The organism is Ancylobacter sp. VNQ12 (assembly GCF_049445835.1).
Taxonomy (GTDB): domain Bacteria; phylum Pseudomonadota; class Alphaproteobacteria; order Rhizobiales; family Xanthobacteraceae; genus Ancylobacter.
Map to the genome: position 1 here is coordinate 1 of NZ_JBMSDU010000012.1, position 55,843 is coordinate 55,843.

Annotated in this window: 53 protein-coding genes (1 of these 53 cut by a window edge); 29 read left to right on the plus strand and 24 right to left on the minus strand. The window is 68.7% G+C overall.

What is annotated here, in order from left to right; genetic code table 11:
* Positions 1–403: 403 nt before the first annotated feature.
* Positions 404–607, minus strand: coding sequence for a DUF1737 domain-containing protein (locus tag ACO2RV_RS15860; protein WP_423294691.1), 204 nt, complete (start codon positions 605–607; stop codon positions 404–406).
* A gap of 43 nt (positions 608–650) precedes the next feature.
* A complete protein-coding gene (locus ACO2RV_RS15865; protein WP_423294693.1) occupies positions 651–1,550 on the minus strand; it encodes an HpcH/HpaI aldolase/citrate lyase family protein in 900 nt (299 codons plus the stop codon).
* Between the two features lie 154 nt (positions 1,551–1,704).
* Between ACO2RV_RS15865 and ACO2RV_RS15870 the strand changes: the two genes are divergently transcribed.
* Together ACO2RV_RS15870 and ACO2RV_RS15875 are read left to right on the plus strand one after the other, a co-directional pair.
* On the plus strand, positions 1,705–2,874 hold the full coding sequence (locus tag ACO2RV_RS15870) for an NAD(P)/FAD-dependent oxidoreductase (protein ID WP_423294695.1): 1,170 nt from the start codon (positions 1,705–1,707) through the stop codon (positions 2,872–2,874).
* Between the two features lie 10 nt (positions 2,875–2,884).
* Positions 2,885–3,637, plus strand: coding sequence for a DUF429 domain-containing protein (locus ACO2RV_RS15875; protein ID WP_423294697.1), 753 nt, complete (start codon positions 2,885–2,887; stop codon positions 3,635–3,637).
* Positions 3,638–3,679: 42 nt separating this feature from the next.
* Here ACO2RV_RS15875 and cysC read toward each other — a convergent pair whose 3' ends face one another.
* Together cysC and cysD are read right to left on the minus strand one after the other, a co-directional pair.
* Positions 3,680–5,617, minus strand: a complete 1,938-nt coding sequence (cysC, locus tag ACO2RV_RS15880; RefSeq protein ID WP_423294699.1) for an adenylyl-sulfate kinase — start codon at positions 5,615–5,617, stop codon at positions 3,680–3,682.
* A gap of 10 nt (positions 5,618–5,627) precedes the next feature.
* Positions 5,628–6,434, minus strand: a complete 807-nt coding sequence (gene cysD, locus ACO2RV_RS15885) for a sulfate adenylyltransferase subunit CysD (RefSeq protein WP_423294701.1) — start codon at positions 6,432–6,434, stop codon at positions 5,628–5,630.
* Positions 6,435–6,585: 151 nt separating this feature from the next.
* Here cysD and ACO2RV_RS15890 point away from each other — a divergent pair, with 151 nt between their 5' ends.
* The 7 genes from ACO2RV_RS15890 (at position 6,586) to cysW (ending at position 12,845) form a co-directional block, all read left to right on the plus strand.
* Positions 6,586–6,894, plus strand: a complete 309-nt coding sequence (locus ACO2RV_RS15890; protein WP_423294703.1) for a DUF2849 domain-containing protein — start codon at positions 6,586–6,588, stop codon at positions 6,892–6,894.
* Between the two features lie 34 nt (positions 6,895–6,928).
* On the plus strand, positions 6,929–8,584 hold the full coding sequence (locus ACO2RV_RS15895; protein WP_423294705.1) for a nitrite/sulfite reductase: 1,656 nt from the start codon (positions 6,929–6,931) through the stop codon (positions 8,582–8,584).
* Entirely contained in the window at positions 8,571–9,071 is a 501-nt protein-coding gene (locus tag ACO2RV_RS15900; protein ID WP_423294707.1) for a DUF934 domain-containing protein, read from the plus strand. Before ACO2RV_RS15895 ends, ACO2RV_RS15900 begins: the two co-directional genes overlap by 14 nt.
* 8 nt (positions 9,072–9,079) lie before the next feature.
* Positions 9,080–9,805 (plus strand): phosphoadenylyl-sulfate reductase, encoded by a 726-nt coding sequence (locus ACO2RV_RS15905; protein WP_423294709.1) that lies wholly within the window; start codon positions 9,080–9,082, stop codon positions 9,803–9,805.
* Between the two features lie 174 nt (positions 9,806–9,979).
* Entirely contained in the window at positions 9,980–10,999 is a 1,020-nt protein-coding gene (locus ACO2RV_RS15910) for a sulfate ABC transporter substrate-binding protein (protein ID WP_423294711.1), read from the plus strand.
* A 152-nt stretch (positions 11,000–11,151) separates the two neighbouring features.
* Positions 11,152–11,994: a sulfate ABC transporter permease subunit CysT gene (gene cysT / locus ACO2RV_RS15915; protein ID WP_423294922.1), complete on the plus strand. Its 843-nt coding sequence runs from the start codon at positions 11,152–11,154 to the stop codon at positions 11,992–11,994.
* Positions 11,991–12,845, plus strand: coding sequence for a sulfate ABC transporter permease subunit CysW (gene cysW / locus ACO2RV_RS15920; protein WP_423294713.1), 855 nt, complete (start codon positions 11,991–11,993; stop codon positions 12,843–12,845). Before cysT ends, cysW begins: the two co-directional genes overlap by 4 nt.
* 8 nt (positions 12,846–12,853) lie before the next feature.
* Here the strand turns inward: cysW and ACO2RV_RS15925 are convergent, their stop codons facing one another.
* Together ACO2RV_RS15925 and hisE are read right to left on the minus strand one after the other, a co-directional pair.
* Complete coding sequence (locus ACO2RV_RS15925; RefSeq protein ID WP_423294715.1) at positions 12,854–13,435, minus strand: YqaA family protein; 582 nt, start codon at positions 13,433–13,435, stop codon at positions 12,854–12,856.
* Between the two features lie 113 nt (positions 13,436–13,548).
* Positions 13,549–13,998, minus strand: coding sequence for a phosphoribosyl-ATP diphosphatase (gene hisE, locus ACO2RV_RS15930; protein ID WP_423294717.1), 450 nt, complete (start codon positions 13,996–13,998; stop codon positions 13,549–13,551).
* Between the two features lie 268 nt (positions 13,999–14,266).
* Here hisE and ACO2RV_RS15935 point away from each other — a divergent pair, with 268 nt between their 5' ends.
* Both ACO2RV_RS15935 and ACO2RV_RS15940 read left to right on the plus strand, forming a co-directional pair.
* Positions 14,267–15,694, plus strand: coding sequence for a D-alanyl-D-alanine carboxypeptidase family protein (locus tag ACO2RV_RS15935; protein ID WP_423294719.1), 1,428 nt, complete (start codon positions 14,267–14,269; stop codon positions 15,692–15,694).
* Between the two features lie 61 nt (positions 15,695–15,755).
* Entirely contained in the window at positions 15,756–16,898 is a 1,143-nt protein-coding gene (locus ACO2RV_RS15940; protein ID WP_423294721.1) for a CobW family GTP-binding protein, read from the plus strand.
* Between the two features lie 9 nt (positions 16,899–16,907).
* Here ACO2RV_RS15940 and ACO2RV_RS15945 read toward each other — a convergent pair whose 3' ends face one another.
* From ACO2RV_RS15945 to ACO2RV_RS15960, 4 genes are all read right to left on the minus strand, one after another.
* Positions 16,908–17,537, minus strand: a complete 630-nt coding sequence (locus ACO2RV_RS15945; RefSeq protein WP_423294723.1) for a CAP domain-containing protein — start codon at positions 17,535–17,537, stop codon at positions 16,908–16,910.
* 49 nt (positions 17,538–17,586) lie between these two features.
* Positions 17,587–20,127 (minus strand): DUF3772 domain-containing protein, encoded by a 2,541-nt coding sequence (locus ACO2RV_RS15950; protein ID WP_423294725.1) that lies wholly within the window; start codon positions 20,125–20,127, stop codon positions 17,587–17,589.
* Positions 20,128–20,230: 103 nt separating this feature from the next.
* Entirely contained in the window at positions 20,231–20,845 is a 615-nt protein-coding gene (locus ACO2RV_RS15955) for a GNAT family N-acetyltransferase (RefSeq protein ID WP_423294727.1), read from the minus strand.
* A gap of 250 nt (positions 20,846–21,095) precedes the next feature.
* Positions 21,096–21,986, minus strand: coding sequence for a S1 family peptidase (locus tag ACO2RV_RS15960; RefSeq protein WP_423294729.1), 891 nt, complete (start codon positions 21,984–21,986; stop codon positions 21,096–21,098).
* 270 nt (positions 21,987–22,256) lie between these two features.
* Here ACO2RV_RS15960 and zapE point away from each other — a divergent pair, with 270 nt between their 5' ends.
* From zapE to lpdA, 7 genes are all read left to right on the plus strand, one after another.
* Positions 22,257–23,477 (plus strand): cell division protein ZapE, encoded by a 1,221-nt coding sequence (zapE, locus tag ACO2RV_RS15965; RefSeq protein WP_423294731.1) that lies wholly within the window; start codon positions 22,257–22,259, stop codon positions 23,475–23,477.
* A 73-nt stretch (positions 23,478–23,550) separates the two neighbouring features.
* Positions 23,551–24,273, plus strand: coding sequence for a DUF1003 domain-containing protein (locus ACO2RV_RS15970; protein WP_423294733.1), 723 nt, complete (start codon positions 23,551–23,553; stop codon positions 24,271–24,273).
* 157 nt (positions 24,274–24,430) lie between these two features.
* Positions 24,431–25,396, plus strand: coding sequence for a malate dehydrogenase (gene mdh, locus ACO2RV_RS15975; RefSeq protein ID WP_423294735.1), 966 nt, complete (start codon positions 24,431–24,433; stop codon positions 25,394–25,396).
* Between the two features lie 330 nt (positions 25,397–25,726).
* Positions 25,727–28,708, plus strand: a complete 2,982-nt coding sequence (locus ACO2RV_RS15980; RefSeq protein ID WP_423294737.1) for a 2-oxoglutarate dehydrogenase E1 component — start codon at positions 25,727–25,729, stop codon at positions 28,706–28,708.
* A 62-nt stretch (positions 28,709–28,770) separates the two neighbouring features.
* Positions 28,771–30,012, plus strand: a complete 1,242-nt coding sequence (gene odhB, locus ACO2RV_RS15985; protein WP_423294739.1) for a 2-oxoglutarate dehydrogenase complex dihydrolipoyllysine-residue succinyltransferase — start codon at positions 28,771–28,773, stop codon at positions 30,010–30,012.
* 28 nt (positions 30,013–30,040) lie between these two features.
* Positions 30,041–30,682: a LysE family transporter gene (locus tag ACO2RV_RS15990; protein ID WP_423294741.1), complete on the plus strand. Its 642-nt coding sequence runs from the start codon at positions 30,041–30,043 to the stop codon at positions 30,680–30,682.
* A gap of 29 nt (positions 30,683–30,711) precedes the next feature.
* Entirely contained in the window at positions 30,712–32,112 is a 1,401-nt protein-coding gene (lpdA, locus tag ACO2RV_RS15995; protein WP_423294743.1) for a dihydrolipoyl dehydrogenase, read from the plus strand.
* A 190-nt stretch (positions 32,113–32,302) separates the two neighbouring features.
* Here the strand turns inward: lpdA and ACO2RV_RS16000 are convergent, their stop codons facing one another.
* The 3 genes from ACO2RV_RS16000 to ACO2RV_RS16010 form a co-directional block, all read right to left on the minus strand.
* Positions 32,303–32,434, minus strand: a complete 132-nt coding sequence (locus tag ACO2RV_RS16000) for a hypothetical protein (protein WP_423294745.1) — start codon at positions 32,432–32,434, stop codon at positions 32,303–32,305.
* Positions 32,435–32,548: 114 nt separating this feature from the next.
* The gene (locus ACO2RV_RS16005) at positions 32,549–32,983 is read right to left on the minus strand and encodes a VOC family protein (protein ID WP_423294747.1); all 435 of its coding nucleotides are present in this window, start codon (positions 32,981–32,983) and stop codon (positions 32,549–32,551) included.
* A 12-nt stretch (positions 32,984–32,995) separates the two neighbouring features.
* Positions 32,996–33,982 (minus strand): tyrosine recombinase XerC, encoded by a 987-nt coding sequence (locus tag ACO2RV_RS16010; protein WP_423294749.1) that lies wholly within the window; start codon positions 33,980–33,982, stop codon positions 32,996–32,998.
* Between the two features lie 198 nt (positions 33,983–34,180).
* Between ACO2RV_RS16010 and ACO2RV_RS16015 the strand changes: the two genes are divergently transcribed.
* Entirely contained in the window at positions 34,181–36,397 is a 2,217-nt protein-coding gene (locus ACO2RV_RS16015; RefSeq protein ID WP_423294751.1) for a primosomal protein N', read from the plus strand.
* A 115-nt stretch (positions 36,398–36,512) separates the two neighbouring features.
* Here ACO2RV_RS16015 and ACO2RV_RS16020 read toward each other — a convergent pair whose 3' ends face one another.
* Positions 36,513–37,004 carry a hypothetical protein gene (locus ACO2RV_RS16020; RefSeq protein WP_423294753.1) on the minus strand — a complete coding sequence of 164 codons (492 nt, stop codon included), beginning with the start codon at positions 37,002–37,004 and terminating at the stop codon, positions 36,513–36,515.
* A 219-nt stretch (positions 37,005–37,223) separates the two neighbouring features.
* Between ACO2RV_RS16020 and ACO2RV_RS16025 the strand changes: the two genes are divergently transcribed.
* The 4 genes from ACO2RV_RS16025 to ACO2RV_RS16040 all read left to right on the plus strand — a co-directional run bounded on the left by ACO2RV_RS16025 (position 37,224) and on the right by ACO2RV_RS16040 (position 39,422).
* Entirely contained in the window at positions 37,224–37,376 is a 153-nt protein-coding gene (locus tag ACO2RV_RS16025) for a DUF5993 family protein (RefSeq protein WP_423294755.1), read from the plus strand.
* A 10-nt stretch (positions 37,377–37,386) separates the two neighbouring features.
* A complete protein-coding gene (locus tag ACO2RV_RS16030; protein WP_423294757.1) occupies positions 37,387–37,977 on the plus strand; it encodes a disulfide bond formation protein B in 591 nt (196 codons plus the stop codon).
* A 200-nt stretch (positions 37,978–38,177) separates the two neighbouring features.
* The gene (locus ACO2RV_RS16035; RefSeq protein ID WP_423294759.1) at positions 38,178–38,471 is read left to right on the plus strand and encodes a hypothetical protein; all 294 of its coding nucleotides are present in this window, start codon (positions 38,178–38,180) and stop codon (positions 38,469–38,471) included.
* A 6-nt stretch (positions 38,472–38,477) separates the two neighbouring features.
* Positions 38,478–39,422: an AEC family transporter gene (locus ACO2RV_RS16040; protein ID WP_423294761.1), complete on the plus strand. Its 945-nt coding sequence runs from the start codon at positions 38,478–38,480 to the stop codon at positions 39,420–39,422.
* Between the two features lie 130 nt (positions 39,423–39,552).
* On the opposite strand, the gene ACO2RV_RS16045 is transcribed toward ACO2RV_RS16040, so the two are convergent.
* The 6 genes from ACO2RV_RS16045 to sdhC all read right to left on the minus strand — a co-directional run bounded on the left by ACO2RV_RS16045 (position 39,553) and on the right by sdhC (position 45,236).
* Positions 39,553–40,794 (minus strand): glycerophosphodiester phosphodiesterase family protein, encoded by a 1,242-nt coding sequence (locus ACO2RV_RS16045; RefSeq protein WP_423294763.1) that lies wholly within the window; start codon positions 40,792–40,794, stop codon positions 39,553–39,555.
* A gap of 94 nt (positions 40,795–40,888) precedes the next feature.
* Positions 40,889–41,761, minus strand: a complete 873-nt coding sequence (gene gluQRS, locus ACO2RV_RS16050; RefSeq protein WP_423294765.1) for a tRNA glutamyl-Q(34) synthetase GluQRS — start codon at positions 41,759–41,761, stop codon at positions 40,889–40,891.
* Between the two features lie 19 nt (positions 41,762–41,780).
* Positions 41,781–42,563, minus strand: a complete 783-nt coding sequence (locus ACO2RV_RS16055) for a succinate dehydrogenase iron-sulfur subunit (RefSeq protein ID WP_423294767.1) — start codon at positions 42,561–42,563, stop codon at positions 41,781–41,783.
* A gap of 21 nt (positions 42,564–42,584) precedes the next feature.
* Positions 42,585–44,435: a succinate dehydrogenase flavoprotein subunit gene (gene sdhA / locus ACO2RV_RS16060; protein WP_423294769.1), complete on the minus strand. Its 1,851-nt coding sequence runs from the start codon at positions 44,433–44,435 to the stop codon at positions 42,585–42,587.
* 6 nt (positions 44,436–44,441) lie between these two features.
* Entirely contained in the window at positions 44,442–44,840 is a 399-nt protein-coding gene (sdhD, locus tag ACO2RV_RS16065) for a succinate dehydrogenase, hydrophobic membrane anchor protein (protein ID WP_423294771.1), read from the minus strand.
* Between the two features lie 3 nt (positions 44,841–44,843).
* A complete protein-coding gene (gene sdhC / locus ACO2RV_RS16070) occupies positions 44,844–45,236 on the minus strand; it encodes a succinate dehydrogenase, cytochrome b556 subunit (protein WP_423294773.1) in 393 nt (130 codons plus the stop codon).
* 369 nt (positions 45,237–45,605) lie between these two features.
* Here sdhC and ACO2RV_RS16075 point away from each other — a divergent pair, with 369 nt between their 5' ends.
* From ACO2RV_RS16075 to ACO2RV_RS16090, 4 genes are all read left to right on the plus strand, one after another.
* Entirely contained in the window at positions 45,606–46,931 is a 1,326-nt protein-coding gene (locus ACO2RV_RS16075; RefSeq protein ID WP_423294775.1) for an alpha/beta hydrolase family esterase, read from the plus strand.
* A gap of 291 nt (positions 46,932–47,222) precedes the next feature.
* Positions 47,223–49,163 carry a M23 family metallopeptidase gene (locus tag ACO2RV_RS16080; RefSeq protein WP_423294777.1) on the plus strand — a complete coding sequence of 647 codons (1,941 nt, stop codon included), beginning with the start codon at positions 47,223–47,225 and terminating at the stop codon, positions 49,161–49,163.
* 14 nt (positions 49,164–49,177) lie between these two features.
* A complete protein-coding gene (locus ACO2RV_RS16085) occupies positions 49,178–49,840 on the plus strand; it encodes an alpha/beta hydrolase (RefSeq protein ID WP_423294779.1) in 663 nt (220 codons plus the stop codon).
* Positions 49,841–49,970: 130 nt separating this feature from the next.
* Positions 49,971–50,528 (plus strand): HNH endonuclease, encoded by a 558-nt coding sequence (locus tag ACO2RV_RS16090; RefSeq protein WP_423294781.1) that lies wholly within the window; start codon positions 49,971–49,973, stop codon positions 50,526–50,528.
* Positions 50,529–50,656: 128 nt separating this feature from the next.
* Here ACO2RV_RS16090 and ACO2RV_RS16095 read toward each other — a convergent pair whose 3' ends face one another.
* Positions 50,657–51,181, minus strand: coding sequence for a disulfide bond formation protein B (locus ACO2RV_RS16095; RefSeq protein WP_423294783.1), 525 nt, complete (start codon positions 51,179–51,181; stop codon positions 50,657–50,659).
* Between the two features lie 101 nt (positions 51,182–51,282).
* Positions 51,283–52,182 carry an alpha/beta hydrolase gene (locus ACO2RV_RS16100; protein WP_423294785.1) on the minus strand — a complete coding sequence of 300 codons (900 nt, stop codon included), beginning with the start codon at positions 52,180–52,182 and terminating at the stop codon, positions 51,283–51,285.
* 191 nt (positions 52,183–52,373) lie between these two features.
* Between ACO2RV_RS16100 and ACO2RV_RS16105 the strand changes: the two genes are divergently transcribed.
* Together ACO2RV_RS16105 and ACO2RV_RS16110 are read left to right on the plus strand one after the other, a co-directional pair.
* Entirely contained in the window at positions 52,374–53,429 is a 1,056-nt protein-coding gene (locus ACO2RV_RS16105; RefSeq protein ID WP_423294787.1) for a FecCD family ABC transporter permease, read from the plus strand.
* Positions 53,430–54,206 carry an ABC transporter ATP-binding protein gene (locus ACO2RV_RS16110; protein ID WP_423294789.1) on the plus strand — a complete coding sequence of 259 codons (777 nt, stop codon included), beginning with the start codon at positions 53,430–53,432 and terminating at the stop codon, positions 54,204–54,206.
* Between the two features lie 3 nt (positions 54,207–54,209).
* Here the strand turns inward: ACO2RV_RS16110 and ACO2RV_RS16115 are convergent, their stop codons facing one another.
* Both ACO2RV_RS16115 and ACO2RV_RS16120 read right to left on the minus strand, forming a co-directional pair.
* On the minus strand, positions 54,210–54,986 hold the full coding sequence (locus ACO2RV_RS16115) for a 2,3-dihydro-2,3-dihydroxybenzoate dehydrogenase (protein ID WP_423294791.1): 777 nt from the start codon (positions 54,984–54,986) through the stop codon (positions 54,210–54,212).
* Positions 54,968–55,843, minus strand: partial view of an amino acid adenylation domain-containing protein gene (locus ACO2RV_RS16120; protein WP_423294793.1) — the final stretch only. Its footprint extends 3,033 nt past the window's final position; only the last 876 of its 3,909 coding nucleotides appear in the window; its start codon lies beyond the right edge, outside the window — the gene reads right to left on this strand; it ends in the stop codon at positions 54,968–54,970. The genes ACO2RV_RS16115 and ACO2RV_RS16120 overlap by 19 nt, the downstream gene beginning before the upstream one ends.

The window sequence follows — 55,843 nt, forward strand, 5'->3', positions numbered from 1 at the left end:
CCTTAAGCGGTCGACAGTTTTCCCGCCGGCGACTGCCGGTCCGAAGACCTCGTCTCTGTCGGGAGCAACCAGAGGAGCGTCAGCACCGCGTCAGCGGCGCGCCCCGTCGATGGCCGCTTTATAGGGGGACCCAGCCGAACCTGTCAACGCCCTTCGCAAAAGAAAAATGACGGCGCCCGCGGCTTTGGATAACTCGTTCGCGTATCGTCAGAAAGGCTTACCTATCAATGCGTTAGCAAGGCTGACCTTTTTCGCCCGGCCTCGATCCGCCGGCTTTTGGCGCGTCCGAGGGCGGAAAAATTCGCGTCCCGCCCTCCGGAAAAATGCTCGTTTCGACGCCATCCGGCGGGTCGAACTGACCATCAAATGACCTGTCGAATCATGTGTTCGCAAGGCTTTGCGCTCAGTGATCCGACAATACGACGTCCTCCGACCATTCGCCCTCGACCTCCTTCACGATCGCCTGGCCGCAGATCACCCGGCCCTTCACGGGATCGAAAGTCAGGGTCGGCGGGCCCTGGAGTTGCCAGCCTTTGTTCAGCGCAGCCGAAACCCGCTTGCAGAAGGACACGTCGTCCGGGCCGGTGAGGTAGCGGTAGAGCTTCATGATGATTCCTGCTTTGCGTTGTCGTCATCCCGGATCTGCCGGGCTATCCCCGCGCCTCGATCGCGTCGGCGAGCGCCACCCGCTTGCGGGCGATGTCGGCGTGCATGCGCTCATACATGCGCCCCTCGATCTGAAGCACGCCCTTGGCGGCATTCTCCGGCCGGTCGAACACCTCGATCAGCATGCGCGCCTCGGCGATCTCCTCCGGCGGCGGGATGAAGGCGGCGTTGCACGGCTCGATCTGGGTCGGATGGATCAGCGTCTTGCCGTCGAAGCCGAGATCGGCCGCCTCGTTGCATTCGCGGGCAAGGCCGCCGAGATCGCGGAAATTGTTCCACACCCCATCCAGCACCTCGACGCCGCCGGCGCGCGCGGCGAGCACGCAATGCGACAGCCAGGCCTGCATCGGCGCCCGCCCGGGCACGATGCGCGCGCCGGTCTCCTTGGCGAGATCGTTGGTGCCGAGCACCAGCACCGCCAGCCGCGCGACCGGGTTGGCTCCGGCGCGGGCGATGTCGAGCGCCCGCAGCACGGCGAGCGGCGTCTCGATCATCGCCCACAGCCGGAGCGAGGCCGGCGCGCCGAGCGCCTCCAGCCGCCGGCCGGCCGCCAGCAATGTCTCGGGGTCGGCAATCTTGGGGATCAACAGCGCGTCGGGGCCCCTGCCGGCCGCGCTGGCCTGCGCGAAGCGGGCGAGATCGTCCCAGAACCACGGCGTGTCGGCGCCGTTGACGCGGACCACCACCTCGCGCGGGCCGAAGCCGCCACGGGCGAGATCGTCCGCGACCTGCTCGCGCGCGCCCGGCTTGGCATCCGGCGCCACGGCGTCCTCGAGGTCGATGATGATGCCGTCGGCGGCGAGGCTGCGCGCCTTCTCCAGCGCGCGGGCATTGGAGCCCGGCATGTAGAGAACGCTGCGACGTGGTCGGACAAATGAGGACATGATTCGCTCGGCTAATTGGCAAACGCCCGATTGAAGCCTATCCGGCTGCATGGGGAACTGCCAACGGGGCATTGCCGGCCGGCGATGCGCTCCGGAGGCGTCAGCAGACTGGCACGGCCAGCGTGTGAGAGGGTCCGTAACGGACGCGCAGATCATGGACGACAATTTCGAAGTGCTCATCGTCGGCGGCGCCATCATGGGGGCGGCTGCGGCCTATTTCCTCACCCTCGATCCGGCCTTCAGGGGACGCGTCGCGGTGATCGAGCGCGACACAACCTTCGCGCAGTCCTCGACCACTCTCTCGGCGGCTTCGCTGCGCCAGCAATTCTCCATTCCGGAGAACATCCGCATGTCGCTGTTCGGCCTCGACTTCATCCGCAACGCCAAGGAACGCCTCGGCGCGGATGTCGATCTCGGCTGGCACGAGGGCGGCTATCTCATCCTCGCCAGCGCGGCCGGGCGCCCCATTCTGGAGGCCAACCACCGCGTGCAGCAGGCCGAGGGCGCGGACATCGCCCTGCTCGATCCGGACAAGCTCAAGGCCACCTTTCCCTGGCTGAATGTCGAGGACATCGTCGCCGGCGCCTATGGCCTTTCCGGCGAGGGCTGGTTCGACGCCCACGCCTTCCTCGGCGGGCTGCGCGCCACGGCGAAGGCGCAGGGCGCGGTGTTCATCAATGGCGAGGTCGTGACGATCGAGCGCGAGGGCAATCGCATCACCGGCGCCACGCTGGCGGACGGGCGGCGCTTCGGTTGCGGCGCGCTGGTCAATGCGGCGGGCCCGCAGGGCGGACGGGTTGCCGGCATGGCCGGTATCGGTCTGCCGGTCGAGGGCCGGAAGCGCTGCATTTTCGTCCTGCACTGCCGCACCGAACTGCCGCGCCTGCCCTTGCTGGTCGATCCCTCGGGCTTCTGGATCCGCCCGGAAGGCGCCTACCAGATCTGCGGCACGCCCGAACCGGAGGAAGATCGCGATCCCGGTGACGACTTCGAGGTCGACTGGCCGCTGTTCGAGGAAACGACCTGGCCGAACCTCGCCCACCGCATCCCGGCAATGGAAGAGATCAAGATCATCCGCGCCTGGGCCGGCCATTACGAGATGAATCTCCTGGACCACAACGCGGTCATCGGCCCGCATCCCGAGATCGGCAATTTCTACTTCATGAACGGCTTCTCCGGCCATGGCCTCCAGCAGGCGCCCGCCGCCGGCCGTGCCATTGCCGAATGGATCACGAGGGGTCGCTCGGTCTCGCTCGATCTCGATGTGTTCGGCTATGAGCGCATCCTCGCCAAGCGCCCGCATGCGGAGCTGAACATCATCTAGGGGGGCGTCGATGCGCGTCGCCGGCGCGGACGGGTGCAAGGGCGGCTGGGCGGTGGTAATCGTCGAGCCGGACGGCACCGCCCGTGCCGAGCGTGTGACGCGGCTGGCCGAGCTGTTCGACCGTCCGCTCCGCCCGGACACCCTCGCCGTCGACATGCCGATCGGCCTGCCCGAGCGGATCGAGGCGAAGGGGCGTGCGCCCGAGCGGCTGGTGCGCCCGCTGCTCGGCCAGCGCCAGTCCAGCGTGTTCTCCATCCCCTCCCGCGCGGCGGTCTATGCCAGCGTGGACGCGAGCGTGCCGGAGCCGGAGCGCTACCGCCATGCCTGCGCGGTTGCCCGCGCGACGTCCGATCCGCCGCGCGCCGTGGCGAAGCAGGGCTTCGCCATCTTCCCCAAGATCATCGAGATCGACCGCTGGCTGCGCGACAATCCCGCGCTCCAGCCGCATGTGCATGAATGCCACCCGGAGGTCAGCTTTCAGGCGATGAACGGGGGAATCCCGCTCGGCATCGCGAAGAAGGTGAAGAACGCGCCGCACCGACCGGGTCTTGCGCTCCGGCGCGACCTGCTGGAAGCCGCCAGTTTCCCGGCCGCGCTCATCTCGGCCTTCAAGGCGCGCGAACTCGGGGTGGGCGAGGATGACCTCGTCGATGCTTGCGCCGCCGCCTGGACGGCAGGGCGCATCGCGCGGCGCGAGGCGATCAGCTTCCCCTCGCCGCCCGAGCGCGATGCCTTCGGCCTGCCCATCGCCATATGGGCGTGAGCGGCCGCACCGGGGCCCCTCACCCCCGATGGACGGATTGCCCTACAGCCCCGCGTCGTCGGCGATCGCCGCGTAGCGGTGGAACACGCCGTTTTCCGCCAGCATCGTCTCGATCCGGTCGACGGCCGCCGTGGCGTCGAGCTTGTCGGTCTCGATCACCAGTTCCGGCGCCGCCGGCACGTCATAGGGCGCGTCGATCCCGGTGAAGCCGCGTATCTCGCCGGCGCGCGCCTTGGCGTAGAGCCCCTTCGGGTCGCGCGCCTCGCACAGTTCGAGCGGCGCCGAGACGTGGATCTCGAAGAAGCGGGAGCCGATGATCTCACGCACCCGCGCCCGCGCCGCCGCGGAGGGCGACACCGCCGCCACCAGCACGATGTGCCCGAGATTCTTGAGGAAGTTCGCCACCTCCGCGAGGCGCCGGTTGTTCTCGGCGCGGTCGGCGTCGGAGAAGCCGAGATCGCTGTTGAGTCCCGCCCGCAGCGTATCGCCGTCGAGCAGCGTCGCGAGGCCGCCACGGTTGAACAGCCGCCGCTCCAGCGCACGCGCCAGCGTCGACTTGCCCGACCCGGACAGGCCGGTCAGCCAGACCACCGCGCCATCATGGCCGAAGCGGCCGATGCGCTCGTCATTCGACATGGCGGACGACACCGGCGTGATGTGGCGCGCCTCCGGCGTGTGCGCCGCCTCGCCGTCGAGCACCGAGATGACGAGGCCACCGCCGGCGATGCGCCCGCCGATCTCCAGCGCCACCCGGCCGGTGCGCGCGTTCAGCCCGTGCGGATCGGCGGCGATCGGGCGGGACAGCAGCAGTTCGATCTCGCCGACCTGATTGCGGCCGATGCGCTTGGATTCGAAGCTGGAGAGATGGCCGGGATCGACCACCTCGTGCACCACCGCGACGGTGGCGCGCGATTCCGACGTGGCCAGCCGGGCGATCAGCGTGGTGCCGACCTCCAGCGCCTCCTCGGCGAGCCAGAACAGCCGCACGCGGATACGCCGCGTGGCATGCGGGCGCGCGGTCGGCAGCGAGAGGATTTCCCCGCGCTCGACGAAGATCTCGCGGTCGAGCGTGAGGGCGGCGGCGGCACCGGCCTTGAGGGCCTTCACCTCCTGCCCGGCGGGCGGCACCGGCCAGCTCTCGATGGTCTTCACCACCGCTGTCTTGCCGGAGGGCTGGAAGACGATCTCGTCGCCCACCTTCAGGCTGCCGGTCTCTATGCGACCGGCGACGATGCGGCGGTCGTCGAACTTGTAGACGGCCTGCACCGGCATGCGCAGGGCGAGGTCCTGCGGCGCGCGCGCCGGGTCGAAGCCGTCCAGCGCCTCCAGCACGGTCGGCCCGCCATACCAGGGCGTGCGCGCACCGCGCTCGGCGACGCCGTCGCCCTCGCGGGCGGAGATCGGGATGACCGTGCTCGTGCGCACGCCGAGGCCCGCGAGATAGGAGGTGATTTCGCTCTCGATGGCGCGGAACACCGCCTCGTCATAACCGACGCGGTCCATCTTGTTCACCACCACCGTCACCTGCTTCACCCCCAGGAGGTGCAGCAGATAGCCATGCCGGCGGGTCTGGTCGCGCACGCCCTCGGCGGCGTCGATCAGCAGCAGCGCGGCATCGGCCTGAGCCGCGCCGGTGATCATGTTGCGCAGGAACTCCGCATGGCCCGGCGCGTCGATCAGGATGATGTCGCGCGAGGGGGTGCGGAAGCGGATCTGGCTGGTGTCGATGGTGATGCCCTGGTCGCGCTCGGCCTGCAGGCTGTCGAGCAGGAACGACCATTCGAACGGCATGCCGCGGCGGGCGGAAATCGCCTTCAGATGCTCCAGCTTGGCGGCCGGTATGCCGCCGGTCTCATGCAGCAGGCGGCCGATCAGCGTCGACTTGCCGTGGTCGACATGGCCGACGATGACGATGCGCACCAGCGGACGATCGGCAGCGGCGACGGCGGGAACCGCGAAGGGGGTGACATTTGTCGACATGGCCGACCTCTCACAGATAACCGGCGACGCGGAGCCGCTCGAAAGAGTCTTCGGATTCATGATCCATGGCGCGGCCGGAGCGCTCGGGCACCTTGGTGGTGGCGAGTTCGACGAGGATCTCGTCGATGGTCGCGGCCTCGGAGGCCACCGGGAAGGTGATGTCCTGGTCGCCGAGCGAGCGGTAGCGCTTGCCGTCCTTCGAGAAGTACAGCGGGATGACGGGAATGTTCTCCCGCTTGGTGTAGGCCCAGATGTCGAGCTCGGTCCAATGCAGGATCGGGTGGACGCGCAGATGCGCGCCGGCCGGCAGGGTCGCGTTGAAGTGATCCCAGAATTCCGGCGGCTGCTCGCGCACGTTCCAGTCGCCCTCCAGCCCGCGCGGGGAGAACACGCGCTCCTTGGCGCGGGTCGCCTCCTCGTCGCGGCGGATGCCGGCGACCAGCGCGTCGAAGCCGTATTTCTCCAGCGCCAGCTTCAGCCCTTCGGTCTTGCGCGCGGCCGAGCGGGTGGCAGGGGGAAGCGTGGGATCCATCTGTTCCAGCGGCGGGCACGGGTCGACCCTGAGATCGAGCCCCCATTCGCCCGCGTAATGGTCGCGGAACGCATACATCTCCTTGAACTTCTTGCCGGTGTCGACATGCAGCACCGGGAACGGCACATGGCCGAGGAACGCCTTCCTCGCCAGCCAGATCATCACATTGGAATCCTTGCCGAGCGACCAGAGCAGCGCCATGCGCTTCATCCGCGCGAAGGCCTCGCGGAAAATGTAGATGCTCTGAGCCTCGAGCTCGTCGAGCCGGTCGTCGGCAGTGGACATGGTGAGAACCCGGTTTGTGACGCCCCCGAGCCTAGTACATATCCCGGCCGGAGACTAATTACACGTTTTTTTCGTGCATTTAATTCTTTTGCACGTTCTAAATTGGTGTTATGCACGGCTCATCCATCCGTCAACAGGAATTTAGCGTGCCATGGTCGCCCCGCAGCAGCAGAAACTGAAGGTCAACGGGCCCGTGGCCGTGACCGCGAACCGGCTGACCGACGGGGCTGTGGTGTGGCGTACCAGGGACGGCGGCTGGTCGGTCGATCTCGCGGACGCCGCCGTGGTCACCACGTCCGATGCCGCCCTGGCCCTGCTGTCCGGCGCTCTGCAACGCGACATCGACGCGGTCGGCGCCTATGTCGCCCCGGTCGAGCTGGGCACGGATGGCTCGGTTCTGCCGGGCAATCTGCGCGAGCGCATCCGCGTCGACGGCCCGACCTTCGAGCTGCCGCACTGAACCACTCTCACGACGCATAAGGCGAAGCCCGACGATGTATGTCTATGACGAATTCGACCGCGCCTTTCTGGCCGAGCGTGTCGCCGAGTTCCGCGACCAGGTCGAACGCCGCCTGTCCGGCGCGCTGAGCGAGGATGAGTTCAAGCCGCTGCGGCTGATGAACGGCGTCTATCTGCAACTCCACGCCTATATGCTGCGCGTCGCCATTCCCTATGGCACGCTGTCCTCCGACCAGCTGCGCCGCCTCGCTTATGTCGGGCGCACTTATGACCGCGGCTACGGCCACTTCACCACGCGGCAGAACATCCAGTTCAACTGGATCAAGCTGGAAGACCTGCCGGACGCCATGGCGGCGCTGGCTGAAGTCGGCGTGCACGGCATCCAGACCTCGGGCAACTGCATCCGCAACGTGACCACCGACCAGTGGGCCGGCGCCACCCCGGAAGAGTTCGACGACCCGCGCATCTGGGCGGAGATCCTGCGCCAGTATTCGACGCTGCATCCCGAATTCACCTACCTGCCGCGCAAGTTCAAGATCGCCATCACCGCCGCGCCCAAGGACCGGGCCGCCATCAAGGTGCATGATGTGGGCCTGCGCCTGCACCGCAACGAACAGGGCGAACTCGGCTTCGAGGTGCTGGTCGGCGGCGGGCTCGGCCGCACGCCCTTCGTCGGCAAGTCGATCCGCGCCTTCCTGCCGGCGCAGCACCTGCTGAGCTACATCGAGGCGATCATGCGCGTGTACAATCAGTACGGGCGCCGCGACAACATCTACAAGGCGCGCATCAAGATCCTGGTGCACGAGATCGGCGCCGAGGAGTTCTCCAAGGCGGTCGAGGCCGAGTGGGAGGCCACCCGCGAGGGCGCGCTGCACCTCACCGACCACATCGTCGCCGATATCCGCTCGCGCTTCCTCTATCCCGCTTTCGAGGCGCGGGAAGACCAGCCGGCCGCGCTGGTCGAGGCGCTGAAGGATGAGCGCTTCGCCACCTGGTACGCCAACTCGGTGCACCGCCACAAGGTGCCGGGCTACGCGATCGTCACCGTCTCGCTCAAACCCATCGGCGCCCCTCCGGGCGATGCCACCGCCGACCAGATGGACGTCGTCGCCGACCTCGCCGACGATTACGGCTTCCGCGAGATCCGCGTCGGCCACGAGCAGAATCTCTGCCTGCCGAACGTCGCGCAGGCCGACCTGCCCGCGCTGTGGCGCCGGTTGGAGGCGGCGGGTCTCGCCACGCCGAACGTCAACCATGTCAGCGACATCATCGCCTGCCCCGGCCTCGACTATTGCGCGCTGGCCAATGCCCGCGCCATTCCGGTGGCGCAGGAGATCGCCAAGCGCTTTTCCGACCTCGACCGCTCGCGCGGCATCGGCCGGCTGCACATCAACATCTCCGGCTGCATCAATGCCTGCGGCCACCACCATGTCGGCCATATCGGCATTCTCGGCGTCGAGAAGAACGGGCAGGAATTCTACCAGATCACGCTCGGCGGGCGCGCCGACGAGAACGCCCAGCTCGGCACCCTGCTCGGACCTGCCGTGCCCTATGAGCAGGTCCCCGGCCTTATCGAGGATGTGGTGGACACCTATATGGAACTGCGTGCCGGCCCGGACGAACTCTTCATCGACACGGTCGGTCGGCTCGGCGTCGAGCCCTTCAAGGAGCGCGTCTATGCCGCTCATTGAGAATGGAACCATCATCGAGGACAGCTTCGTTCGCGTCAGCGACGAGGACGCGCTGCCCGAAGGCGTACCGGTGCTCATCGGCGTCGACCGCTTCCTGAAGGAGGCCGAGGCGCTGAAGGGGCGGCAGACGCCGGTCGGGGTGATCTGGCCGAACAACCGGCCGATCGGCGAGATCGAGCCCTTTCTCGGCCAGCTCTCGCTCATCGCCCTCGTCTTCCCGATCTTCCGCGACGGGCGCGCCTACAGCCAGGCCCGCCTGCTGCGCGAACGGCTCGGCTGGACCGGCCCGATCCGCGCCATCGGCAACGTGCTGCGCGACCAGTTCCTGCTGATGGAGCGTTCCGGCTTCGACCAGATCGAGGCGGTCAAGCCCGCCGACGCCGCCGCCTTCGACGAGGCAGTGCATCGCTACACCGTGTTCTACCAACCCGCCACGGACCAGCGCCCGAGCCTGTTGCGCCAGCGCCTCGGCCGCGTCGCCCCCTGAAGGTCGACATGAGTACGTTCCAGTCCGACGACATCGGCCTCCTGCGCGACGACATCGCCGCGCTCGACCGCGCGCTGGCGAGCGCGGAACCGACCGAGATCATCGCCGCCGCCGCGGAAACGGTGGGGGCGGGCAAGCTCGCCCTCGTCTCCTCCTTCGGCACGGAATCGGCGGTGCTGATCGCCTATCTGGCCGAGGTCGATCCCTCGATCCCGGTGGTGTTTCTCGACACGGGCTGGCTGTTCGAGGAGACGCTGGCCTATCGCGACACGCTCACCTGCCAGCTCGGCCTCACCGATGTGCGCACCATCCTGCCGGATGCGGCGCGCCTCGCCGAGATCGACGGCGAGCGCGACCTGTGGTTCTCCGATCCCGATGCCTGCTGCCGCATCCGCAAGGTCGAGCCGCTGGCTCGCGCATTGGCGGGCTTCGACGGCTGGATGAACGGGCGCAAGCGCTATCAGGGCGGGCAGCGCGCCGCGATCCCGGTGGTCGAGCGCGACGGGACGCGGCTGAAGTTCAACCCGCTCGCCAATCTCGACCGCGCCGAGGTCGAGGCGGCGCACAGGCGCTTCAACCTGCCCGCGCATCCGCTGGTCGCCAAGGGCTTCAACTCGGTCGGCTGCATGCCCTGCACCAGCCGCGCCGCGCCGGACGAGGATGTCCGCGCCGGCCGCTGGCGCGGACGCGCCAAGACCGAGTGCGGCATCCACACCCTGCTCAACACCCTCTGATCCAGGCCTTTCGCGGGAATCCCGCCAGGCTCGGCACCCGGATTCATGACCGGAAATCAGCGATAAATATAAAATCTATTTTATATGTAGATTTTATATTGACCACACCGGCATCGCGTGGAAATCTTCTCCTCGACATTCATCGGCGCGCCCGCGCCGTCGGGAGAAGCCACCATGTCGTTCCGTTTCAGACCAGCGGCCGCCGCCGCCCTCATTGCCGCACTGGCGGCCCCGGTCGCCCTCGCGCCGGTCGCCCGCGCCGCCGACGTCAGCCTGCTCAACGTGTCCTACGACCCGACCCGCGAGCTCTACCAGCAGTTCAACAAGCTGTTCGCGGCGACCTACAAGGCAGAGACCGGCAAGACCGTCGAGATCAAGGCCTCGCATGGCGGCTCGGGCAAGCAGGCGCGGTCGGTGATCGACGGGCTGGAGGCCGACGTGGTCACGCTGGCGCTCGCCTATGACATCGACGCCATCGCCGACAAGGGCTTCCTGCCGCAGAACTGGCAGAAGCGCCTGCCGGACAACTCCTCGCCCTACACCTCGACCATCGTGTTCCTGGTCCGCAAGGGTAATCCCAAGGCCATCAAGGACTGGGACGATCTGGTGAAGCCGGACGTCAAGGTCATCACCCCGAACCCGAAGACCTCGGGCGGCGCCCGCTGGAACTACCTCGCCGGCTATGCCTATGCGCTGAAGAAATACGGCTCCGACGAAAAGGCCCGAGCCTATCTCGCCGCGCTGTTCAAGAACGTGCCGGTGCTCGACACCGGGGCGCGCGGCTCCACCGTCACCTTCACCGAGCGCGGCGTCGGCGACGTACTGCTCGCCTGGGAGAACGAGGCGTTCCTGTCGCGGAAGGAATTCGGCGACGACAAGTTCGACATCGTCGTTCCCTCGCTCTCGATCCTCGCCGAGCCGCCGGTCACCGTGGTCGACAAGACCGTCGACAGGAAGGGCACCCGCGACGTCGCCAATGCCTATCTCAAGCTGCTCTACAGCAAGGAAGGCCAGAAGCTCGCCGCCGAGAACTTCTACCGCCCGCGCGATCCTGAAATCGCCAGGCAGTATGAGAAGGTGTTCCCGAAGGTCGACCTCGTGACCATCGACGACCCGATCTTCGGCGGCTGGCGCAAGGCGCAGACCACCCATTTCTCCGATGGCGGCGTGTTCGACCAGATCTATTCGAACTGAGCCTTCCACTCCCATTTCCGCACCTGATCGGCGACCCCGATCCTGGCGCCGGGCCTGTCCCACAGGCCCGGCGTTTGCCATAAGATGAAGCTTCCGGGAGCTGAGCCTTGAGTGAGATGACGCTGGATCGAACGACACTGGCGGGAACCGGGATGCCCGGCGCGGCCCGCCGGCCGCAATCCGTCATTCCCGGCTTCGGCCTTACCCTCGGCCTGACCCTCCTGTGGCTCTCCCTGATCGTGCTGCTGCCGCTGACCGCGCTGTTCTTCAAGACCGCCGAGCTGACGCCGGAGCGCATCTTCAACATCCTCACCGCGGCCCGCACGCTCAACGCGCTGAAGATCTCCTTCGGGCTGTCGCTGGTCGCCGCGACCATCAACCTGTTTTTCGGCGCCGTCATCGTATGGGCGCTGGTGCGCTACGAGTTTCCCGGCCGGCGCATCCTCGACGCGCTGATCGACATTCCCTTCGCCCTGCCGACGGCGGTCGCCGGCATCGCGCTCACCACGCTCTATGCCGAGAACGGCTGGGTCGGCTCCTGGCTGGCGCCGCTCGGCATAAAGGTGTCCTTCACCCCGCTCGGCATTCTCGTCGCGCTCATCTTCATCGGCCTGCCCTTCGTGGTGCGCACGGTGCAGCCGGTGCTGGAGGATCTCGACCACGAGCTGGAGGAAGCCGCCGCCACGCTGGGTGCCGGGCGCTGGACCACCATCCGCCGCGTCGTGCTGCCGGCGGTGCTGCCGGCCTTCCTCACCGGCTTCGCCCTCGCCTTCGCCCGCGCGGTCGGCGAGTACGGCTCGGTCATCTTCATCGCCGGCAATCTGCCGAACGTGTCGGAGATCGCCCCGCTGCTCATCGTCATCCGGCTGGAGGAGTTCCGCTACGCCGACGCCACCACCATCGCCGCCACCATGCTGGTCGCCTCCTTCGCCCTGCTCTTCGTCATCAACGGCCTGCAACGCTGGTCGCAAAGCCGCACCGGGAGGGCCTCATGAGCGCGCCCCGCAGCCATGACGGCGTCCGCGCCGAGCCGGCTGTCGTCAAATGGGCGATCATCGCCCTTGCCGGCCTGTTCATCGGCCTGTTCATCCTGCTGCCGCTGATCAACGTCTTCGCCCAGGCCTTCAGCAAGGGATGGGAAGCCTATTCGCTGGCGCTGGTGGAGCCGGACGCGCTCGCCGCGGTCAAGCTGACCCTCATCGTCACCGCCATCGCGGTGGCCGCCAACACCGTCATGGGCCTCGTCATGGCCTGGGCGATCACCAAATTCTCGTTTCGCGGCAAGAGCCTCCTGATCAGCCTGATCGACCTGCCGTTCTCCGTCTCGCCGGTCGTCGCGGGCCTCGTCTTCGTGCTGCTGTTCGGGGCGCAGGGCTATTTCGGACCCTGGCTGTCCGATCACGACATCAAGATCATCTTCGCCTGGCCCGGCATCGCGCTGGCGACGATCTTCGTCACCTTCCCCTTCGTGGCGCGCGAACTCGTCCCGCTCATGCAGGAGCAGGGCACGACCGAGGAAGAGGCGGCCGTCACGCTCGGCGCCGGCGGCTGGCGGGTGTTCTCCCGCGTCACCCTGCCCAACATCAAATGGGCGCTGCTCTATGGCGTATTGCTGTGCAATGCGCGCGCCATGGGCGAGTTCGGCGCGGTGTCGGTGGTCTCCGGCCATATACGCGGCGAGACCAACACCATCCCGCTACAGGTCGAGATCCTCTACAACGAGTACCAGTTCCAGGCGTCCTTCGCGGTCGCCTCGCTGCTGGCCCTGCTCGCCATCGTCACCCTGCTCGCCAAGACCGCGCTGGAGAGCCGCGTCCATTCCCGCCGCTCGCGCGGGGGGCATTGAGCCGGGCGTCAGAACAGATACACCGCCACGACAAAGCCGCCGACCAGCACCACCGCGAAGACGGCCGTGACGAGGCCGAGCCGTTCCTCGATGAAGGTGCGCGCCGTGGGGCCGATCCAGTAGAGCAGGCCCGCGACCATGAAGAAGCGCAGGCCGCGCGTGATCGCCGAGAGCACGACGAACCAGAACAGGCTGTAATGGGCGAAGCCCGAGGTGATGGTCACCACCTTGTAGGGGATCGGCGTCAGCCCCTTGATCAGGATGATCCAGTGCCCGTAGCGCTGATAGGCCTCGGTGAAGGCATCCACCTTGGCGCCGTAGCCATAGAGCTGGATCAGGAACATCCCGACCGATTCGTACAGCAGCGCGCCGATGGCGTAGCCCAAAAGGCCGCCAATCACCGAGGCGAGCGTGCACAGCCCGGCATAGAACCAGGCGAGCTTGGGCCGCGCCAGGCACATCGGCACCAGCATCACGTCCGGCGGCACGGGGAAGAACGAACTCTCGGCAAAGGAGACGGCCGCCAGCGCCCAGGGTGCGGACGGGCGTTCGGCGAGATCGATGACCCACTGATAGAGGCGGCGCAGCATGGCGGTGTCCGGAAGGCGTTGGGCAGGGAGGCGGGAGCGGCCTATAGTGGCCGGAAGACGCCGTTAGAGCATTTCGCGCGCGGCAGGAACACCCGATCGACGCGAAAGCCGCGCTATCGACGTCCGCCGCTCCGCCCGGCACTCGCCTCGCCGCCGGGATCCGCCGCCTCGCGCCGGGCCGCGCCGAGGAAATCGGCGGGCAACTCGTCGGCGAACAGGTCGCCCGACAGGAGGCCGCCCGCCTTGCCGCCCTGTTTCGGCAGCTTCTCGGCCATGCCCATCAGTTCCTCGCGCCGGCGCATCTCGGCCCAGATGTCCTCGGGGTCGATGCCGAGTTCGACCCACAGCACGACGAGATTGTAGATGAGGTCCGCGCTTTCGCGCACCGCGCCGGCACTGTCGCCGCCCACGGCATCAAGCGCGACCTCCACCGCCTCCTCCGCCACCTTCTTGGCGATGAAGTGCCGTCCCCTGGCGAACAGCTTGGCCGTGCGCGGCGAGGGGTTCTTTCCCCTGCGCGTCGCGACCACGGCAGCATGGAGGCGGCGAATCGAATCAGTCATTAACCGTGATTCTAATCCCGCCTTCATGAACGCGCCGTGTCGGTGCCCCGATGGCGGAGCGGGACGCGAACGGCATTGAAGCTGCGGACGGCAGGACTATGCTGCGGCGCACAGGACGGCGCGTCCGCTCGCGCCGAAATGATCCCATGGCGGGCATAGGTGGTTCTCCCGCTTTTGATCCGTCGCCACAAAACGGGTATGCAATGCGCAGCATGGAATGCCCTCCGGGCCTTCGCGGCTGAATGCAAGCTCGAAACGGAATCGACGCGTGACGCGCTTCTCTCTCTCCCGCACCGGCAACGTCTTCGCCGCCACCTGGACCCGCCTCGGCCTCGCCGCGTTGCTGGCGGCACCGCTGGCGTTCGCCGCCGTCCCGGCCGCAAAGGCCACCCCGGCGCTGGTGATCGAGGTGGACAGCGGCAAGGTGCTGCTGGCGGAGGATGCCACCAAGCCGTGGTACCCGGCCTCCGTCACCAAGCTGATGACCGCCTATGTGACCTTCAAGGCGATCCGCGACGGGCGTATCACGCCGGAGACGCTGGTCACCGTCACCGAGACGGCGGCGGCGCAGGCCCCGTCCAAGATGGGCTTCAAGGTCGGCACCCAGGTCACCGTCGACAATGCGCTGAAGATGATGCTGGTGAAGTCGGCCAACGACATGGCCGTCGTGCTGGCGGAAGGCGTCGGCGGGAGCTTTCCCGCCTTCATCGCCGAGATGAACGCCTCCGCGCGCGAACTCGGCATGGACGGGACCCATTACGACAATCCGAACGGCCTGCCCTCGCCCGGCCAGATCACCACCGCCCGCGACCTCGCCATTCTCGCCCGCGCGCTGCTCACCGAATTCCCCGAGCGCTCGGACATGTTCCGCATTCCCGCGATCAAGCTCGGCAATGCGGTCATCCGCAACTACAACAAGCTGATCGACAGCTATCCCGGCGCGGACGGCATGAAGACCGGCTTCATCTGCGCCTCCGGCTTCAACCTCGTGGCCAGCGCCCGGCGCGGCGACAAGCATGTGCTCGCCGTGGTGCTCGGCACCTCCTCCGGCCGCGCCCGCACCGAGCAGGCGGCGCTGCTGCTGGAAAAGGGCTTCCAGCATTCGTGGAAGATCTTCGGCGCCGTCGCCCCCACGCTGGATTCCCTGCGCAATGAGGGCGGCCCGCCGACCGACATGCGCGCCCAGGTATGCGGCGGCAAGCGCAAGAACACCGCCTCGGAGGACGACGACACCCCGTCCACCGCCTCCAGCTTCGTCGCCGCCGGCATGGGCGAACTGGGCGACAACGTCACCGGCGCCAGCCTGTTGCAGAAGCTGCCGCCCTCCATGCCGCCGGTCGAGGTGTGGGTCGGCCCGTTCCCGAGCGCCGAGGCGCTCGCCGCCGCCTATCCACCGCCGCCGGCGCAGAAGAAGCCGCCGACCGCGAAGAACAAGGGCAAGAAGCCGGGTCCGCAGACCGCGATCATCGACACCACCGGCACGACGCCGCCCGATGCGGCGCCGCCCGATGCGGCGCCGCCCCCCTCCCCCACGGCCAAGCCTGCCGCGAAGCCCGCGGCCAAACCGGCGGCGAAGCCTGCCGCCAAACCCGCGGCAAAGCCGGCAACCAGCGCCTCGGCGGCTACGGCCAAGCCATTGCCGAAGCCGGCGCCGGCCCCCACCTATCCGACCGTGCCCCCGCCGCCCCCACAGTGAGGCGTCGGAGCATCCGGTCCCATTTCTGCGGCGCGCCGGCGCGCGTCTGGAAAGCTGAATCATGAGCGAGACCATCTCGGGCGAGAACACTCCTCGCCGGCCGGAACCCATTCCGGTCACCCTGCTCACCGGCTTTCTCGGCGCCGGCAAGACCACGCTGCTGAACCGGCTGCTGCAGGATCCCGGCCTTGCCGATACCGCCGTGCTGATCAACGAGTTCGGCGAGATCGGCCTCGATCACCTGCTGGTGCAGCATTTCGACGATGCGACCGTGCTGCTCGCCTCCGGCTGCCTGTGCTGCACCGTGCGCGGCGACCTCGTCGAGGGGCTGGAGCACCTGCTGCGCCGCATGGACAACGGCGTCATCCCGCCGTTCCGACGCATCGTCATCGAGACCACCGGCCTCGCCGATCCCGCGCCGATCCTGCATGTGCTGATGATGCATCCCTATCTGGTGATGCGCTTCCGGCTCGACGGCGTGGTGACGGTGGTCGATGCGGTGAACGGCAATGCAACGCTCGACGAGCACCCTGAATCGGTGCGCCAGGCCGCCATCTCCGACCGCATCGTGCTGACCAAGACCGACCTCGTCGACACGCCCGAGCGCGAGGCGGCGCTCAAGCCGCTGCTGGCGCGGCTCAAGGCGCTGGCCCCCGGCGCGCCGGTGCTCGACGCCGCGCGCGGCGAAGCGACGCCGGCGGCGCTGCTCGATGCCGGCCTCTACGACCCCGCCGCCAAGATCCCGGACGTGTCGCGCTGGCTCGCCGACGAGGCGGTCGCGGCGGCGGAAGCCGAGGCGCGCGGCCACGCGCATGACCCCAACCGCCATGACGACCGCATCCGCGCCTTCACGCTGGCGCACGACCCGCCGGTGTCGGCGGCGGCGATCGACATGTTCCTGGAGCTGGTGCGCGGCACGCATGGCGCCAAGCTGCTGCGGCTCAAGGGCATCGTGAAGCTGGCCGAGGATCCCGAGCACCCGCTGGTGCTGCATGGCGTGCAGCATGTGCTGCATCCGCCGAGCCAGCTGCCCGCCTGGCCGGACGAGGACCGGCGCACCCGCCTCGTGATGATCGTGCGCGATGTCGAGCCGGCGGTGATCCGCCGGCTGTTCGAGGCGTTCATGGGACTGCCGGCGCCGGACCAGCCCGACCGCGTGGCGATGACCGACAACCCGCTGGCGCCGGCCACCCTGCGCCGCTGAACGCCGCCGCTACTGCGGCATCTGCACGCCGTTGAACAGCAGCTGCGTGCTGCCCGGCGCCGGCGCGGCCGCCGGGGTGGGGGCAGGCGTCGCGGCACCCTGCTGCGCGGCCTCCACCTTCGGGTCCGGCACGCCGAGCACCATGGCCCAGTACACGCTGTACTTCGAGCGCGGCGCGCGCACGGCGGCGATGCCGAGCCGGGTCACGCCCGGCATCAGCATGTTCTTGTTGTGCGAGGGGGAATCGCGCCAGCCGGAAAACGCCTCCGCCAGCGTGTGGTAGCCGGCGCCGACATTCTCCGCCGCCTTCAGCCCGGAAAAGCCCGCCGCCTTCAGCCGCACCAGCAGCGAGCGTCCGCCAATGTCGTGCGAGAGCTGGTCGGCGGCCGCCATGGACTTGGCCTGCCGCTCGGCCACCGCCATCAGCGTCGGGTCGATCGTCACCGCCGGCAGGCCGCGCGCCTGGCGGTAGTCGCTCAGCAGCGAGGCCGCCGCCTGCGGGTCCAGCGTCCCGCCCTTGGCGATGTTCGCATAGAAGGTCTCGTTGACCGGAACGCTGGTCGGCGCGGCGGCGCAGCCGGCGATCAGCAGCGGCAGGAGCAGGGCGGCGGCAAGGCGCTTCGGCGAGAAGGCGGGCATTCGGGGTCTCTGGGTTCGAAGAAACATGTTCTGGACGACCGGGATGGGCTCAGCCCCCATCGTCCCCGGCGGTGTTCTCTTCCGGCCCGATGCGGCCGCCGCGATAGACGTTCCAGGGCGTATAGGGGATGCCGATCTTCGCCTGCTTCATACGGTCGAGCACCGCGAAATGCAGGTCGCTCTTCACGGTGAGCGAATAGTCGACATTGGCGACCACGCAGCGCAGCTCGAACTTCAGGTAGCTGTCGCCGAACGCCATCAGGAACACGCGAGGCGGCGGCGAGCGCAGCACCTGCGGGTGGTCGCAGGCGCAACCGATCAGGATGTCGCGCACCTCGTCGGCATCGGCGTCATAAGCGACGTTCACCGCCACGATGACCCGGCCGGTGGTGTTGGCGTGGGTGAAGTTCTTCACCATGCCGGTGATCAGGTCCGAGTTCGGGATCAGCACCGCCGCGCGGTCGAAGGTCTCGATCTCGGTGGCGCGCACGCTGATGCGGCGCACATAGCCTTCCTCGCCCTTCACATTGATGGTGTCGCCGACCCGGATCGGCCGCTCCGCCAGCAGGATGAGGCCGGAGACGAAGTTCGAGACGATGGATTGCAGGCCGAAACCGATACCGACGGAGAGCGCACCGGCGACGAGCGCGATGTTCTCGAGATTCAGCCCCAGCTGACCCATCGCCATGGCGATGACGGCGATCGAGCCGACATAGCCGATGATGGTGGAGATCGAGTTCTGCAAACCCTGATCGAACGCCGTCTTCGGCAGGATCGCCACCGCGAACCAGCGCTGGATGGCGCGGGCGATGATGATGCCGATCACCATGAACAGCACCGCGCTCAGCACGTCGCCGATGGTGATGGTGGAGGTGCCGATGGTGAAGCCGAAGGTGATGCGGCTGACGAGGTCGCGTATGTCGGCGGTCGAGGTGCCGAAGGTGCCGATCACCATCACCAGCACGACGAGCGTCGCCAGCGCCTTGAACACGCCGGCGACCAGCAGCGCCAGCAGTTCCAGGCTCGCCGGCCGCACGCCCAGCGTCTTGGCGACATGGCGGGCCCGCGGCCCGGAGGCGATGCCGTCGATGAACACCGCGTTGATCAGCGCGATGATGAGATAGAGCGCGCCGGCCATCACCACGGCGACCAGCGAGCGCGAGGCGAGGAAGGTGGCGACGCTCACATAGCCGGCGATCAGCGCGGCGACGATCGCCGCGTTCAGCACCCAGAACGGGAAGCGGATCCACTGCAGCGCCGTCGCCGAGGGGCCGGCGGAGGCGCCATCGGCGTCGCTTTTGCCGTCGGTCTCCTCGCCGTCGGTACCGTCGGAGAGCTCGCCGAGCGCGCGCATGGTGCGCCCGGCCACAAGCACCAGCGCCAGCGCCATGCTCGCCGCCGTCGCCACGGTCAGCGGAACCGGCACGACGAGCGCCTTGTGAATGGTGTTCAGCAGCGCCGTGGTGGAGAGGATCCACAGGCCGAGCGCCGCGTTGCGGTAGATCAGCCGCGCCATCTCGTCCGAGACCGGCACGACGCGGCGGCGCGGCTCTTCGGGTGCCAGCGCTCCCTGCAGCAGGCCGCGCCCGATCGCGACGATGCACACGGCCAGCACGAGGCCCTGGGAGATTTCCTCGACGCGCGGCGGCAGCAGATCGAAGGCGCTGAACAGCGCCAGCACGGCGAGTGTCGCCACCGGCGCCGCGGCCATGCCGAGCAGCGCCACCAGCGCCGACAGCCCGCTCGCCTTCAGCCGCGAGAGCGGCTCGCCATCCGCGTCGAGATCGACCCGGTGCAGCGGCCGGCGGAACATGTTCTGCAGGAACACCACGAGGGCGATGATCGCCAGCGCGCCCAGCCCGACGACCACCTGCCCGATCCGCGACATGCGCGCATCGGCATAAGCCTGCCAGTCGCCCAGGAGATAGCGGATTCCGCGCAGCTCGATGGGGATCGAGGTGACGGCGGAAACCCACAGATTGGGATCGAGCACGCTGAAGGAGCGCGCCAGCAGCGTATCGGTGAACAGAGCCCGCCGCCGGCTGGTGATGCGGTCCGCCATCTGGTCGGCGCGCACCTTCAGCAGCTTCACCTGCTTGGACACGGCGTCCACCGCGGCGAGGCGCGCGGTCAGCGCGTCGCGCTCCTGGGTGATGGAGGCATCTTCCGGCGGCGCATCCGCCGCGGGCTTCGGGCCGATCTCCTGCACGCGCCGGTTCAGGTCGGCCACCAGCGGATCGAGTATCGAAATGGCGGAGGAAAGGTCGCTGCGGGCCGGATCCAGCCTGGCACGCAGACTGTCGAGATCGGCGGAGCTCAGCCCGTCGCGGCCGAGCGCGGCCTCTACGCCGTCGACGACGGCCCGCTGTCCTTCCAGCCGTTCCTGCACCGCCTGCTGTTCCGGCGAGACCGGGCCGCCGGCCTGCGCCGATGCGAGCGAGGGGGCCAGCGCCAACAGCGCGACGACGATGAGGAGGATCGGAAGAAGGAACGGCCGGCCGAAGCGCCCGACGTGATCGCCGTTGCGGGAAGCCTCACGGCGGCGCGCCCATCCGGTCGCGCAATCGGTTGCAGAGATGAGATGAGCCATGACCACGGGCGGATTGGAGCCTGAGTGCCCCTCTCTCGGGTCGGATATGGGCCAAGTCAAGGCAAAGCGAGCGGGAATGGCCTACACGGCAGGCGCCGCGCGCTCAGTTGCCGCGCATGGAAGGCGGCAGCGTGCGTTCCTGGAGATCGAAGGCGGACGAGCAGACCGCGAACACGTCACCCATCAATTCGCGCAGCCGCGAGAATATGGTGGCGTGCGGCGCCTTCAGCGTGCCGATGACTTCCTCGTCGTCCACCGAGAAATTGGCCGCGTGATGCACCGCAAGATGCTTCATCGGGGCGTTGTTCGGAAGGAACACCACCTGCAACTCCTCGATGCCGCGATTCTGCGCCAGCAGCACGAGATAGCGCATCAGCGCCGAGCCGATGCCCTTGCCCTGCCAGGCGCGCTCGACGCTGAACGCCGCCTCGGCCGAGGACGGCTTGCCGGGGCGCCTGGGCAGCGGGTGCAGCTCGGCAGCGGCGTGTAGCTCGCCATCGACGAAATAGCCGAGCGCCATGGCATCGCCGGTCATCAGCCGCGTGGCATGGCGGGCGATGGCCGCATCGGAGACCACGCCGCCGAAGCGCATGAAACGGCTCAGCGGATCGAGCCGCAGCAGATGATCCACCAGCGATTGACGTTCGGCGGGAAGCAGCTTGCGAATCTCGCCTTCGGCAAGCCGGGCGGGGCGCTGGGCGGCGGAAGCGTCAAGCACCTCCTCCGCACGCACAGGCGTACGGCTGGAAAGGGGATTGCTATGTTCCATCGCGGGCATCGTTCTCGTCTCGCGCCGCTGATATATTGCGGCGCAGCAGAAATATGCGCGCCGCACAAAAACACAACTCACACACCTGCATGGCTCGCATGCAGCGCATCAGAGCCAGCGCCTTTTGTGCGCCTCATTCCCCGTTGGCGCAATGCGTGGAAGCACGGGCGCCTCTGGCGCAGAGGGCCGGCGCCGGCCGTCAGCGGCTCGCGGTGAGCGGCTGGCTGCGGCTCGTCAGGCTCGCAATGGCCCGCCGCAGCGGGCCCTCCACCGTCAGCGCGAAATTATAGTGGCTCGTCGAGAACGGGCCGGGCGTGCCCGGATGCGCCGAGCGGAAGCCGACATAGACGCCGAGGAAGTCCCCCTTCTCGCTCAGCAGCGCCGAGCCGGAGGTGCCGCCCTCGGCGTCGCAGTCGAGCGCCACCTCGCGCAGGCCGCCGGGAGCCTGCGCCGTCACCTGCCGCGCCGAGCAGCGTTCCAGCGAGCGGCTTTCCACCCCGCCGGTACGGGCCGCGGCAACCAGCACCACCGGTCCGGGCACCTTCATCGCCGGTCCCAGCGCATAGGGACGCACTTCGCGCACCGGGTCGGCGAGCGGTGCTACCGCCCAGTCGCGCACGGCCGGCGCGGCATAGGGCTCGCGCGACCCGCTGACCGCGCGCTCGACCAGGATCGGCACGCTCTGGCGCACACCGCCGGCATCGATCTCGAAGGTGCAGTCGCCGCCATCGCCGCGCGGCGCGCCGCCGGGAGCGAACAGCATGTGAGCGGCGGTGACGAGAACATCGTTCGCCCCGACCAGCTGGCCGGTGCCGACCGCGCCGCCGCAGCGAACGAGCCCGGTGGCACTGATGCGGCGCGTCACCTGCGCCGGCGACAGCCCGTTCGCCTGCGCATATTGCTCGGGAGTAAGGCGGTCATCGCCGTCGATCAGGATGGCGGCGGAAGGCAGAGCAGCGCCGCTGGCCGCGTTGCGGATTTCTGCGGACGTTGCCTCGGAGACAAGCGCCGGCGTGCCGATCGACAGCGCAACCGCGAACACCAGACGGGCGACACCTCCGCCCGCGCGCCACACGCCCCCGCCCCGCATGCCCTGCCCTTCTTCCGCAATGGACGAGGAAGAGTGCGAAGATGATCATGTCGGCGTCAAGGCACGGCTGGAGCAACGCGCCGCCCGGCCTGCGGTTCCCGCATGGCGTCGCTTCCACCTCCGCGAGCCATCTCCCGGCACCCTTTCCCGGCAGGCAGGGGCATGTGACACCTTCGTCGGACATGCCGCCTCCCCGCTTGCTCCGGCGAGGCGGTGCCGCTAATGCGTGCGCTGCACAAATCCGCAGTGATGCGAAGTGGGTGGTCCAACATGGCCGACAAGTTAGCCGCGGAAGCCGGCGGCTCGGTGCTCGCGGCGCGCTATGTCGCCCGCATGGCGGCCGGTGACATCTCGCCGGATCCAGGCCAGGCCAAGGTCGTCTTCGCCCTCGCCGAGCTGGAGCAGCGCATCGCCACAAGGCGGCTGGCCCGCAAGACCTCGGCGCTCGGCTGGCTGTTCGCCCGCCGCGAGGACGCCATTCCCCGCGTGCGCGGGCTCTACATCCATGGCGCGGTCGGACGCGGCAAGACCATGCTGGTCGACCTGTTCTATGAGAGCGTGGCGGTGCGCAAGCGCAAGCGCCGCGCCCATTTCCACGAATTCATGGCCGATGTGCACGCCCGCATCTTCCAGGTGCGCGCGGACATCAAGGCCGGCCGGATCAAGGACACCGACCCGATCGGCATCGTCGCCGCGGCGCTCTATGAGGAAGCATGGCTGCTGTGCTTCGACGAATTCCACGTCACCGACATCGCCGACGCGATGATCCTCGGCCGGCTGTTCGAAAAGCTGTTCGATCTCGGCGTGGTCATCGTCGCCACCTCGAACGTGGCGCCCGAGGACCTCTACAAGGGCGGCCTCAACCGCGCGCTGTTCCTGCCCTTCATCGCCATGATCCAGCAGCACATGGACGTGGTGCGCATCGAATCGCCGACCGACTACCGCATGGAAAAGCTCGGCGGCGTGCGCATCTGGTACGTGCCCGGCCCGGACCACACGCCGGCCGAGGTGGACCGCGAGGTCGAGAAGGTCTGGCACCGCATCGCCGGCGCCGATGGCGGCGCGCCCGCCAAGCTCAACTCCAGCGGCCGGGTCATCCCAGTGCCGCACGCGGGCGGCGGCGCGGCGCGCTTCAGCTTCGAGGATCTGTGCGGCCAGCCGCTCGGCGCCTCGGACTATCTGCGCCTCGCCCGCGCCTACCATACGCTGGTGATCGACCACATCCCCCAGCTCGACCAGGACCGGCGCAACGAGGCCAAGCGCTTCATCACCCTGATCGACGAACTCTACGAGAAGGGCGTGAAGCTCGTCGCCTCGGCGGCGGCGGAGCCCGAGGAGCTTTATCTCGGCACGGAAGGCGCGGAAGCCTTCGAGTGGGCGCGCACCGTCTCGCGCCTGCACGAGATGCGCTCCAGCGACTACATTGCCCGTCCGCACGGCCGCGGCGACTCGCAAGCCTCCGGAGACACGACCGGCCTCGTCGAAACCTGACCTGCGCTCTTGATCGGCGGCAGCGGGCGCACGAATTTGGGGTGCCGTTTCCCGATCAACGCTGCGTGCCGCCATGAACACCCGCAATCATCACCACAAGAGCACCGAGCCGGAGCATGCCTGCGCCCTCACCGGCCGCATCGTCTCGGCACGAGACGGCATCCGGCTCGATCTGATCCGGCCGACACTGGCCGATCATATCCGCGCATTGCATCCCGGCATTGCGCCAGACGCATACATCTCGCGCAAGGCACTGGCCGAGGAACGCGCCGCCTACATCGCCGCCACGCTGCAGGCGGAGCGCGGCGACCTCAGCCAGCTCGACCATGACGTGATCCAGAGCCTGGCCGACAACGACATCCTGACCCAGAATGTCGAGACCGAGATCGACCGGGCGCGCACCTTCGGCGAGCGCGCGGCCGACGTCATCGCCTCCTTCGGTGGCAGCTGGACCTTCATCATCTCCTTCCTGGTGTTCATCGGCTTCTGGATGACGCTGAACGTCGCCGGGCTGATGGGTGCATTCGACCCCTACCCCTTCATATTGCTCAATCTGGTGCTGTCCTGCATCGCCGCGCTGCAGGCGCCCGTCATCATGATGAGCCAGAAGCGGCAGGAGGCGAAAGACCGCTTCCGGTCGGAAAACGACTACCGGGTGAACCTCAAGGCCGAGCTGGAGATCCGCCATTTGCACGAGAAGATCGACCACATGCTGACCCGGCAATGGGAGCGCCTCGCCGAGATACAGTCGATCCAGATCGAACTGATGGAAGACTTGGTACAGCGCCGGAGATAGGCATTCTGTATTTCGTATACCAAAACGAATACGCGCAAAGTCGTATCTGCACTTGACGGTAGGGCGGGCAAGTCGGCTTGAACCGGGCGGCGATAAGGGCTATCGGATGCCCGCGCGGCGGAGCGCCGCACCCCTCCTCGGAAAGTCAGGAAATCTCATGGCTCGAGCAAAGATTGCACTGATCGGGGCCGGTCAGATCGGCGGTACTCTCGCCCTTCTGGCAGGCCTCAAGGAACTCGGCGACGTCATCCTGTTCGACGTGGCTGAAGGTATCCCGCAGGGCAAGGGCCTCGACATTGCGGAAGCTTCTCCCGTTCTCGGCTTCGACGCCAAGCTGGTCGGCACCAACGGCTATGAGGGGATCGAGGGCGCCGATGTCGTCATCGTCACCGCCGGCGTTCCGCGCAAGCCGGGCATGAGCCGCTCGGACCTGCTCGACATCAACCTGAAGGTCATGCAGCAGGTCGGCGCGGGCATCGCCAAGTTCGCCCCCGACGCCTTCGTGATCTGCATCACCAACCCGCTCGACGCCATGGTGTGGGCGCTGCAGAAGGCCTCCGGCCTGCCGACCCACAAGGTCGTCGGCATGGCCGGCGTGCTCGACTCGGCCCGCTTCCGCTACTTCCTGTCCGACGAGTTCAACGTCTCGGTCGAGGACGTCACCGCCTTCGTGCTCGGCGGCCATGGCGACGACATGGTGCCGCTGGTGCGCTATTCCGGCGTCGCCGGCATCCCGCTGCCGGACCTCGTCAAGATGGGCTGGACCACCCAGGCCAAGCTCGACGCCATCGTCGAGCGCACCCGCAAGGGCGGCGGCGAGATCGTCAACCTGCTGAAGACCGGCTCGGCCTTCTACGCGCCCGCCGCCTCGGCGATCGAGATGGCGACGTCCTATCTGCGCGACAAGAAGCGCCTGCTGCCGGCCGCGGCCTTCCTCTCCGGTCAGTACGGCCTGAACGACATCTATCTCGGCGTGCCGGTGATCATCGGTGCCGGCGGCGTGGAGAAGGTCGTCGAGATCGAACTCGACGGCGCCGAGCAGGCCATGCTCGACAAGTCCATCGCCTCGGTGAAGGAACTGGTGGCCGAGTGCCAGAAGATCGCCCCGAACCTCGCGAGCTGATCGAGGTTCCGGTCCTACGACACGGCGCGGCGGGCCCCTGGCCCGCCCGCCACATTCCGGCGGGACGCCCTCCCGCCAGGCTCGTGCCGAAAGCCTGCCATCCGGGGGCTTCGCACGGCGCGTACACACCGCAGTGAAGCCGTGCAGAAATGCACCCCAGTGCCGCATTCATACGGTATTCATGAAGCGGATAAGAGACCTATATAAGCTCCCACCCGAGCTTATGCCCCGAGGACCCGGGGCGCCCGGAGACCGACCGAAGCCCGGCAAGGCCGGAACTCCGGCAGGAAATTGCCTCCACCGGACCCCATGGTCCTTCAGGAGCCGACGATGTCGCGCGCGGACTTGAACGAAGCTTTCCTCAACACCTCCTTCCTCTACGGCGCCAATGCGGCCTGGATCGAGGATCTCTATGCCCGCTACGAGGCGGACCCCTCCTCGGTCGATGCCGAATGGCAGGCCTTCTTCGCCGGGCTGAAGGACACGCCCGCCGACGTGGAGAAGAGCGCGCGGGGCGCCTCCTGGAAGCAGCCGGGCTGGCCGATCCACGCCAATGGCGAGCTGGTCTCGGCGCTGGACGGCAACTGGATCGAGATCGAGAAGGCCGTCGGCAAGAAGGTCGAGGCCAAGGTCGCGGAGAAGGCCAAGGCGACTGGCGTCGAGCTGAGCTCCGCCGACGTGCAGCAGGCCACCCGCGATTCGGTCAAGGCGCTGATGATGATCCGCGCCTTCCGCATGCGCGGCCATTTCCACGCCAAGCTCGATCCGCTGGGCCTGGAGCCGGAGCGCCTCGCGCCCGAGCTCGATCCCGCCTCGTACGGCTTCCGCGAGGCCGATCTCGACCGGCCTATCTTCATCGACTACGTGCTCGGCATGGAGTTCGCCACCGTCCGGCAGATGGTCGCCATTCTCCAGCGCACCTATTGCAACACGCTGGGCGTCGAGTTCATGCACATCTCCTCGCCCGAGGAGAAGGCGTGGATCCAGGAGCGCATCGAGGGGCCGGACAAGGAGATCACCTTCACCCGCGAGGGCAAGCGCGCCATCCTCAACAAGCTGGTGGAGGCCGAGGGCTTCGAGAAGTTCCTCGACGTGCGCTACACCGGCACCAAGCGCTTCGGCCTCGACGGCGGCGAAAGCCTGATCCCGGCGCTCGAGCAGATCATCAAGCGCGGCGGCAATCTCGGCGTGAAGGAGATCGTGTTCGGCATGGCCCATCGCGGCCGCCTGAACGTGCTGACGCAGGTCATGGGCAAGCCGCACCGCGCGCTGTTCCACGAGTTCAAGGGCGGCTCCTGGGCGCCCGACGAGGTCGAGGGCTCGGGCGACGTGAAGTACCATCTGGGTGCCTCGTCCGACCGCGAGTTCGACGGCAACCAGGTGCATCTGTCGCTGACCGCCAACCCCTCGCATCTCGAAATCGTCGACCCGGTGGTGCTGGGCAAGTCGCGCGCCAAGCAGGACCTGCTGCACGACGCCGAGCGCACCCAGGTGCTGCCGCTGCTGCTGCACGGCGACGCCGCCTTCGCCGGCCAGGGCGTGGTGGCCGAGTGCCTCGGCCTGTCCGGCCTCAAGGGCCACCAGACCGGCGGCTCGATCCACTTCATCATCAACAACCAGATCGGCTTCACCACCTATCCCGGCAATTCGCGCTCCTCGCCGTACCCGTCGGACGTCGCCAAGACCATCGAGGCGCCGATCTTCCACGTGAACGGCGATGACCCGGAAGCGGTGACCTTCGCCGCCAAGATCGCGATCGAGTTCCGCCAGCGCTTCAAGAAGCCGGTGGTGGTGGACATGTTCTGCTACCGCCGCTTCGGCCATAACGAAGGTGACGAGCCGGCCTTCACCCAGCCCTTGATGTACAAGCTCATCAAGCAGCACCCGACGACGCTGGAGATCTACGGCCGCAAGCTCGAAGCCGAGGGCGTGGTCGAGGCCGGCGAGATCGACAAGATGCGCGCCGAATGGCGTGCCAAGCTCGACGGCGAATACGATGCCGGCCAGGCCTACAAGCCGAACAAGGCCGACTGGCTCGACGGCCGCTGGGCCGGCCTCAAGGCCGCCGCCGACGCCGACGATCCGCGTCGCGGCAATACCGGCGTCGAACTCGACACGCTGCGCGAGATCGGCGCGCGTATCACCAGCGTGCCGGAGGGTTTCCACCTCCACCGCACCATCCAGCGTTTCCTCGACGCCCGCCGCAAGGCGATCATCGACGACGGCGCCGGCATCGACTGGTCGACGGCGGAGGCGCTGGCCTTCACCACGCTGCAACTCGACGGCCACCCCGTCCGCCTGTCCGGCCAGGATTGCGAGCGCGGCACCTTCTCGCAGCGCCATTCGGTGCTGATCGACCAGGAGAACGAGGACCGCTACACCCCGTTCAACCATGTGCGCGAGGGCCAGGCCCATTACGAGGTCATCAATTCGATGCTCTCGGAAGAGGCCGTGCTCGGCTTCGAATATGGCTACTCGCTGTCCGAGCCGAACGCCCTCACGTTGTGGGAGGCCCAGTTCGGCGACTTCGCCAATGGCGCGCAGGTGGTGTTCGACCAGTTCCTGTCGTCGGGCGAGCGCAAGTGGCTGCGCATGTCCGGCCTCGTCTGCCTGCTGCCGCATGGCTATGAGGGCCAGGGTCCCGAGCACTCCTCGGCCCGCCTCGAGCGCTATCTGCAGATGTGCGCCGAGGACAACATGCAGGTCGCCAACCTGACGACGCCGGCAAACTATTTCCACGCCCTGCGCCGCCAGCTGAAGCGCGACTTCCGCAAGCCGCTGATCGTGATGACGCCGAAGAGCCTGCTGCGCCACAAGCGCGCCGTCTCCAAGCTCGCCGACTTCGGCGCCGGCACCAGCTTCCACCGCGTGCTGTGGGACGATGCCGACCGCTCCAATGCGGCGACGCTGCCGCCGGAAGCGGTGGCGCTGAAGCCGGACAACGAGATCCGCCGCGTCGTGCTGTGCTCGGGCAAGGTCTATTACGACCTGTACGAGGAGCGCGAGCGCCGCGGCATCGACGACATCTACCTCCTGCGCCTCGAGCAGCTTTTCCCGTTCCCGCTGAAGACGCTGGTGCAGGAAATCGGCCGCTTCAAGCAGGCCGAGGTGGTGTGGTGCCAGGAGGAGCCGAAGAACCAGGGCGGCTGGGCCTTCGTGCAGCCTTATCTCGAATGGGTGCTGGAGCAGGTCGGCTCTGCCTCTACCCGTCCGCGCTATACCGGGCGTCCGGCCTCCGCCGCCACGGCGACGGGCCTGATGTCCAAGCATCTGGCACAGCTCAAGGCGTTCCTTCAGGACGCGCTGGGCTGAGCATCGACTACATCCGAGGGAGTGCCGGCCGTCGGGCCGGCAAACGGTGAGGAAAAACGAGCATGGCCACCGAGATCCGCGTTCCGACGCTGGGCGAATCGGTCACCGAGGCAACCATCGGCAAGTGGTTCAAGAAGGCGGGCGACGCGGTCGCCGCCGATGAGCCCATCGTCGAGCTGGAGACCGACAAGGTCACGATCGAGGTTCCGGCCCCGGCGGCCGGCGTGCTCTCGGAGATCATCGCCAAGGATGGCGAGACGGTCGGCGTCGGCGCCCTGCTCGGCTCCATCGGTGCCGGTTCGGGCGCGCAGGCCGCGCCCGCCGCCGCCGCTCCCGCCAAGACCGAGGCCCCGAAGGCCGAGGCGCCCAAGGCTGCGGCTCCCGCTCCTGCGGCGGCCCCGGCTGCGGCCGCGTCGAACGGCCCGGCGGTCGCCAAGATCTCGGCGGAAGCCGGCATCAACCCGGCCCTGCTCGCCGGCTCCGGCAAGGATGGCCGCGTGACCAAGGGCGACGTGCTCGCCGCCATCGCCACGGGCGCGTCCGCCCCGGCGCCGGCCGCCCCCGCCCCGGTCAGCGTGCGCGCGCCCTCGGCGCCGGACGATGCCTCGCGCGAAGAGCGCGTGAAGATGACCAAGCTGCGCCTCACCATCGCCAAGCGGCTGAAGGATGCGCAGAACGCGGCGGCGATGCTCACCACCTTCAACGACGTCGACATGTCGGCGGTGATGAGCCTGCGCGCGCAGTACAAGGACGTGTTCGAGAAGAAGCACGGCACCAAGCTGGGCTTCATGGGCTTCTTCACCAAGGCGGTGATCCAAGCCCTGAAGGACGTGCCCGAGGTGAATGCCGAGATCGACGGCCAGGACCTCGTCTACAAGAACTACTACCACATCGGCATCGCCGTCGGCACCGACAAGGGCCTCGTCGTGCCGGTGGTGCGCAATGCCGACGAGCTCTCCATCGCCGGCATCGAGAAGAACATCGCCGGCCTCGGCCGCAAGGCGCGCGACGGCAAGCTCGGCATCGAGGACATGCAGGGCGGCACCTTCACCATCACCAATGGCGGCATCTACGGCTCCCTGATGTCGACGCCGATCCTCAACGCGCCGCAGTCCGGCATTCTCGGCATGCACCGCATCGAGGAGCGCCCGGTCGTGGTGAAGGGCCAGATCGTCGTCCGCCCGATGATGTATCTCGCGCTGAGCTACGACCACCGCATCGTCGACGGCAAGGGCGCCGTCACCTTCCTCGTGCGCGTCAAGGAAGCGCTGGAGGATCCGACCCGCCTCGTGCTGGATCTGTGATCCGGACCAGGCTCCGGCGGAGGGGAGAATGACCTATTTCAGCGAATTCGCGGCCCTGATGGCCGTGTTCGCGGTGGTGATCGTCGCGCCGGGGGCGGATTTCGCCCTCGTCGTGCGCCAGAGCGTGGTGCATGGCCGCAAGGCCGCGCTGGTCACCAGCTTCGGCATCGGCGCCTCGCTGCTGTTCCACATCTCCTACACCATCCTCGGCATCGGGCTCATCGTCTCCCAGTCGCTGGCGCTGTTCGCGCTGATCAAGTGGCTGGGCGTCGCCTATCTCGTCTATCTCGGCATCCGCTCCTTCTTCGAGAAGCCGATGAATTTCGACGAGCGCGCCCTGGCGGCCGATGCCGGCAAGGCGCGCCGCCTCTCCCTGCCGGCCTGCTTCGGCATGGGCTTCCTGACCAATGCGCTGAACCCCAAGCCGGTGCTGTTCTTCCTGTCGCTGTTCTCGGCGATGGTGAGCCATGAGACGCCGGTGCCGGTGGTCTTCCTCTATGGCATCGGCATGGCGAGCGCGCTCATCGCCTGGTTCGCCGGCGTCACCTTGTTCTTCACCAATCCCGCCGTGCGGGCACGCTTCGCGGCCGGCGGCCGCTGGTTCAACCGGGTGACCGGCGCGACCTTCGTGCTGCTCGGCCTTCGCCTCGCCGTCCAGAAGGCGGGCTGACCACTTTCGAATCCAGGGAAGCTGCGTCCATGTCCTACGATCTCGTCGTCATCGGCACCGGCCCCGGCGGCTATGTGTGCGCCATCCGCGCCGCCCAGCTGGGGCTCAAGGTCGCGGTGGTCGAGAAGCGCGCCACCTTCGGCGGCACCTGCCTCAACATCGGCTGCATCCCCTCCAAGGCGCTGCTGCACGCCTCGCATCTGTTCGAGGAAGCCGCCCACAACTTCGCCAAGCTCGGCATTGTGGTCGGCGCTCCCAAGCTCGACCACAAGGCGTTTCTCGGCTTCAAGGACCAGGCGGTCGAGGGCAACACCAAGGGTGTCGCCTTCCTGATGAAGAAGAACAAGATCGACACCTTCCACGGCACCGCCAGCATTCCGGCGCCCGGCAAGGTCGAGGTCGCGCTCGCCGCCGGCGGCAGCCAGACGCTGGAGACCACCGCCATCGTCATCGCCACCGGCTCGGATGTGGCCAAGCTCCCCGGCATCGAGATCGACGAGACCCGCATCGTCTCCTCCACCGGCGGCATCGCGCTGGAGAAGGTGCCGGGCAAGCTCGTGGTGGTCGGCGCCGGCGTCATCGGCCTCGAACTCGGCAGCGTGTGGCGCCGCCTCGGCTCGCAGGTGACGGTGGTGGAATATCTCGACCGCATCCTGCCCGGCATGGACCTCGACGTGGCGAAGTCGTTCCAGCGCATCCTGCAGAAGCAGGGCATGGACTTCAAGCTGGGCTCCAAGGTCACCGGCGTCGACACCAAGGGCAAGACCCTCAAGGTCTCGGTCGAGCCCGCCGCCGGCGGCGCCGCCGAGACGATCGAGGCCGACGTGGTGCTCGTCGCCATCGGCCGCGTGCCCTACACGGAAGGGCTGGGGCTGGAAGCGCTCGGCGTCGAGAAGGACAAGCGCGGCCGCGTCGTCACCGACCATTACTACCGCACCAACGTGCCGGGCATCTTCGCCATCGGCGACGCCATCGCCGGCCCGATGCTCGCCCACAAGGCCGAGGACGAGGGCGTGGCGCTGGCCGAGCTGCTGGCCGGTCAGGCCGGGCATGTGAATTACGACGTCATTCCGGCGGTGGTCTACACCTCGCCGGAAGTCGCCTCCGTCGGCAGGACCGAGGAGGAGCTGAAGGAAGCCGGCATCGCCTACAAGGTCGGCAAGTTCCCCTTCCTCGCCAATGGCCGCGCCAAGGCGAATGACGAGACCGACGGCTTCGTGAAGGTGCTGGCGGACGAGACCACCGACCGCGTGCTCGGCGTCCACATCATCGGCGTCGAGGCCGGCGAGATGATCCACGAGGCGGCCGTGCTGATGGAGTTCGGCGGCTCCTCCGAGGACCTCGCCCGCACCTGCCACGCCCACCCCACCCGCTCGGAAGCGGTGAAGGAAGCGGCGATGGCGGTGGAGAAGCGCTCCATCCACATGTGAGGCGGCGGGGCGCGGCACGAACCATCCTTCGAGGCCCGGCGATGCCGGGCACCTCAGGATGACGTCGTCCCCTTGCAACACCTCACGTCATGCTGAGGTGCGAGCACAGCGAGCCTCGAAGCACGGCACAACACGAAACGGCCCGGAAATCAGCTTCCGGGCCGTTTCTCTGTCAGGCGGAGACGCTGGCTCAGGAGCCCTTCACCGGCGTGGTCGAGGTCTGCGTCGAGGCCGCGTGGCCGGACATGCAGTCGGCCAGCGCGGCGCCGGAGATGGCGGCGGTGAAGGCAAGGGCACAGAGGGCAGTCGCGAAACGCTTCATCAGACACTCTCCTCTCGGTTGGTTCCCGGTAGGGAAAGTGTCGCCCAGCTCGGCCCTGCTGAAAAGACCGGCGCCGGCACCGGGCTGCCTCAATTGGCGTCATTCCGGCCGGTCTCACGCAGCCGTGTAGGTGACGGCCTCGATCTTCCAGCCGTCCGGGTCGAACAGGAAGGCGGCATAATACCCCTCCCCATAAAGCGGGCGCAGCCCCGGCGCGCCCTCGTCGCGCCCGCCGGTCCGCACGCCAGCCGCATGGAACGCCTGCACCGCCGCGCGCGAGGGCGCCAGGAAGCACAAATGGAAGCCGGGCGGCGGCACAACCTTGTTCGCCCGGTGCTGGATCCAGAACGGCGCCGCGCCCGGCGTGCCTTCCGGCGAGGGCAGTTCGCCCTCGGGACCCCAGCAGGCCGATTCCCCCTCCGGCTCGGGGAAGGCGCAGACGCGCACGAAGCCGAGCGGCGCCAGCACCGCGTCATAGAAGGCGAGCGAGCGTTCGTAATGGGAGACGCCGATCGACATGTGCTCGATGACCGGCCGGATGCGCTGCATCACACTCTCTCCCTATCGCGCGCGCGGATGCGCCGCCTTCCACGCCGCCATCAGCGCGGTCGAATCCACCGCCGCATAGATCTGCGTGGTGGAAAGCGAGGCATGACCGAGCAGTTCCTGGATCGAGCGCAGATCACCGCCGCGCCCGAGCAGATGCGTCGCGAAGGAATGGCGCAGTGCGTGCGGTGTCGCGCTGTCGGGCAGGCCGAGGCTGCCGCGCATGCGCTCCACCGCCAGCTGAACGATGCGCGGCGAGAGCGGACCACCCTTGGCGCCGCGGAACAGTGCCTTTTCCGGCTCCAGCTCATAGGGGCAGGCACGGGCATAGGCGTCGACCATGTCGATCACCGGGCGCAGCAGCGGCACCATGCGGGTCTTGCCGCCCTTGCCGTGGACGATGATCTGGTCGCCACGCCCGGGCTCGGGCATGTCGCGGCGCATCAGCCCCAGCGCCTCGGAAATACGCAGCCCCGAGCCGTAGAGCAGCGCGATCACCGCCGCGTCGCGCATCAGCACCCAGGGCTCGCGTTCCTCGCCGGCCCGCGTCGCCGGGTCGGCCATGGCGCGCGCGTCGGCGGGCGAGAGCGGGCGCGGCAAGGTGCGGGGAATGCGCGGCGCCCGCACGGCGGTGAGCGCGCCGACCTTGCCCAGTCCCTCGCGCTCCATGTGCCGGCCGAAGGAGCGCGCGGCGGCGAGGAAGCGCATCTGCGTGCGCGGCTCGATGCCCTCGGTGCGGCGCGCGGCGATCACCGCGCGCACGTCGCGCGGGTGCATGTCGGCCAGCGCCTTGAGGTCCGGCGGGCGGCCGAGATGGCGCGCCAGCAGGCCGAGAAAGGTGGAAACGTCGCGCGCATAGGCCTCGCGCGTCTTGGGCGACAAGCGCCGCTCATGGCCGAGCCGGCCGAGCCATTGGGTCAGCGCCTCGGCAACATCCGGCGTCGCCCCGGCGATCAGCCCGCGTTCCGCCCGCGCCGCCTTCTGCGCATCGCTCGCTGCCATCGGTGTCTCCTGCGAACCAGCGACGAGATTAACACGCCATCCCTTTAGGTTTCGTCGCCGTTCCCTCTCGCCGTCATCCCGGAATTGCCACAGGCAATATCCGGGATCGTTCGACGAATGGAGAGCGATCCCGGCTCTCGCTTCGCTCGTCCGGGATGACGATATGCCGACAACGACCACCATGCGCTATGAAGACCCATGCCGATCATCAGCCCCGCCGATTCCACCTCCCTGTTTCCGCCGCGCGAGAGCGTGGTCGACGTGCTGCTGCCGGTGGCGGTGGGCTCGGCCTATTCCTACCGCGTGCCGGAGGGGATGCAGGTCGCGCCCGGCGACATCGTCGTCGTCCCGCTCGGCACCCGCAACATGCTCGGCTGCGTGTGGCCGCGTGCGGAGGGCGCGCCCAGCGTCGATCCCGCCAAGCTGAAATCCATCCAGCGCCGCTACGCCGTCGCGCCGCTGCGGCCGGAGATGATCGCCTTCATCCGCTGGATCGCGGAATACACCGTCACCCCACCGGGCATGGTGCTGCGCCTCGCCTTGCGCCACGACGAGAGCGCCGGCATCGCCCGCGAGCGCACCGGCGTGCGCCTCACCGGCAAGCGGCCGGAGCGCCGCACCGCTGCGCGCGAAAAGACCATCGAGGCGCTGGCGGACGGCTTCGTCCGCTCCAAGACCGATGCGGCGCGCGAGGCCGGCGTCTCGCCCTCCGTCATCGACGGGCTGATCGACGACGGCGTGCTGGAGACCCTCGTCCTGCCGCCCGAGCCCGCCGCCGAGACGCCCGATCCCGACCACGCGACGCCGGACCTCTTGCCCGCGCAGGCCGAGGCCGCCGCCCGCCTCGTCGAGGCGGTGAAGACGCGCGCCTTCGCGCCCTTTCTCATCGATGGCGTCACCGGCTCGGGCAAGACCGAGACCTATTTCGAGGCCGTGGCCGAGACCATGCGGCAGGGACGGCAGAGCCTGATCCTGATGCCGGAAATCGCCCTCACCCAGGCGTTTCTCGACCGCTTCACCCGCCGCTTCGGCGTCAAGCCGGCGGAATGGCATTCGGCGGTCGGCTCGAAGCGGCGCGGGCGGGTGTTTCGCGGCGTCGCCTCGGGCGAGGTCAGCGTGGTGGTGGGGGCGCGCTCGGCGCTGTTCCTGCCCTATGCCGATCTCGGCCTGATCATCGTCGATGAGGAGCACGACAGCGCCTACAAGCAGGAGGACGGCGTCCACTACCACGCCCGCGACATGGCGGTGGTGCGCGCCCGGCTGGAGCAGGCGCCCATCGCCCTCGTCTCCGCCACCCCCTCTATCGAGACCGAGGTGAACGCCCGGCGCGGGCGCTACACCCGCCTCGCCTTGCCCGAGCGCTTCGCCGGCACCCGCGTGCCGCGGCTGGAGCCGATCGACCTGCGCAAGGAAGGCCCGCCGCGCGGGCGCTGGATCGCCCCGCGCCTCGCGCAGGAGATGACCCGCACCATCGAGGCCGGCGGGCAGGCGCTCCTGTTCCTCAACCGGCGCGGCTATGCCCCGCTGACGCTCTGCCGCGCCTGCGGCCACCGCATCAAATGCCCGTCCTGCTCAAGCTGGCTGGTGGAGCACCGCTTCCGCCGCCGGCTCGAATGCCACCAGTGCGGCTATGCCATGCCGGTGCCGAACGAATGCCCGAACTGCCATGAGCCGAATGCGCTCATTCCCTGCGGCCCCGGCGTGGAGCGGCTGCACGAGGAGGTCACCAACCTGCTGCCCAATGCGCGCACGCAGGTGCTTTCCAGCGACCTCGCTGGCGGGGTGGAGCGGCTGCGCGCCGAGCTGAAGGCGATCGAGGACGGCGAGGTCGACGTCATCGTCGGCACCCAGCTGGTCGCCAAGGGACACAATTTCCCCGGCCTCGCCATGGTCGGCGTGATCGACGCCGATGTCGGGCTCGGCCATGGCGACCCGCGCGCGGCCGAGCGCACCTTCCAGCTGCTGCACCAGGTCGCCGGCCGCGCGGGGCGGCATAATGTCGAGGGCCGGGCCTTTCTCCAGACTTACATGCCCGAGCATCCGGTGATGCAGGCGCTGGTCGCCGGCGACCGCGACGCCTTCTACGACCGCGAGATCGCCGTGCGCGAGGAGGCGCATCTGCCGCCCTTCGCCCGCTTCGCGGCGCTTGTCGTCTCCGGCACCGACGCCCACGCGGCGCAGTCCCATGCCCGCGCGCTCGCGGCCTGTTCGCCGCTGTCCAACGAGGTGCGCGTGCTCGGCCCGGCCGAGGCGCCGCTGGCGCTGATCCGGGGACGCCACCGCTTCCGCCTGCTCGCCCGCTCCGAGCGCGGCTTCGACCTCTCCGCCTATGTGCGCGGCTGGATGGCCAGGGCGCCGCGCGCCACCGGCAGCCTGCGGGTCGAGATCGACATCGACCCGCAGAGCTTCCTCTAGCGGATTTTCGAGCGAAGTGGCGTCCGGTTCGCGTGAAGAAAATGCGTCAGGACAACAGGCTAGAGCGTTTTCGGTGAATCGGGTTCATCGAAAACGCTCTCGCGCACGGCCACCCTCACCTCTTGGCGCAGACCAGCACCATCAGCGGCGCGCGCGAGACATCCGCGGGCTTCGGCGCGAAACGCACCTCGCGCTCGCTGAGGATCGTGGTCTCGCCCTCATGCGGCGCAAGATAGGCGTTGACCACCACCTCGTCGGCTTCGCAGGTCAGGTGGCAGCCCGCCGGCGAGAAGCACTCGCGGCGGGTATAGACCCGCACGGTGCCGGTCGCCTGCGCCGCGCTTCCGGCCTCCCCCTTCTCGCCCGCCGGGCCGGCAGGGCCTACAGGACCCGCAGGTCCGGCAGGACCCGCGACACCCGCCTCCCCCTTGGGACCCGCAGGACCGGCCGGGCCGACGGCGCCCGCCGGGCCGGCCGGTCCTGCGGGACCTGCGGCTCCGGCCGCGCCCTGTGGACCGGGAGGGCCGGCGGGGCCCGGCGTCGGCTCGCCGCACGAGGCGACGAGCAGCGCGGCCGCGAACGCAAGAGTCACATAAAGCAATCTCATCGTTTCCATCCCGAAGCTGGCTTGATTTGTCATTGGCTGGGGCGGCGTTCCGCCCGGCAGGGCAAGCCTGCCGCCGGCCGCTTCCAGCGTCAATCGATAGCTTGACGACGCGACGAACGCGCGACCACCGCAGCGCGTCATGACTTCCCGGCGCATGGGCGCTACACATCGTACTACCGCACCGGCAGTCGCCGGTCTGCAGCGCGGGTGCCGCCCATGATGAGCCTTCCGTTTTTCGGCCTTTTCGTCTCCCTGGTCCTTGCCGCGGCCGGCGAGCGCCTGCCCGCCGTGCTGGCATGGCTGGTCTCGATGGCGGTGCTGCTGGCGCTGTTCCGCGCCCACGCCACCGATCCCCTCAACATCGTGCTGTGAGCGCCGCGCCATGACCACGGACACGGACCGCCCCGCCCCGCCGCTGGCCGAACTCTCGCGCCAGCTCAACGCGCTCGGCCTCATCGCCGTCAGCGTGGTGCTCGGCTTCGCCTTCTACGACCAGCTGGTCGGCGGCGACCTGCCCTGTCCGCTCTGCCTGCTGCAGCGCGTCGGCTTCGTCGGGGTCGGTGTCGGGCTGGCGCTGAACCTGCGCTTCGGCGCGCGGCCGAGCCATTACGGCATCGCCATCCTCTCGGCCATTGCCGGCGGGGCGATCTCGGCGCGGCAGGTGCTGCTGCACATCGTGCCGGGCACCGGAACCTATGGCGATCCGTTCTTCGGGCTGCATTTCTACAGCTGGGCGCTGTTCCTGTTCATCGTCATCATCGGCGGCTGCGCCCTGCTGCTGCTGTTCGACCGGCAGTTCGAACCCGCCCCGGCGCGGCATCGCCTCTCCGGCCTCGCGCTCATTGCCTTCGCGCTGATCACGCTGCTGGCGCTCGGCAATGGCGTGTCGACCGTGCTGGAATGCGCCGGCGGCCTCTGCCCGGACAACCCGGCCGGCTACATGCTGCTGGAGCGCGCGGCGCCCGCGCCCTGAGCGCGCCACCAACCGGCGTGCGAAACAGGTAAGTGCCATTGACGCGGCCGCCGCCGACGCCTAGCTTCACCGCCATGATGTCGATGACGAACATGAATGCGCGCCTGCGCGCGGGACGGCGAATTCGCCGCCCGGCCGATCCGGTCGGCCGGGGTTCCTGACGCACGCCTGTCTTCATCTCTCGTCATCGGATTTTCGCCATGACTGCCGGTCTTCTCCGCCATCGCCTCGTCGTCGAGGCCGATGCCCATCCCAATCTCATGCTCCGCCTGCTCGAACCCTTCGCCATCCATGGTGTCCAGCCCACCCGCGTGCGGCTCGACGCGGCGGAGGACGCGCGACTCGATCCGGCCGCCCTCGGTGCCATGCGCGTCGAGGTCGGCTTTACCGCGCCGGTGGAGCTGGCCGAACGCCTCTGGGCCCGGATCGACGTGATGGTGCCCGTGCGCACCTCGCATCTGGTCTCCAGCGCGTCGGCCGAAGCCGCGGCCTGAACGCCCATGCTTGCCCAGCTCGGCGCCATCGCCTTCATCGTGGCGCCGGTCTTCGGTCTCATCGGCCTCGGCTACGTCGCCTCGCTCGCCGGCCATCTGCGCGAGCGGGCGGCGGAGGGGCTGTCCGAATATGTGTTCGGCCTCGCCGTGCCGGTGCTGATCTTCAAGACTCTGGCCGAGGCCGGGCTGCCGGAGGACGGCCAGCCCTGGGGCTACTGGATCGCCTATTTCACCGGCGCCTTCCTGGTGTTCGGCCTCGCCATGCAGGCCGCGCGCCGGCTCTTCGGCCGCAGCCACACCGAGGCGGTGGTGCACGGCTTCACCGCCGGGCAGTCCAACACGGTGTTCGTCGGCGTGCCGCTCATCCTTTCCGCCTTCGGGCCGGAAGGGGCGGTGCCGCTGTTCCTGCTCATCGCCGTCCATCTGCCGATCATGATGGTGGTGGCGACCGTGCTGACCGAGGGCGCGGCGGTCGGCCTGTCGCTGAAGGGGCTGCGCCAGCTCGGGCGCCGGCTGGCCTTCAACCCCATCCTGCTCGGCATCTATGCCGGCGGCATCGCCAAGATCGTCGGCTACATGCCCGGCGGCGTGCTCAAGCAGACGCTGGACATGCTGGCCGCCTCGGCAGTGCCCTGCGCGCTGGTCTCGCTGGGCCTCGCCCTGCACCGCTATCCCATTCGCGGCGATGTCGGCCCGGCGCTGCTCATCACCGTGCTCAAGCTCCTCGTGCATCCCGCCATCGTCTACGCGCTGACCTTCGTCCTGCCCATGCCGCCGGTATGGGCCGGGGTGTGCGTCGCCTTCGCGGCGATGCCGTGCGGCATCAATGCCTATCTGCTGGCGCAGCGCTATGGCGTCGGCGTCACCGCCTCGGCCAGCGCGGTCTCGCTCTCGACCGCGCTGAGCCTCATCACCGTGACGGCCTGGTTCCTCATCCTCAGGGTGAGCTGAAAGCGCCTCATCCCGGACGGCCCGCAGGGCCGATCCGGGATCGCGTGAAATTGGAGAGCGATCCCGGCTCTCCGCTGCGCTTCGGCCGGGATGACGCCGGTCAGGGAGCGCTGCGCGCGTCCCTCCTTCCTCAGTTCAGCTTCATGCAGTTGGCGTAGAAGGTAGTGGTCGCCGGCCAGTCCGAGAACACGCCGATCACGCCGATATCGCGCGCCAGCACGTCGAGCAGGGCCAGCGTGTCGCCGTCGCGGTCCGTCACCGACTTGATCGACTGGTAGTAATAGCCGCCGCCGTCCTTCAGCGGGCCGGAACGCTCCAGCGACCAGGTGATCAGCCCGAGCCCGGCCTTTTTCGCCTCCTCGGCATAGACCGAGGGGACGATCCTGCCGTCCTTCGCGGTCACCAGCATCCACAGCGGCGGGGCGAGGATCTTCACGCCCTTGGCGGCGAGTTCCTGCATGGACGGCTGCCACGTCTCCGGCTTCATGTTGTCAAAGCCCTTGGTGGTCTCGTCGCGGTCGTCGAGATAGACCGCCTGCGCGCCGAAGGCCGGCTCGGCCTTGAGCCAGTACAGCACGTCATCGAGCAGGAAGGACTGGGCGTAGACATCCCTGGGGTCGACGCCGGCCGCCTTGTACTCGTCGATCATCTGCTGGGCATAGGCCTGCTGGGTGTAGTCCCCCTCGAACGGCATCTTCACTTCCGGCGTCTTGAGTTCCGGGGTGAATTTGAGGCCGAGCGACTTCACCAGCGCGATATAATCCTTGTGCGACATCAGGGTGGCGCGGTCGACATAGAGGTCGGTGCGCCAGCGCGGCGTCGAATTCATGTAGTCGGCGACCGTGGTGGCGTTGGGGTTGCCGGCATCCATCTTCGGCTTCAGCGAGCGGAATTCGGCCAGCGTCAGGTCGCTGGTGCAGCATTTGGCGCTGGCCTTGCGGCCGGTGGCGGGATCGGCGGGCTCGAAGCCCTTGGAGCACTTGGCCGCGAGTTCAGGCCGGGCAAGAATGTCGGTCGTGGTGTGCAGGTCGCATTGCGCGTGGCGGCACACCAGCTGGCGGTCCCTGGTGAAGGCGATGTCACATTCGATCACGCCCGCGCCCATGCGCGCGGCGGCGAGATAGCCCTCGCGGGTGTGCTCGGGGAATTGCAGCGGCGCGCCGCGATGCGAGATCGAGAACGCCTTGGTGGTGAACGGGCCCTTGCACTTGGCGAGCTCGTCCTTGAGCGGGCCGTCCTTCATCTGGTCGACGAGGTAGAACGGGCGCGGGCCGAGCTCGGCGGGGCCACCGGGCGCCTGTGCGGCAGCCCCGGCGAACGTGCCGATGGCGAAGGCGAGAGCGAGGATGGGCGTGGCGAGGCGCTTCTTCATGGCGGGCTCCGTCGTGCGGGGCGGATGAGGATGTCGCCATGGCTACAGGCCGCCAATGACACCGGTGTTACGCCGCACATCGAAACGATGCCGGCTAACCGACAACATCGAGCGCCCGGCGGCGGATCTCCTCCGGCGTGGCGCCATTGTCCCGCAGCGCGCGCAGGCTTTCCGAGCCGATCGACTTCGACAGCTTGCGCCCATCGGGGTCGAGCAGCAACGAATGGTGGGTGTAGAGCGGCTCGGGCAGGCCGAGCAGCACCTGTAGCAGCCGGTGCACCGAGGTCGCTTCCTTCAGGTCGGCGCCGCGCACCACATGGCTCACGCCCTGCAGCGCGTCGTCCACCACCACGGCGAGATGATAGCTGGTCGGTACGTCCTTGCGGGCGACGACCACATCGCCCCAGGCCAGCGGATCGGCGGCGAGACGGATCTCCTCGCTTCCGATCGTCTCCACCTCGCGCCAGACGAGCGGCCCGGCGAGCGCCACGGCACGGTTCATGTCGAGCCGCAGCGCGTAGGGGTGGCCCGCCGTCCGCCGGCTCGCCCGCTCCGCCTCGCTCATGGAGGCGCGCGGAAAGGGGAAAAGTGGCGCGCCGTCGGGATCGAGCGGCCAGTCGGGACGCTCGTCCACCGCGCGGCGGATGTCGGCGCGGCTCTCGAAGCTGGCATAGACGAGGCCCATCGCGTCGAGCCGGCCGAGCGCGGCGATATAGTCGCCCATATGCTCGGACTGCCGGCGCACCGGGCTCTCGAAGGCGAGCCCGAGCCAGCCGAGGTCTTCCTCGATCGCCGTCTCGAATTCCGGGCGGCAGCGGGCGGGATCGATGTCCTCGATGCGCAGCAGCAGGCGCCCGCCGACGGCGCGCGCCATGGCGGCGTTGAGCAGCGCCGAGTGGGCATGGCCGAGATGCAGGAGCCCGTTCGGGCTCGGCGCGAAGCGGAAGATGGGGCGGGCGGAGGTCATCGCCCGCAGATGTAGCGCGTCAGAACTGGCGCGCCACCATCATCTTCTTGATCTCGGCGATCGCCTTGGCCGGGTTCAGCCCCTTCGGGCAGGCCTTGGCGCAGTTCATGATGGTGTGGCAGCGATAGAGCCGGAACGGGTCTTCCAGATCGTCGAGCCGGTCGCCGGTCGCCTCGTCGCGGCTGTCGATCAGCCAGCGATAGGCCTGCAAAAGTGCCGCCGGGCCGAGATAGCGGTCGCCGTTCCACCAGTAGCTCGGGCACGAGGTCGAGCAGCAGGCGCACAGGATGCACTCATACAGCCCGTCGAGCTTCTCGCGGTCGCCGCGCGCCTGGCGCCATTCCTTCTCCGGTGCCGGCGTCTCGGTGTGCAGCCAGGGCTCCACCGAGGCGTGCTGGGCGTAGAACTGCGTCAGGTCGGGAACGAGGTCCTTCACCACCGGCATGTGCGGCAGCGGGTAGATCTTCACCGCCTTGGCGTCCACGTCGTCCATGCTCTTGAGGCAGGCCAGCGTGTTGGTGCCGTCGATGTTCATGGCGCAGGAGCCGCAGATGCCCTCGCGGCAGGAGCGGCGGAAGGTCAGCGTCGGGTCGACCTTGTTCTTGATGTAGATGAGGCCGTCCAGCACCATCGGCCCGCAATCGTCGCGGTCGACATAATAGGTGTCGACCTGCGGGTTCTTCCCGTCATCCGGGTTCCAGCGATAGATGCGGTACTCGGTCAGCCGGTTGGCGCCGGCGGGCGCCGGCCACACCTTGCCTTCGTTGACCTGCGAGTTCTTCGGAAGCGTGAGCTGGACCATGGCGACTGATCGTTCCCCGGCTCAATAGACCCGCTTGCGCGGCTCGATGTACTGGATGTCATTCGACAGCGTGTAGGTGTGCACCGGCCGGTCGTCGAGCGTCACCGTGCCCTTGTCGAAATCCATGAAGGCCAGCGTGTGCTTCATCCACTGCGCGTCGTCGCGCTCGGGGAAGTCCTCTCGGGCATGCGCGCCGCGGCTCTCGGTGCGGGCGGCGGCGCCTTCCATCGTCACGGTGGCGAGACCGATCAGGTTGTCGTACTCCAGCGTCTCGATGAGATCGGAGTTCCACACCAGCGAGCGGTCGGTCACCTCGATGTCGTCGGTGCCGGCGAACACGTCGGCGATCAGCTTGCGGCCCTCTTCCAGCACCGGGCCGGTGCGGTAGACGGCGCAGTTGTTCTGCATCACCTTCTGCATGGAAAGCCGCAGCTCGGCGGTGGGCGTGCCGCCGGAGGCGTTGCGGAAATGGTCGAGCCGCGACAGAGCGAGCTCGGCGGAATTGGCCGGCAGCTCGGGCTGCTTGTCGCCGGGGGTGAGGATGTCGGCGCAGCGCAGCGCCGCCGCGCGGCCGAACACCACGAGGTCGGTCAGCGAATTCGAGCCCAGGCGGTTGGCGCCGTGGATCGACACGCAGGCGCATTCGCCCACCGCCATCAGGCCCGGCACCACATGGTCGGGATTGCCGTTCTTCTTGGTGACGACCTCGCCGTGGAAGTTCGTCGGGATGCCGCCCATGTTGTAATGCACGGTCGGCAGCACCGGGATCGGCTCCTTGGTCACGTCGACCCCGGCGAAGATCTTGGCGCTCTCGGAAATGCCCGGCAGCCGCTCGGCGAGGATCGCCGGGTCGAGATGGTCGAGGTGCAGGTAGATGTGGTCCTTGTTCTTGCCGACGCCGCGTCCCTCGCGGATCTCCATGGTCATGGAGCGGGAGACGACGTCGCGCGAGGCAAGGTCCTTGGCCGAAGGGGCGTAGCGCTCCATGAAGCGCTCACCCTCGGAATTGGTGAGGTAGCCGCCCTCGCCGCGCGCACCCTCGGTGATCAGGCAGCCCGAGCCATAGATGCCGGTCGGGTGGAACTGCACGAACTCCATGTCCTGCAAGGGCAGGCCGGCGCGCAGCACCATGGCGTTGCCGTCGCCCGTGCAGGTGTGCGCCGAGGTGGCGGAGAAATAGGCCCGGCCATAGCCGCCGGTGGCGAGGATCACGGTCTGCGCGCGGAAACGGTGCAGCGTGCCGTCGTCCATCTTCAGCGCGACGATGCCACGGCAGCGGCCCTCATCGTCCATGATCAGGTCGAGCGCGAAATACTCGATGAAGAACTCGGCATTGTGCTTCAGCGCCGCGCCGTAGAGCGTGTGCAGGATGGCGTGGCCGGTGCGGTCGGCGGCGGCGCAGGTGCGCTGCGCCGGGCTCTTGCCGTAGTCGATGGTCATGCCGCCGAACGGGCGCTGGTAGATCGTGCCCTGCTCGGTGCGCGAGAACGGCACGCCCCAGTGCTCCAGCTCGTAGACGGCGGCCGGCGCGTGGCGCACGAGATATTCGATGGCGTCCTGGTCGCCCAGCCAGTCCGACCCCTTCACGGTGTCGTACATGTGGTAGCGCCAGTCGTCGGTGCCCATGTTGCCGAGCGAGGCGGCGATGCCGCCCTGCGCCGCCACCGTGTGCGAGCGCGTCGGAAACACCTTGGTCACGCAGGCGGTGCGCAGCCCGGCTTCCGAGCAGCCGACCACGGCGCGCAGGCCCGCGCCGCCGGCGCCGACCACCACGACATCATAGGTGTGGTCGGTGATCGGATAGGCGGCCCCGTTCACCGAGGGGCCGGCAGCGCCGTTGGAAGCGCCATTGGCGGAATGGGTCCCGGCCATGGTCTGTCAGCCTCCGAAACTGATCTTGAGGATGGCGAAGGCGCCGGCGAAGCCAACCGCCGTCGTGAAGAAGGTGTTGGCGATCAGCGCCAGCACCTTCGTTCCCTCGGAATGGACGTAGTCCTCGATCACCACCTGCATGCCGATGCGCATGTGGAAGCAGACCGAGAGCAGCAATAGCAGCAGCGGCACCGCCGCGAGCGGGTTGCGCAATGCCGCGACGAGCACGCCATGCCCCTCGCCCGCCACGCAGATGATGATCGGCAGCGTGATGACGAGGAGGACGAGATTGGCCAGCGCGGTGACCCGCTGCAGCCAGAAATGGCCGGTGCCGGACCTGGCCGAACCGAGGCCCGCGACCCGCCGGCGGGGGGTGCGCATGGAAGAACCGGACGTAGCACTCATGGTTCAGCCTTTCACCGCCCAGATGACGATCCAGAGCAGCAGCGTCAGCGCCACCGAGCCGCCGATGGTGAGCTTGGCGAGCAGTTCGCGCGACTGGGGTCCGAAGCCGGCCCCGGTGTCCCAGACGAAATGACGTACGCCGCCAATGGCGTGGTGGATCAGCGCCCAGCTGAAGCCGACGAGCACAAGGAGCCCGAGCCAGCTGCCGTAAATGCCGTTCACCGTGTCAAAGGCTTCCGGCGAGGTCGCGGCGGCGACCAGCCAGATCACCAGCAGCAAAGTGCCGAAATAGAGGGCGACGCCGGTGATGCGGTGCACGATGGACATCATCATCGTGAGCATCGGGCGATAGATCTGGAGATGCGGGGAAAGGGGCCGCTCGGCCGCTCCTGGCATGTCTGATATCCCTGGGTTCCCTAGGATGTTTCGGTGTGCGTAGCCCAAACGATTGCAATTCGCAATCATTCCAAAGGCGACGCCTATCGTTGGATGAGCGTGCGAAACGCGCTGCACTGCAGCGGGCGCACCCTAGCGCAAGCACGTCATGGCGCACATCTTCTTTCGCAGGGGTGGCCGCAGTGCCGCGTCGGCGCGATGGGAAGCCGTTGATGACGCGACATTAACCATCTTCGCCTTTTAATTGACTGAAACTGGCTGTCTGTAACGGGTCTTCCGCAAGCCCCGCGTCGAGAGCCCCCTGTCGAGGTTGCGTAGAGTATGCAATTGGCGAAACCCTGCCTCCAGCTTGGCGCATTGTTGATCGCCGTGGCTGCCACCCTCGCCGTGCCGCTGGCCCGGCCGGCGCATGCGGCTGATTCCGAGCGACAGATCACGTCGGGCGGCATCGAGCGCGAATTCATCCTGCATGTTCCCGACAACGCGCCGCCCGGCCCCAAGCCGCTGATCATCGCCCTGCACGGCGCCTGGCAGCCGGCCGGCGTGATGCAGCGCTATCTCGACCTCGACAAGGTGGCCGACCGCGAGGGCTTCGTCGTCGCCTATCCCAAGGGGCTGAACCTCCTGTGGAACGACGGCCGCGCCACGGTCGCGGGCATCATGCCGATCATCTATCCGCGCGACGACGGCCGCTTCGTGCTCGACGTGCTGTCGACGCTGGAGGGCGAGGGGCTGGTCGATCCCGGCCGCGCCTATCTGATGGGCTTCTCCAATGGCGGCTTCCTCACCGCCTATGTCGCCTGCCGCTACGCCAACCGCTTTGCCGCCTTCGCCACCATGATGATGACGGTGCCGGTCGGCTATAATGAGAGCTGCAAGCCCGAGCGGCCGGTGCCGATCCTGATGATGAACGGCACCTATGATCCGATCGTGCCGATGTTCGGGCGCCCGACGCCCGGTGCCAGGCTGATGTCGGCCTCCGAGAGCGCCGCCCTGTTCGCCCGCATCGACGGCTGCGCCCCGCCCGAGGAGAGCCGCGCGCCGAACACCCGCATCCTGCGCTGGAACAAGTGCGCGCCGGGCGCGGCGGTGGCCTTCTATGAGATCGCCGGCGGCCACCAGCCGCCCGCCCAGTCTGTCGGCGCCGGCGACGCGCTGGCCGCCGTGCTGCTTGGCCCGCGCCGTTCCGGCCTCGACGCGCCGGAGGAGATCTGGTCCTTCTTCACCCGCTTCGGCAACCCGCAAGCCCTCCCGCCCGATGCCGCGCTGGTGGCCGGAGCGGGAGCCGCCGCGGCGGGCACCACGTCATTCGCCGCCGCCGCGCCGGCCGCGCCCCAGGTCATCTCCACCGCCTCGGCGCCGGTCATGGCCTCCGCCGTTCCCGCCGTCGCACGCCCGCTCGCGGCCGCCGCCCCGGCGTCGGCGTCCGCCTCGACGCCGATCGTGCACAATCCGGATTCCTTCGCCACCGCATGGCAGGGCATCGCCCCAGCCTCGGCCGACGCGCCGGTGCCTGCCGCCGTGCCCGCCCTCCACCAGCCGCTCACCGCCGGCACGCCGCAGCCCTTGGCGGCGCATTTCGTCGCCGCCGGCGAGCCGGCCGCGAGCGCGCCCGCCCGGCTGGCGCTGGTGCCGCTGCCGCCGCCCTCGCCGCTGCGCCCGCGTACGCTGAATGCCCAGGTGAGCGCACAATAGCCTGCGACGCCATGCTTTTGCCGCGAGGCGCGGTCTAGATCGCCGCGACCGACCGACGCGAGGGAATCGCCCGTCCGGTCGCGGGTTGACGGTGCTCATGGCACGCGGCATGGTCACCGCCGCTTTGCCAGGGGGCTGCACGGCCTCGCGCGAATCGTCGCGTCCGCCCTGCGGGCGCCAAACCGAACAAGGTGTCTGGCCCGCCCCGGAACAACGTCTCCGGGTCGTCGGGCCGAAGGCGCCGGATCAACTGGGGATCGCCTGTTGGAGACTCGTCGCGGACCAAACGGCATGCGGCACAACCGTGCCCCTGCGTTCGATCTGGGAGATGAGCCCCCGCTCGGTGCCGATGGCGACGCCGAGGAGCCGATCAGCCGCCGCCGCATCTCCATACGCTGGCTCATGGCCACGCTGCTCACCGGCATCTGCGGTGCCGCGCTGATGGGCGGCGCCGTCTATGCCGCGCTCGACGGCGAATACCGCTTTGCCCAGTCGCCGGAGACCGTGCGCTCGGCGCTGCGCGGCGCGCTCGCCGCCGGCGAGCGGCCCTCCAACCTCGCCCGCAAGGGCGACCGCATGTCGATCCTGTCCGAGAGCTTCACCGCCAAGCAGACGCTGCGCCTGTCCACCACCTCGAAGGACGGCGACCGCGAGGTCATCAAGGTGCGCGCCGTCACCAAGGTGTCGGCCAACCTCGCCCAGTCCGTCACCTCGGCCTCCACCGACGTGCCGCGCTTCAATCCGGCCAAGCTGATCGCCGATTCGACCGATGACGATGCCGCCCCGCAGGCGGAAGCCACCGGCGATCTCACTTTGGTGATGCGCGACATCGCCAGCCTGCCGCCGAGCACGAAATTCGCGGCCGAGATGCCGATGGAAGACGTGCTGATGAAGGTGCGCGAGACCGCCGAGTTCAGCATGCCGGCCGACAGCCGCGCGCCGGCGCTGGCGACCATCGGCGGCGCGCTCGCCTTCGCGCCCGCCGGCGCGTCCGACCCGGCCAAGGCGCTGGCCCAGCCGGAGAACATCTCCTCCGTCGGCAAGTCCGGCGAGGAGGCCACCGGCGGCAATGACTGGTCGGAACGCACCGTCGTCGCCAAGAAGGGCGATACCCTCGCCTCCATCCTGATCGATCTCGGCGTGCCCGAGGTCTCGGCCCGCGCCGCCTCCGCCGCCTTCCTCACCCGCGCCCTGCAGGGGCCGTTGCCCGAGGGCCTGCGCCTCAAGGTGCTGCTCGACGCCGGCAATGGCGCGGTGGTGCCGCTGCGTGTCGCCGCCTTCAACGACGAGGGCCACCAGGGCACCGTGGCGCTGTCCGACAATGGCAAGTTCCTGCCGGTGCAGGAGCCCGCCGACACGCAGGTCGCCGACATCGCGCCGGACGATGCCGACGACGATGCGGGCGGGCGCGGCGGCATCACGCTCTATGACAGCATCTGGGAGACCGCGCTGCGCCACGAGGTGCCGCGCCCGGTCATCGAGAGCATGATCCGGGTCTATTCCTTCGACATCGACTTCCAGCGCCGCGTGCGCGCGGGCGATGCCTTCGAGGTGGTGTACGAGCCCGACGAGGCCGGCGGCGCCGGCGGCGTGCTCTATGCCGGCCTCACCGTCGGCGGCGAGGAGCGGCGCTACTACCGCTACCAGACCCCGGATGACGGGCTGCTCGATTTCTATGACGAGGCCGGCAAGAGCGCGAAGAAGTTCCTCGTCCGCAAGCCGCTGTCCGGCGGCATCCTGCGCTCGGGCTTCGGCATGCGCCGCCACCCGATCCTCGGTTACAGCCGGCTGCATTCCGGCGTCGACTGGTCCGACCGCGTCGGCACGCCGATCTACGCCGCCGGCAATGGCGTGATCAAGAAGGCCGCCTGGACTTCCGGCTATGGCCGGCGCATCGAGATCCAGCACGCCAACGGCTATGTCACCACCTATTCGCACCAGTCCGGCTTCGCCAAGGGCATCCGCGAGGGCCTGCGCGTGCGCCAGGGCCAGCTGATCGGCTATATCGGCTCGACCGGCCTCTCCACCGGCGCGCATCTGCACTATGAGGTGCTGGTGAACGGGCGCTTCGTCGATCCGATGCGCATCCGCCTGCCGCGCGGCCGCGCGCTCGACGGCAGGATCCTGGCGAGCTTCGAGGATGAGCGCGAGCGGCTCGACACGCTGCTGAACCATTCCGCCTTGCCCAAGGTCGCCTCCGGCGGCGCGCGCGCCCTCGACGACGCCAACTGATCCGGACGGCGCGCATGCTCGACGGTCCCCGCCTGCCTCCCCGCTCCGGCCGCCCGGCCACGGCGCTGGTCGTGCTGCTGCACGGCTATGGCGCCGACGGGCGCGACCTGATCGATCTCGGCCAGTACTGGGCACCGTTGCTGCCGGACGCCGCCTTCGTCTCGCCGCACGCGCCCGAGCCGCTGGCCATCGCCCCGGTGGGCCGGCAATGGTTCGGCTATGTCGAGCGCAACGACACCGAGCGCTGGGCCGGCGTGCAGAGCGCGCACCGGGCGCTGGACGCCTTCCTCGATGCCGAACTCGCCCGCCTCGGCCTGCCCGGCGACCGGCTCGCGCTGGTCGGCTTCAGCCAGGGCACCATGATGGCGCTGCATACCGGCCTGCGCCGCGCTGTCGCGCCGGCCGCCATCGTCGGCTTCTCCGGCATCCATGTGCTGCCGCCCGAGCGTGGGCGCGAGGCCTTCGACGCCGAAATCGTGAGCCGCCCGCCGGTGCTGCTGGTGCATGGCGACGCCGACCAGGTCGTCGAGCCCGGCTACCTGCCACGTGCCGTGGAAAGCCTGGAGGCGCACGGCGTCGCGGTGCGCTCGCACCTGTCGCCCGGCCTCGGCCATGGCATCGATCCGGTCGGCCTGCGCCTCGCCGGCGATTTCCTCGCGGGCGCGCTGCGGCGCTGAAGCGCGCGGAACCTTCCGCGCGATCACCGCATCCCGGCGCTTCACAAGATTGACACGCTAAATATAGACTATCGCCGTGCGTCACACGGCGCCGAGTCGCCGTGCGGGCGCCCCTGTAAGGGAGCGAGCGTTGACGGCGACATTGTCTCCGGGTGCCTGGCCTGCCCTCGTGCTCAATGCCGATTTTCGGCCTCTGAGCTATTACCCTCTGTCGGTCTGGTCGTGGCAGGACGCGATCAAGGCGGTGTTCCTCGACCGGGTCAACATCGTCGAATATTACGAGCGTCAGGTCTCCAGCGCGACTTTCCAGATGCGCCTGCCGAGCGTGGTCTCGCTGAAGGCGTTCATCCGCCCGGCGCGCCAGCCCGCCTTCACCCGCTTCAACGTGTTCCTGCGCGACCGCTTCACCTGCCAGTATTGCGACTCGCGCGACGACCTCACCTTCGACCATGTGATCCCGCGCTCGCGCGGTGGCCAGACGACGTGGGAGAACGTCGTCGCCGCCTGCTCGCCCTGCAATCTGCGCAAGGGCAGCATGATGCCGGCGCAGGCGCACATGATTCCGCGCCAGAGACCCTTCCAGCCCTCGGTGTTCGACCTGCACCAGAACGGCCGCCACTTCCCGCCGAACTACCTGCACGACAGCTGGGTCGACTATCTCTACTGGGACACCGAGCTCGACCCGTGAGCGGGTGGCCTTCCCCGTCCTTGCCATCCTCATCCCGGACGCCCCGCAGGGTCGATCCGGGATCATCATCAGAATGGAGAGCGATCCCGGCGCCGCGGCTGCGCCTTCGGCCGGGATGACGGCGAGCTCTACTTCGCCATCGCCCCGCGCATGGCCACCAGCGTCAGCGCGGTGGCGATGAAGGCGTTGTAGCCGGCGAGCGACAGGCCGAACAGCCGCCACGGCGCCTCGTCGCAGCGCGCCACGCGGGCCTGTTGCAGGCCCTCCAGCAGATTGCCGGATGTCAGCACCGGCCCGGAACCGGAGCAGGCGGTCGGCCCGGCCCAGAAGCCCCATTCGACGCCGGCATGATAGACTGCGAGCGCAGCGGCGAGCGCCATCAGCATGCCGGTCAGCCCCAGCGCGACGCGCGCCAGCGGCGCCTTGCCGCCGGCGGCGCAGATCGCCGCCAGCAGGGCGACCGGCACGCCGACATAATAGGGAATGCGCTGCTCCAGGCAGAGCGGGCACGGCGCGAGGCCGACCACCAGCTGGAAATACCACGCCCCCGCCAGCGTGCCCGCTCCGGCCACGGCGACGATCAGGGCGGCGGCGATCTGCGTCGAGCGCAGGGAGGGCGAGGCGGCATTGGTCGGAGAACTGGCGGCGGTCATGGTCGGCTTCCCTGCGGTCGATGGCGGTAGAACTAGCCCGGTCGTGGGTCAACGCAAGTCACGTCTGAGGCAGGCCCGCGGCCATGACGGTTGCCGCGCGCTCACGCCGTCAGCGCGAAGCGCAGGGCCCGCGCCATGGCCGGGGCGAGGATCGAGGCATGATCCTCGCCGGCCATCAGTTCGAAACGCACCTCGCCCCATGGCGCGAGAGCCTCAGCCGCACGGCCGGCGAAGGCGTGCGTGCGATCCACCATCGCCCGGCGCGCCCGGCGCGCCGCCATCTCGGCCGCTTCCGGCCGTGCCGCCTGCCAGGGCGCGAGCGCCTGCTCCCATTCGCCCACCATGAGCGCAAGCCGCAGCGGCGCGCCTTGCGCCAGCGCAAGCTTTCCCCTTGTCAGCCCCTCGACGAGCCGCGCCTCGTCCCACCAGATGGACGGGCTCACCGCGACGTAAGCGGCGAAGGCGTGCGGGTCGCGGGTCATCACATCGAGCGCGAACCAGCCGGCCAGCGAATGGCCGAACAGCGTGTGGCGCGACGGGTCGACCGGCAGACGGCGGGCGATCTCCGGCTTCACGCGCTGTTCGAGGAAGGCGAGGAAGCGATCCCGCCCGCCGACGTCGTGCGCCGGCGCGGAGCTCCCTCCGCCGGCCTCCGCGCTCGGCCCGGCGGTGAAATCGAAGCTGCGGCGGGCGCGGAAATCCTCGCCCTCGGGATAGCCGATGCCGACGATCACCGCCTCATTGATGCCGGTCGCCTGCGGGCGCACCGCACCGCGCCGCAGCGTCTCGACCAGGGTGGCGAAACCGGCATTGGCGTCGAGCAGGGTGACGACCGGCCAGCCCGCCGCCGGCGGCACGCCGCGCGGATGCGAGAGAAAGATGCGCCAGGGGCCGGGCACGCCCGGATGCCCCGGCATGCCCCCACTAACGCCCCCGCCCATGCCCTCGCCTTCGGGCGCGAGATCGAACCATTCGGCATCGGGCAGCAGGACGGGATTCATGGTCGGCTTTCTCGCACGGGCCTTGCTTCTCACCACTAGAGCATGCGCCCGCCCCGGCAAAGCGAGACCGTCGCAGAATGAAACGATTCTAAGGAATTCACCTTTCCGTTCAGGAACTTGACCAGACCGGCAGGCTCATGCAGAACCCATGCGGCGGCGCGGTTTCGCTCCCGGACGCCGCCGGAGACAGGATGAGCCAGACTTCCCCAGACCAGGCGGCGCTGTCCGCCTATGCGCGGCTGGTGCGCCGGCGCGTGGCCGTCCTCACCGGCCTCGGCACGCTGATGCTCGTCGCCCTCGTCGTCGATATCGCCACCGGCCCGTCAAACCTCCCGCTCGCCGACGTCGTGACAGGTATCATACGGCCATCGTCGCTCGACGGGCCGGCCCGCGTCATCATCTGGGACGTGCGCCTGCCCTATGCGCTGATGGCGGTTCTGGTCGGCGCGGCGCTGGCGCTGGCCGGCGCGGAGATGCAGACCATCCTCAACAACCCGCTGGCGAGCCCGTTCACCCTCGGCGTCTCCTCCGCCGCCTCCTTCGGCGCGGCGCTGGCGCTGGTGCTGGGAATGAGCCTGCCGCTGATCCCCGCGAGCTGGAACCTGCCGGCCTTCGCCTTCGTCTTCGCCTTCGCCTCCGTGCTGCTCTTGCAGGCGATGGCCAGCCTGCGCGGCACCGGGGTGGAGACGCTGGTGCTGTTCGGCATCGCGCTGGTGTTCACCTTCAACGCGCTGGTGGCGCTGATCCAGTTCGTCGCCAGCCAGGAAGCCTTGCAGCAGCTGGTGTTCTGGAGCATGGGCAGCCTGTCGCGGGCGACGTGGGAAAAGCTGAGCGTGCTCGGCGTGGTGATCGCGCTCACCGCGCCGTTCTCGCTCAAGGCGTCGTGGCGGATGACGGCGCTGCGGCTCGGCGAGGACCGCGCGCGCTCCTTCGGCATCTCGGTGGCGCGGCTGCGCTTCCTCTCGCTGCTGCGCGTCAGCCTGCTCGCCGCCACCTCGGTCGCCTTCGTGGGCACCATCGGCTTCATCGGCCTGGTGGCGCCGCACATCGCCCGCCTGCTGGTCGGCGAGGACCACCGCTTCTTCCTGCCGGCGAGCCTGCTGGCGGGGGCGGTGATCATGTCGCTCGCCTCGGTTGCGTCGAAGACCCTGGTGCCGGGCGCGCTGCTGCCGGTCGGCATCGTCACCGCGCTGATCGGCGTGCCCTTCTTCATCGCCCTCATCTTCTCGCGGCGGGAACGGCTTTAAATGGCGCCGCATCTTACCATCGAGGGCCTGTCGGTCGGCTATGGCCGCCGCCGGATCATCGAGGCGCTCGACCTCCCAGCCCTGACCGGCGGCACGGTGACGGCGCTGATCGGCCCCAACGCCGCGGGCAAGACCACGCTGCTGCGGACTCTCGCCGGCCTCGTGCCGGCGAAAGGCTCGATCCGCCTCGACGACGTCGAACTCACCGGCCTCTCGGTCAACGGCCATGCCCGCCATGTCACCTACATGCCGCAAGCACTGCCCCAGCGCGTGGCCCTCACCGTGTTCGAGGCGACACTCTCGGCGCTGATGTCCGCGCGCGACGCCCTGCCGACGAAGGAGGCGCATGAACGCGCGCTGAACGCGCTGGCGCGTCTCGGCATCGCCGACCTCGCCATGCGCGGGCTGGACGAGCTTTCCGGCGGCCAGCGCCAGCTCGCCAGCCTCGCCCAGTCCATCGTGCGCGAGCCGACCGTGCTGCTGCTCGACGAGCCAACCAGCGCGCTCGACATCCATCACCAGATGCGGGTGATGCAGCTGGTGGAGGAGCTGGCGCGCGAGCGCGCCATCATCGTCATCATCGTGCTGCACGACATCGCCCAGGCCGCCCGCTACGCCCAGCGCATCGTGGTGCTGGAGAACGGCACTATTGCCGCCGACGGCGCGCCGGGCGCGGCCATCACGCCGGAGACGCTGGCCCGCGTCTACAAGGTGGAAGCGCGCGTCGAGCGCTGCTCGCACGGCTTCCTGCAGGTGATCGTCGACCGCGCCCTCTAGGGGTCATGCCCGCATCGTCGCGCCGCCATCGACATAGAGGTCGGTCATGGTGATGTGGCCGGCCCGGTCCGACAGCAGGAATACCACGGCCTCGGCCACATCTTCCGGCGTTGCCAGCTTGGCCAGCGGAATGCCGGCCTTGAAGGTCTCCAGCGAGCCGGCGATGACGCGCGCCGCGCCCTGCTCGTCCGCCCACATGCCGGTCTGCATCGGCGTCAGCGTCGAGCCGGGGGCGACGATGTTGCAGCGTATGCCGTGCGGCGCCAGCTCCAGCCCGAGGCAGCGGGTGAACATGGTCGCCGCCGCCTTGGAGGCGGCATAGGCCGACATGGCGTGGCGCGGAATGCCGGCGGCGTTGGACGACACGGTGACGATCGCCCCGCGCCGCCTCGGCTGCATCACCCGCGCCAGCGCGCGGGAGAGGCGGAACACGCCGCCGGCATTGATGTCGAACACCCGCTCCCATTCCGTGTCGGACAGGCCCGTCACCGGCTCGCAGGACAATACGCCGGCGACATTGGCGAGCAGGTCGATGGGCCCGAGATCGCGCTCGATGCGCGCGACCAGCACGTCGACCTCATCGGAAGAGCGCACGTCGAGGACGGCCGGAAAGACTGCCTCACCGAGTTCGCTCGCCAGCGCCCATAGCGGAGCCTCCTCCACGTCGGTCGCGACGACGCGCGCGCCTTCCTCGACGAGGAGCCGCACCACTGCGGCACCGATACCACCGGCGGCGCCGGTGACGAGGGCCAGCCTGCCGTTCAGACCGCTGTCGCGCATGGCATTCCTTCCCCTTGTTCAACCTCCGCCAGCGCCTTCGCCAGCACCGGCGCGATGAGCGCGGTCGCCTCTGGCCCGGTGAGATGCGCGTGCAGGCTCGGCACGTCGATCACCTCGACCCGCGCGGCATAGGGCCGCCATTGCGCAGGCGAGAGATCGCGACCCTGATGCTCCAGCGCCGCGCGGAAATGGGTGAGCCTGCCGTCGAACCGGCGATGGAAATGCTCGCGCACTAACCGGTTATTGCCGGCGACCACCCGCACCACCCCGTCCAGCGCCGCATCTGGCAGGCGACCGAGCGGACTGTCGGTGGCGCGCAGGAAGGCCAGCACCGAAGCGCGGTTCAGCGCGAGGGCCGGCAACCGGTCCGGGTCGTGGCCAGCAATGGCGATCAGCGCCTTCAGCGCGCCGTCCTCGCCGGGGTCGGGCTCACCGCGCCAGACATCGCAGGGGTAGGAATCCAGCAGCGCCACTACGCCCAGTTCGGCGCCCGCCTCGCGCAGCTTCACTGCCATAGCCTGCGCGATGATACCGCCGACCGACCAGCCGAGCAGGTGATAGGGCCCGTGCGGACGAACGCTGCGGATGCGCGCGACGTAGTCGACCGCCAGCGCGTCCAGGCTCGCGGGTGTGGCAACATTAGGCGCCAGTGCCGGCGCCTGCACGCCATACACGGAGCGGCGCGGACTGAGCGACCGCGCCAGCCGGCCATAGCACCAGGAAATGCCGCCGGCGGGGTGGATGACGAAGAGCGGCGGCAGGTGCGGATCGCCCTCGCTCAGCGTGATCAGCGGCCCGAGCCCGGCATCTTCCTCGCCCTCAGCCTCGATCAGCCGGGCGAAGCCTTCCACTGTCGG

Excerpts from the sequence above, each read along its gene's own strand:
- ACO2RV_RS15860 (WP_423294691.1), bottom strand. The coding sequence starts at position 607 with ATGAAGCTCTACCGCTACCTCACCGGCCCGGACGACGTGTCCTTCTGC.
- ACO2RV_RS15865 (WP_423294693.1), bottom strand. The coding sequence starts at position 1,550 with ATGTCCTCATTTGTCCGACCACGTCGCAGCGTTCTCTACATGCCGGGC.
- ACO2RV_RS15870 (WP_423294695.1), top strand. The coding sequence starts at position 1,705 with ATGGACGACAATTTCGAAGTGCTCATCGTCGGCGGCGCCATCATGGGG.
- ACO2RV_RS15875 (WP_423294697.1), top strand. The coding sequence starts at position 2,885 with ATGCGCGTCGCCGGCGCGGACGGGTGCAAGGGCGGCTGGGCGGTGGTA.
- cysC (WP_423294699.1), bottom strand. The coding sequence starts at position 5,617 with ATGTCGACAAATGTCACCCCCTTCGCGGTTCCCGCCGTCGCCGCTGCC.
- cysD (WP_423294701.1), bottom strand. The coding sequence starts at position 6,434 with ATGTCCACTGCCGACGACCGGCTCGACGAGCTCGAGGCTCAGAGCATC.
- ACO2RV_RS15890 (WP_423294703.1), top strand. The coding sequence starts at position 6,586 with ATGGTCGCCCCGCAGCAGCAGAAACTGAAGGTCAACGGGCCCGTGGCC.
- ACO2RV_RS15895 (WP_423294705.1), top strand. The coding sequence starts at position 6,929 with ATGTATGTCTATGACGAATTCGACCGCGCCTTTCTGGCCGAGCGTGTC.
- ACO2RV_RS15900 (WP_423294707.1), top strand. The coding sequence starts at position 8,571 with ATGCCGCTCATTGAGAATGGAACCATCATCGAGGACAGCTTCGTTCGC.
- ACO2RV_RS15905 (WP_423294709.1), top strand. The coding sequence starts at position 9,080 with ATGAGTACGTTCCAGTCCGACGACATCGGCCTCCTGCGCGACGACATC.
- ACO2RV_RS15910 (WP_423294711.1), top strand. The coding sequence starts at position 9,980 with ATGTCGTTCCGTTTCAGACCAGCGGCCGCCGCCGCCCTCATTGCCGCA.
- cysT (WP_423294922.1), top strand. The coding sequence starts at position 11,152 with ATGCCCGGCGCGGCCCGCCGGCCGCAATCCGTCATTCCCGGCTTCGGC.
- cysW (WP_423294713.1), top strand. The coding sequence starts at position 11,991 with ATGAGCGCGCCCCGCAGCCATGACGGCGTCCGCGCCGAGCCGGCTGTC.
- ACO2RV_RS15925 (WP_423294715.1), bottom strand. The coding sequence starts at position 13,435 with ATGCTGCGCCGCCTCTATCAGTGGGTCATCGATCTCGCCGAACGCCCG.
- hisE (WP_423294717.1), bottom strand. The coding sequence starts at position 13,998 with ATGACTGATTCGATTCGCCGCCTCCATGCTGCCGTGGTCGCGACGCGC.
- ACO2RV_RS15940 (WP_423294721.1), top strand. The coding sequence starts at position 15,756 with ATGAGCGAGACCATCTCGGGCGAGAACACTCCTCGCCGGCCGGAACCC.
- ACO2RV_RS15945 (WP_423294723.1), bottom strand. The coding sequence starts at position 17,537 with ATGCCCGCCTTCTCGCCGAAGCGCCTTGCCGCCGCCCTGCTCCTGCCG.
- ACO2RV_RS15950 (WP_423294725.1), bottom strand. The coding sequence starts at position 20,127 with ATGGCTCATCTCATCTCTGCAACCGATTGCGCGACCGGATGGGCGCGC.
- ACO2RV_RS15960 (WP_423294729.1), bottom strand. The coding sequence starts at position 21,986 with ATGCGGGGCGGGGGCGTGTGGCGCGCGGGCGGAGGTGTCGCCCGTCTG.
- zapE (WP_423294731.1), top strand. The coding sequence starts at position 22,257 with ATGGCCGACAAGTTAGCCGCGGAAGCCGGCGGCTCGGTGCTCGCGGCG.
- ACO2RV_RS15970 (WP_423294733.1), top strand. The coding sequence starts at position 23,551 with ATGAACACCCGCAATCATCACCACAAGAGCACCGAGCCGGAGCATGCC.
- mdh (WP_423294735.1), top strand. The coding sequence starts at position 24,431 with ATGGCTCGAGCAAAGATTGCACTGATCGGGGCCGGTCAGATCGGCGGT.
- ACO2RV_RS15980 (WP_423294737.1), top strand. The coding sequence starts at position 25,727 with ATGTCGCGCGCGGACTTGAACGAAGCTTTCCTCAACACCTCCTTCCTC.
- odhB (WP_423294739.1), top strand. The coding sequence starts at position 28,771 with ATGGCCACCGAGATCCGCGTTCCGACGCTGGGCGAATCGGTCACCGAG.
- ACO2RV_RS15990 (WP_423294741.1), top strand. The coding sequence starts at position 30,041 with ATGACCTATTTCAGCGAATTCGCGGCCCTGATGGCCGTGTTCGCGGTG.
- lpdA (WP_423294743.1), top strand. The coding sequence starts at position 30,712 with ATGTCCTACGATCTCGTCGTCATCGGCACCGGCCCCGGCGGCTATGTG.
- ACO2RV_RS16000 (WP_423294745.1), bottom strand. The coding sequence starts at position 32,434 with ATGAAGCGTTTCGCGACTGCCCTCTGTGCCCTTGCCTTCACCGCCGCC.
- ACO2RV_RS16005 (WP_423294747.1), bottom strand. The coding sequence starts at position 32,983 with ATGCAGCGCATCCGGCCGGTCATCGAGCACATGTCGATCGGCGTCTCC.
- ACO2RV_RS16010 (WP_423294749.1), bottom strand. The coding sequence starts at position 33,982 with ATGGCAGCGAGCGATGCGCAGAAGGCGGCGCGGGCGGAACGCGGGCTG.
- ACO2RV_RS16015 (WP_423294751.1), top strand. The coding sequence starts at position 34,181 with ATGCCGATCATCAGCCCCGCCGATTCCACCTCCCTGTTTCCGCCGCGC.
- ACO2RV_RS16020 (WP_423294753.1), bottom strand. The coding sequence starts at position 37,004 with ATGAGATTGCTTTATGTGACTCTTGCGTTCGCGGCCGCGCTGCTCGTC.
- ACO2RV_RS16025 (WP_423294755.1), top strand. The coding sequence starts at position 37,224 with ATGAGCCTTCCGTTTTTCGGCCTTTTCGTCTCCCTGGTCCTTGCCGCG.
- ACO2RV_RS16030 (WP_423294757.1), top strand. The coding sequence starts at position 37,387 with ATGACCACGGACACGGACCGCCCCGCCCCGCCGCTGGCCGAACTCTCG.
- ACO2RV_RS16035 (WP_423294759.1), top strand. The coding sequence starts at position 38,178 with ATGACTGCCGGTCTTCTCCGCCATCGCCTCGTCGTCGAGGCCGATGCC.
- ACO2RV_RS16040 (WP_423294761.1), top strand. The coding sequence starts at position 38,478 with ATGCTTGCCCAGCTCGGCGCCATCGCCTTCATCGTGGCGCCGGTCTTC.
- ACO2RV_RS16045 (WP_423294763.1), bottom strand. The coding sequence starts at position 40,794 with ATGAAGAAGCGCCTCGCCACGCCCATCCTCGCTCTCGCCTTCGCCATC.
- gluQRS (WP_423294765.1), bottom strand. The coding sequence starts at position 41,761 with ATGACCTCCGCCCGCCCCATCTTCCGCTTCGCGCCGAGCCCGAACGGG.
- ACO2RV_RS16055 (WP_423294767.1), bottom strand. The coding sequence starts at position 42,563 with ATGGTCCAGCTCACGCTTCCGAAGAACTCGCAGGTCAACGAAGGCAAG.
- sdhA (WP_423294769.1), bottom strand. The coding sequence starts at position 44,435 with ATGGCCGGGACCCATTCCGCCAATGGCGCTTCCAACGGCGCTGCCGGC.
- sdhD (WP_423294771.1), bottom strand. The coding sequence starts at position 44,840 with ATGAGTGCTACGTCCGGTTCTTCCATGCGCACCCCCCGCCGGCGGGTC.
- sdhC (WP_423294773.1), bottom strand. The coding sequence starts at position 45,236 with ATGCCAGGAGCGGCCGAGCGGCCCCTTTCCCCGCATCTCCAGATCTAT.
- ACO2RV_RS16080 (WP_423294777.1), top strand. The coding sequence starts at position 47,223 with ATGCGGCACAACCGTGCCCCTGCGTTCGATCTGGGAGATGAGCCCCCG.
- ACO2RV_RS16085 (WP_423294779.1), top strand. The coding sequence starts at position 49,178 with ATGCTCGACGGTCCCCGCCTGCCTCCCCGCTCCGGCCGCCCGGCCACG.
- ACO2RV_RS16095 (WP_423294783.1), bottom strand. The coding sequence starts at position 51,181 with ATGACCGCCGCCAGTTCTCCGACCAATGCCGCCTCGCCCTCCCTGCGC.
- ACO2RV_RS16100 (WP_423294785.1), bottom strand. The coding sequence starts at position 52,182 with ATGAATCCCGTCCTGCTGCCCGATGCCGAATGGTTCGATCTCGCGCCC.
- ACO2RV_RS16105 (WP_423294787.1), top strand. The coding sequence starts at position 52,374 with ATGAGCCAGACTTCCCCAGACCAGGCGGCGCTGTCCGCCTATGCGCGG.
- ACO2RV_RS16110 (WP_423294789.1), top strand. The coding sequence starts at position 53,430 with ATGGCGCCGCATCTTACCATCGAGGGCCTGTCGGTCGGCTATGGCCGC.
- ACO2RV_RS16115 (WP_423294791.1), bottom strand. The coding sequence starts at position 54,986 with ATGCGCGACAGCGGTCTGAACGGCAGGCTGGCCCTCGTCACCGGCGCC.